This is a genomic window from Pseudoalteromonas sp. FUC4, assembly GCF_008370255.1.
GTDB lineage: Bacteria > Pseudomonadota > Gammaproteobacteria > Enterobacterales > Alteromonadaceae > Pseudoalteromonas.
In genome coordinates this window covers 461371-519041 of the sequence record NZ_SEUI01000003.1, presented here as the reverse complement: position 1 = coordinate 519041, position 57671 = coordinate 461371, and the positions used below count along the sequence as shown (strand labels likewise).

47 protein-coding genes, 1 tRNA gene, 1 pseudogene and 1 riboswitch (2 of these 50 only partly in view) are annotated in these 57671 nt (G+C 39.0%); of the genes and pseudogenes, 14 read left to right on the top strand and 35 right to left on the bottom strand.

Translation table 11 applies throughout. The annotated features are described in order from the left end of the window. Positions 1–188, bottom strand: the 5' portion of a protein-coding gene (locus EU510_RS11885; RefSeq protein ID WP_024596882.1) for a winged helix-turn-helix transcriptional regulator. Its footprint begins 295 nt before the window's first position; 188 of the gene's 483 nt are visible here — the first part of the coding sequence; the start codon lies at positions 186–188; the stop codon falls past the left edge of the window. Positions 189–356: 168 nt separating this feature from the next. Here EU510_RS11885 and putA point away from each other — a divergent pair, with 168 nt between their 5' ends. Then, on the top strand, positions 357–4160 hold the full coding sequence (gene putA, locus EU510_RS11880) for a bifunctional proline dehydrogenase/L-glutamate gamma-semialdehyde dehydrogenase PutA (protein WP_149593673.1): 3804 nt from the start codon (positions 357–359) through the stop codon (positions 4158–4160). Positions 4161–4278: 118 nt separating this feature from the next. Then, positions 4279–5472 carry an HD-GYP domain-containing protein gene (locus EU510_RS11875; RefSeq protein WP_149593672.1) on the top strand — a complete coding sequence of 398 codons (1194 nt, stop codon included), beginning with the start codon at positions 4279–4281 and terminating at the stop codon, positions 5470–5472. 53 nt (positions 5473–5525) lie between these two features. Here EU510_RS11875 and EU510_RS11870 read toward each other — a convergent pair whose 3' ends face one another. The 6 genes from EU510_RS11870 to EU510_RS11845 form a co-directional block, all read right to left on the bottom strand. After that, on the bottom strand, positions 5526–6563 hold the full coding sequence (locus tag EU510_RS11870) for a general secretion pathway protein GspB (protein ID WP_149593671.1): 1038 nt from the start codon (positions 6561–6563) through the stop codon (positions 5526–5528). Between the two features lie 11 nt (positions 6564–6574). Then, a complete protein-coding gene (locus EU510_RS11865) occupies positions 6575–7492 on the bottom strand; it encodes an ExeA family protein (protein ID WP_149593670.1) in 918 nt (305 codons plus the stop codon). A 165-nt stretch (positions 7493–7657) separates the two neighbouring features. Next, complete coding sequence (locus tag EU510_RS11860) at positions 7658–8176, bottom strand: DUF1566 domain-containing protein (protein ID WP_149593669.1); 519 nt, start codon at positions 8174–8176, stop codon at positions 7658–7660. A 9-nt stretch (positions 8177–8185) separates the two neighbouring features. Continuing rightward, positions 8186–9841, bottom strand: a complete 1656-nt coding sequence (locus EU510_RS11855; protein WP_149593668.1) for a DUF1566 domain-containing protein — start codon at positions 9839–9841, stop codon at positions 8186–8188. Between the two features lie 70 nt (positions 9842–9911). Then, positions 9912–10244 (bottom strand): hypothetical protein, encoded by a 333-nt coding sequence (locus tag EU510_RS11850; RefSeq protein WP_149593667.1) that lies wholly within the window; start codon positions 10242–10244, stop codon positions 9912–9914. A gap of 22 nt (positions 10245–10266) precedes the next feature. Continuing rightward, entirely contained in the window at positions 10267–10971 is a 705-nt protein-coding gene (locus EU510_RS11845; protein WP_149593666.1) for a DUF2982 domain-containing protein, read from the bottom strand. 246 nt (positions 10972–11217) lie between these two features. On the opposite strand from EU510_RS11845, the gene EU510_RS11840 reads away from it, so the two are divergent. From EU510_RS11840 to msrA, 3 genes are all read left to right on the top strand, one after another. Further along, the gene (locus EU510_RS11840) at positions 11218–12270 is read left to right on the top strand and encodes an efflux RND transporter periplasmic adaptor subunit (RefSeq protein WP_149593665.1); all 1053 of its coding nucleotides are present in this window, start codon (positions 11218–11220) and stop codon (positions 12268–12270) included. Between the two features lie 3 nt (positions 12271–12273). Further along, positions 12274–15372, top strand: coding sequence for an efflux RND transporter permease subunit (locus EU510_RS11835; protein ID WP_149593664.1), 3099 nt, complete (start codon positions 12274–12276; stop codon positions 15370–15372). Positions 15373–15457: 85 nt separating this feature from the next. Next, entirely contained in the window at positions 15458–15994 is a 537-nt protein-coding gene (gene msrA / locus EU510_RS11830) for a peptide-methionine (S)-S-oxide reductase MsrA (protein WP_149593663.1), read from the top strand. 112 nt (positions 15995–16106) lie between these two features. Here the strand turns inward: msrA and EU510_RS11825 are convergent, their stop codons facing one another. From EU510_RS11825 to EU510_RS11815, 3 genes are all read right to left on the bottom strand, one after another. After that, positions 16107–17936 carry a TonB-dependent receptor domain-containing protein gene (locus EU510_RS11825; RefSeq protein WP_149593662.1) on the bottom strand — a complete coding sequence of 610 codons (1830 nt, stop codon included), beginning with the start codon at positions 17934–17936 and terminating at the stop codon, positions 16107–16109. A gap of 40 nt (positions 17937–17976) precedes the next feature. Continuing rightward, a riboswitch (cobalamin riboswitch) is annotated at positions 17977–18144 on the bottom strand. A gap of 86 nt (positions 18145–18230) precedes the next feature. Beyond that, entirely contained in the window at positions 18231–19022 is a 792-nt protein-coding gene (locus EU510_RS11820; protein ID WP_149593661.1) for an ABC transporter substrate-binding protein, read from the bottom strand. 174 nt (positions 19023–19196) lie between these two features. Further along, positions 19197–19679, bottom strand: coding sequence for a YajQ family cyclic di-GMP-binding protein (locus EU510_RS11815; protein WP_058548654.1), 483 nt, complete (start codon positions 19677–19679; stop codon positions 19197–19199). Between the two features lie 151 nt (positions 19680–19830). Here EU510_RS11815 and EU510_RS11810 point away from each other — a divergent pair, with 151 nt between their 5' ends. Beyond that, a complete protein-coding gene (locus tag EU510_RS11810) occupies positions 19831–20184 on the top strand; it encodes a VanZ family protein (protein WP_149593660.1) in 354 nt (117 codons plus the stop codon). Continuing rightward, complete coding sequence (locus EU510_RS11805; RefSeq protein ID WP_149593659.1) at positions 20177–21079, top strand: ketopantoate reductase family protein; 903 nt, start codon at positions 20177–20179, stop codon at positions 21077–21079. The genes EU510_RS11810 and EU510_RS11805 overlap by 8 nt, the downstream gene beginning before the upstream one ends. Before the next feature lie 39 nt (positions 21080–21118). Here the strand turns inward: EU510_RS11805 and thiI are convergent, their stop codons facing one another. Both thiI and EU510_RS11795 read right to left on the bottom strand, forming a co-directional pair. After that, on the bottom strand, positions 21119–22576 hold the full coding sequence (thiI, locus tag EU510_RS11800; protein WP_149593658.1) for a tRNA uracil 4-sulfurtransferase ThiI: 1458 nt from the start codon (positions 22574–22576) through the stop codon (positions 21119–21121). A gap of 97 nt (positions 22577–22673) precedes the next feature. Beyond that, positions 22674–23327, bottom strand: a complete 654-nt coding sequence (locus EU510_RS11795; RefSeq protein ID WP_149593657.1) for a TetR/AcrR family transcriptional regulator — start codon at positions 23325–23327, stop codon at positions 22674–22676. A 197-nt stretch (positions 23328–23524) separates the two neighbouring features. Between EU510_RS11795 and coaD the strand changes: the two genes are divergently transcribed. Then, entirely contained in the window at positions 23525–24016 is a 492-nt protein-coding gene (gene coaD, locus EU510_RS11790) for a pantetheine-phosphate adenylyltransferase (protein ID WP_149593656.1), read from the top strand. A 45-nt stretch (positions 24017–24061) separates the two neighbouring features. Here coaD and EU510_RS20075 read toward each other — a convergent pair. From EU510_RS20075 to argC, 9 genes and pseudogenes are all read right to left on the bottom strand, one after another. Further along, positions 24062–24562: pseudogene (locus tag EU510_RS20075) on the bottom strand (hypothetical protein). Between the two features lie 12 nt (positions 24563–24574). After that, positions 24575–25093, bottom strand: a complete 519-nt coding sequence (locus EU510_RS11780) for a hypothetical protein (protein WP_149593655.1) — start codon at positions 25091–25093, stop codon at positions 24575–24577. A 504-nt stretch (positions 25094–25597) separates the two neighbouring features. Beyond that, a complete protein-coding gene (locus EU510_RS19915) occupies positions 25598–26131 on the bottom strand; it encodes a hypothetical protein (RefSeq protein ID WP_188085420.1) in 534 nt (177 codons plus the stop codon). Between the two features lie 15 nt (positions 26132–26146). Further along, complete coding sequence (locus EU510_RS11760; protein WP_149593653.1) at positions 26147–26341, bottom strand: hypothetical protein; 195 nt, start codon at positions 26339–26341, stop codon at positions 26147–26149. Positions 26342–26598: 257 nt separating this feature from the next. After that, positions 26599–28464 (bottom strand): argininosuccinate lyase, encoded by a 1866-nt coding sequence (argH, locus tag EU510_RS11755; protein ID WP_149593652.1) that lies wholly within the window; start codon positions 28462–28464, stop codon positions 26599–26601. 51 nt (positions 28465–28515) lie between these two features. Then, positions 28516–29718 (bottom strand): argininosuccinate synthase, encoded by a 1203-nt coding sequence (locus EU510_RS11750; RefSeq protein ID WP_007377844.1) that lies wholly within the window; start codon positions 29716–29718, stop codon positions 28516–28518. After that, positions 29715–30647, bottom strand: a complete 933-nt coding sequence (locus EU510_RS11745) for an ornithine carbamoyltransferase (RefSeq protein ID WP_149593651.1) — start codon at positions 30645–30647, stop codon at positions 29715–29717. The genes EU510_RS11750 and EU510_RS11745 overlap by 4 nt, the downstream gene beginning before the upstream one ends. 7 nt (positions 30648–30654) lie before the next feature. Beyond that, the gene (argB, locus tag EU510_RS11740; protein ID WP_149593650.1) at positions 30655–31422 is read right to left on the bottom strand and encodes an acetylglutamate kinase; all 768 of its coding nucleotides are present in this window, start codon (positions 31420–31422) and stop codon (positions 30655–30657) included. Beyond that, positions 31423–32433: an N-acetyl-gamma-glutamyl-phosphate reductase gene (gene argC, locus EU510_RS11735; RefSeq protein ID WP_149593649.1), complete on the bottom strand. Its 1011-nt coding sequence runs from the start codon at positions 32431–32433 to the stop codon at positions 31423–31425. 225 nt (positions 32434–32658) lie between these two features. Between argC and argE the strand changes: the two genes are divergently transcribed. Further along, a complete protein-coding gene (gene argE, locus EU510_RS11730) occupies positions 32659–33807 on the top strand; it encodes an acetylornithine deacetylase (RefSeq protein ID WP_149593648.1) in 1149 nt (382 codons plus the stop codon). 53 nt (positions 33808–33860) lie between these two features. Here argE and EU510_RS11725 read toward each other — a convergent pair whose 3' ends face one another. Both EU510_RS11725 and radA read right to left on the bottom strand, forming a co-directional pair. Next, the gene (locus EU510_RS11725; RefSeq protein ID WP_149593647.1) at positions 33861–34793 is read right to left on the bottom strand and encodes a hypothetical protein; all 933 of its coding nucleotides are present in this window, start codon (positions 34791–34793) and stop codon (positions 33861–33863) included. A 75-nt stretch (positions 34794–34868) separates the two neighbouring features. After that, a complete protein-coding gene (gene radA, locus EU510_RS11720) occupies positions 34869–36254 on the bottom strand; it encodes a DNA repair protein RadA (RefSeq protein ID WP_149593646.1) in 1386 nt (461 codons plus the stop codon). Positions 36255–36618: 364 nt separating this feature from the next. Here radA and EU510_RS11715 point away from each other — a divergent pair, with 364 nt between their 5' ends. Beyond that, positions 36619–39096, top strand: coding sequence for a PilZ domain-containing protein (locus EU510_RS11715; RefSeq protein ID WP_149593645.1), 2478 nt, complete (start codon positions 36619–36621; stop codon positions 39094–39096). A 20-nt stretch (positions 39097–39116) separates the two neighbouring features. Here EU510_RS11715 and serB read toward each other — a convergent pair whose 3' ends face one another. Beyond that, positions 39117–40145 carry a phosphoserine phosphatase SerB gene (gene serB / locus EU510_RS11710; RefSeq protein WP_149593644.1) on the bottom strand — a complete coding sequence of 343 codons (1029 nt, stop codon included), beginning with the start codon at positions 40143–40145 and terminating at the stop codon, positions 39117–39119. Positions 40146–40297: 152 nt separating this feature from the next. Between serB and EU510_RS11705 the strand changes: the two genes are divergently transcribed. Next, on the top strand, positions 40298–40918 hold the full coding sequence (locus tag EU510_RS11705; RefSeq protein ID WP_002958772.1) for an AhpA/YtjB family protein: 621 nt from the start codon (positions 40298–40300) through the stop codon (positions 40916–40918). Here EU510_RS11705 and EU510_RS11700 read toward each other — a convergent pair. The 5 genes from EU510_RS11700 to EU510_RS11680 all read right to left on the bottom strand — a co-directional run bounded on the left by EU510_RS11700 (position 40885) and on the right by EU510_RS11680 (position 46628). After that, positions 40885–41652 carry a TatD family hydrolase gene (locus tag EU510_RS11700; RefSeq protein ID WP_149593643.1) on the bottom strand — a complete coding sequence of 256 codons (768 nt, stop codon included), beginning with the start codon at positions 41650–41652 and terminating at the stop codon, positions 40885–40887. The genes EU510_RS11705 and EU510_RS11700 overlap by 34 nt on opposite strands. Before the next feature lie 21 nt (positions 41653–41673). After that, positions 41674–42312, bottom strand: coding sequence for a pyridoxamine 5'-phosphate oxidase (gene pdxH, locus EU510_RS11695; protein ID WP_149593642.1), 639 nt, complete (start codon positions 42310–42312; stop codon positions 41674–41676). 429 nt (positions 42313–42741) lie between these two features. Next, entirely contained in the window at positions 42742–44484 is a 1743-nt protein-coding gene (gene argS, locus EU510_RS11690) for an arginine--tRNA ligase (protein ID WP_149593641.1), read from the bottom strand. 60 nt (positions 44485–44544) lie between these two features. Further along, positions 44545–46134: a peptide chain release factor 3 gene (gene prfC / locus EU510_RS11685; protein ID WP_149593640.1), complete on the bottom strand. Its 1590-nt coding sequence runs from the start codon at positions 46132–46134 to the stop codon at positions 44545–44547. 290 nt (positions 46135–46424) lie between these two features. Further along, on the bottom strand, positions 46425–46628 hold the full coding sequence (locus EU510_RS11680) for a multidrug transporter (protein WP_262501222.1): 204 nt from the start codon (positions 46626–46628) through the stop codon (positions 46425–46427). Between the two features lie 244 nt (positions 46629–46872). On the opposite strand from EU510_RS11680, the gene EU510_RS11675 reads away from it, so the two are divergent. Next, on the top strand, positions 46873–49539 hold the full coding sequence (locus tag EU510_RS11675) for an ATP-binding protein (RefSeq protein ID WP_149593638.1): 2667 nt from the start codon (positions 46873–46875) through the stop codon (positions 49537–49539). A 72-nt stretch (positions 49540–49611) separates the two neighbouring features. Here EU510_RS11675 and rimI read toward each other — a convergent pair whose 3' ends face one another. From rimI to EU510_RS11660, 3 genes are all read right to left on the bottom strand, one after another. Next, on the bottom strand, positions 49612–50079 hold the full coding sequence (gene rimI / locus EU510_RS11670; protein WP_149593730.1) for a ribosomal protein S18-alanine N-acetyltransferase: 468 nt from the start codon (positions 50077–50079) through the stop codon (positions 49612–49614). After that, the gene (locus EU510_RS11665; RefSeq protein WP_149593637.1) at positions 50066–50365 is read right to left on the bottom strand and encodes a hypothetical protein; all 300 of its coding nucleotides are present in this window, start codon (positions 50363–50365) and stop codon (positions 50066–50068) included. The genes rimI and EU510_RS11665 overlap by 14 nt, the downstream gene beginning before the upstream one ends. Positions 50366–50429: 64 nt before the next feature. After that, positions 50430–50506 (bottom strand) — tRNA-Trp (locus EU510_RS11660). Positions 50507–50931: 425 nt separating this feature from the next. Between EU510_RS11660 and EU510_RS11655 the strand changes: the two genes are divergently transcribed. Beyond that, complete coding sequence (locus tag EU510_RS11655) at positions 50932–52521, top strand: BCCT family transporter (RefSeq protein WP_149593636.1); 1590 nt, start codon at positions 50932–50934, stop codon at positions 52519–52521. 87 nt (positions 52522–52608) lie between these two features. Here EU510_RS11655 and guaA read toward each other — a convergent pair whose 3' ends face one another. Further along, entirely contained in the window at positions 52609–54186 is a 1578-nt protein-coding gene (guaA, locus tag EU510_RS11650) for a glutamine-hydrolyzing GMP synthase (protein WP_149593635.1), read from the bottom strand. A gap of 98 nt (positions 54187–54284) precedes the next feature. Then, positions 54285–55754, bottom strand: a complete 1470-nt coding sequence (guaB, locus tag EU510_RS11645; RefSeq protein ID WP_058547183.1) for an IMP dehydrogenase — start codon at positions 55752–55754, stop codon at positions 54285–54287. 135 nt (positions 55755–55889) lie between these two features. Between guaB and xseA the strand changes: the two genes are divergently transcribed. Further along, on the top strand, positions 55890–57230 hold the full coding sequence (gene xseA / locus EU510_RS11640; RefSeq protein ID WP_149593634.1) for an exodeoxyribonuclease VII large subunit: 1341 nt from the start codon (positions 55890–55892) through the stop codon (positions 57228–57230). 12 nt (positions 57231–57242) lie between these two features. Here xseA and EU510_RS11635 read toward each other — a convergent pair whose 3' ends face one another. After that, positions 57243–57671, bottom strand: the 3' portion of a protein-coding gene (locus EU510_RS11635; RefSeq protein ID WP_149593633.1) for a hypothetical protein. Its footprint extends 258 nt past the window's final position; only the last 429 of its 687 coding nucleotides appear in the window; its start codon lies beyond the right edge, outside the window — the gene reads right to left on this strand; the stop codon is at positions 57243–57245.

Sequence of the window (57671 nt, the reverse complement as noted above, 5' to 3'; positions counted from 1 at the left end):
AGCTTGGCATAATAGCCTTCAATATACCCTTCTTGCTCTAATCGTTTAACCCGATCTAGGCATGGGCTGGCACTCAAATTAACCTGTTTTGCGAGGTTAACATTAGAAATTCTGCCGTTCTTTTGAAGAACGTCTAGTATGGCTAAATCAATACGATCTAGCATGCGTAATCTATTTGGAATTGTCATAACAGAATTTTATGCGGATAAGTTAAATTTATACCCTGTAAATTATCGTAAATCGCGAAATTTAACCAGCATATTCTGCTGAATTTTAATTAGAATGCACTCACAATATCACTGGTAATTTATTGGTAATTAATTTTACTTTAATTCTTAACATCCTGAGGGTTGCTTATGTTATTCAACGGCGATTTAACTACTACTTGTCCTATCAGACAAAGAATCCGTGACTTCTACCGCATAGATGAAAATGCAGTTATTGATCATATTTTACCGCTTGCAGAAGTAGGCGTAAAAGCACGAAGTCGTGCCTGGGAAAGAGCCCGCCAGATTGTTTTGAACATTCGTAAAGAGCAAGATGGACAAGGCGGTGTTGATGCGCTTTTAAATGAATTTTCACTCTCTAGTGAAGAAGGCGTTGTATTAATGTGTTTGGCCGAAGCACTGCTTCGCGTACCAGATAAAGCAACTCAAGATGTACTTATTCGTGACAAGTTAGCCAAAGGTGATTGGAGCTCTCATTTAGGAAGCAGCGATTCTTTATTTGTAAACGCATCTTCTTGGGGATTGTTAGTTACCGGTAAAATGGTTAACTACACAGATAAAACGAAAGAACAACAGTTCGGCATGCTTAAAAAGACCATTGGTCGTTTAGGTGAGCCTGTTATTCGTAAGTCTGTAAACTTTGCTATGAAAATTATGGGCAAGCAATTCGTAATGGGCCGTACCATTGACGAAGCTATTGAACGTGCTGCCGAAACAGAGCAAAAAGGTTATGTGTATTCTTACGATATGCTAGGCGAAGGCGCACGCACAATGAAAGATGCGAAGCGCTACTTTGACAGCTACATGAATGCTATACGCTCAATTGGTAAAGCTGCTAATGGTCGTGGTCCAATTAAGAGCCCTGGCATTTCAGTTAAGCTTTCTGCTATTCATCCACGCTATGAGTTCACTCATAAAGACCGTGTGATGGAAGAAATCGTCCCTAAGTTAAAAGAACTTGCTCTTGCCGCTAAAAAATACGATATAGGCTTTACCGTTGATGCCGAAGAAGCAGACCGTTTAGATATTTCATTAGATGTAATTGAAGCAGTATTTAGTGATGAAGATCTTGGTGATTGGCAAGGATTTGGCTTAGCGGTTCAAGCGTATCAAAAACGCGCTATTTTTGTAATTGAATGGGTAACTGATCTTGCAACCCGCGTTGGTCGCAAGATGATGGTACGTCTAGTTAAAGGCGCATACTGGGATACTGAAATCAAAACCACTCAACAAGATGGTTTAGAGCACTTCCCAGTGTTTACACGTAAAGCTACTACCGATGTTTCTTACAAAGCATGTGCAATTAAAATGCTTGAAGCACGTGATGTGCTTTATCCGCAGTTCGCAACGCACAACGCTTACACCGCCGCGACTATTTTAGAAGTAGCGAAAGGTGACAACACCGGTTTTGAATTCCAACGTTTGCACGGTATGGGTGAATCATTATTTGACCAAATCGTTAACGAAGAAAAAATTCAGTGCCGAGTATATGCCCCTGTTGGTCAACACGAAGACCTACTTGCGTACCTTGTTCGTCGTTTATTAGAAAATGGCGCTAACTCATCGTTCGTAAACGCAATTGTTGATGTATCAAAACCTGTTGAATCATTGCTACCAGATCCTGTAGAAACACTGCAAGGCCTGCGTAACAAGTACAATACGCAAATTAAAATGCCAATTGATTTATACGGTGAAGAACGTGCTAACTCTAAAGGCATGGATTTAACCGATATTAACGTTATTACCCCTTTCAAAGAGAATCTTGAAACATGGTTTAGCGAGCACTTAATTGAGCAAAACCAAGTACCTGAAGGCTCATTGGCTGTTAAAAACCCAGCGAATCATAAAGAAATCATCGGTCACGTTAAATTGCAAACTGGCGAAGAAATGAAAGTATTACTGGCTAATGCTGAAGCTGCACTTGAACCATGGTCACAAACACCAGTAAAAGACCGTGCTAATTTACTGCGCCGCGTTGCGGATATTTTAGAGCGTCATCACGATGAGCTCGTTGCTATCTGTATTAAAGAAGCAGGTAAAGTAGCGCAAGACGGTATTGATGAAGTACGTGAAGCAGTTGATTTTTGTCGCTACTACGCGGCGCGCGCTGAAGAGCTATCACAAGATGAGCGTTTTGAAGCCCGTGGTGTTATTTTATGTATTAGCCCGTGGAACTTCCCACTTGCAATATTCTTAGGCCAAGTGGCAGCTGCGATTGTTACAGGTAACACTGTTATTGCTAAGCCTGCTGAGCAAACAAGCTTAATCGCAATTCGTGCTATTGAACTAATGCTCTCTGTTGGTTTACCTGAGCATGTTGTTCAGCCTGTTATTGCTCGTGGTTCTGAAGTAGGCAAAACAATTGTTCCAGATGAACGCATTCAAGCGGTTATGTTTACAGGCTCTACTGAAACAGGCACATTAATTTCTCAAACACTTGCTGCACGTAACGATATTCAAGTACCGTTAATTGCAGAAACAGGTGGCCAAAACTGTATGATTGTTGACTCAACGGCACTTCCTGAGCAAGTAGTTGACGATGTGATCAGTTCTGGTTTTCAAAGTGCAGGGCAACGTTGTTCTGCTCTTCGTGTGTTATTCATTCAAGATGACGTAGCAGATGGCATTATCGAAATGCTTAAAGGTGCGCTAGCTGAGTTACACATAGGCGACCCATCATTACTATCAACTGATGTTGGTCCGGTAATTGATGAAAAAGCACTTAAAAACTTAAACGAGCACGTTGAGTACTTAAAAGGTAATTCTATACTTCATTACGAGTGTAAAATCCCGGATAACACTCAAAATGGCGCATACTTTTTTGCACCTCGTTTATACGAAATCAAAGATTTATCAGTACTTAAGCGTGAAGTATTTGGCCCATGTGTTCATATTGTTCGCTTTAAATCGAGCGAACTTGATGATGTGATGGATCAAATTAACAACACAGGTTATGGCTTAACAATGGGTGTACATTCACGTATTGAAGAGCGCTGTGAGTACCTTGCTAAAATGTCACGTGCGGGTAATGTTTACATTAACCGTAACATGATTGGTGCTATTGTTGGTGTGCAACCATTTGGCGGCCGTGGTTTATCAGGTACCGGCCCTAAAGCCGGTGGCCCTAACTACCTTCAACGTTTAGTAAAAGAAAAGGCTTCACCAGATAACGTGCAAATGACAAACCTGACGCCAGATGAGCTTGATTTACACCACTACAGCGGTGCAAATGAGCAAGTTAAAAAGCTAATGGCTAACTCAATGCGCGATGAAAAAATCTGGCGTGCAACACCACTAAACGACCGTGTTTCGGCTGTACGTCAGTTGCTTGCTAAAATTGCAACGGTAGAAATTATCGACGATTTAGCAGACGATTTAGCATTAACATTATCAGAAGCTCGTGCACAGCTTAACCGCCTTGAAAAGCACATGCGTAAATTTACTACCCTGCCAGGGCCTACGGGTGAGTCTAATACACTTCATCTAGAAGCACGTGGTTGTGTAGTATGTTATGCAGATAAGAGCACATCATTTAACTTCTGGGCATTGTCTATCATTACCGCTATTGCCGCAGGTAATACGGTAATTACTGTAGCGTCTGAGCTATTTTATGATGAAGCTGTTGCCTTTAAAGATAAATTTATCTCTACAGGTGTTGCTGAAGGTGTTTTCCAAGTAGCTAAACCTAATCAGCTACAAGCTATCTTGGCTCACCCTCACTTAGCAGGTGCGGTAGTTGCTGCTCGCTCGTCTCGTTTAGGCTACTTCAGCCAACAACTTGCACAGCGTAAAGGGGCTATTTTACCGGTAATTAGCTCTGAGTATTACGATACATTAATCAAACGTCTTATTACTGAAAAAACAATCAGTATTGATACAACAGCATCAGGCGGTAACACCTCGCTAATGACGCTTGTTGAAGATGATGAATAATTAAGCTAATGCTTTTTCACTAAAGAATAAAAAAAGGCACTGTAAAGTGCCTTTTTTATTTGGTCGTTACGTATAATTTTGTTAGTTTAAAAGTAGATTAACAACTGAAGCCGTGAAATTGAAAACCATTCCTATTACTAAGTTAGTCCCTGGCATGTTTGTGCAAAGCGTTACCAAGCAAACTGGCAGCATTAAAATTAAAAACCAAGGCTGGGTTAAAACTCAAGCTGGTATTAATAACCTGATAAAAGCAGGTATTTTAGAAGTAGAAATCGACCCTGATAAAACCCTCATTGATTCAGTCCCTGAAAAAGATCCTATCGCTACACCTACAACAAAAATAAAGCGTGATCCTTGGCAAAAAATAAACAGCGCTGAGCAAGAAATGGGAAAAGCAAAAAAGCTTTACGACGAAGCAAAAACACTACAAATAAAAGCATTTAAAGATATAAAAGCTGGCCGTGACATAGATATAGCACCGTTTAGAGAACTGGCAACTGGCTTTATGGATTCTGTTTTTAGAAATCAAGATGCCCTAGCCTGCCTTACCCAAATGCGCCAAAAAGATGCCTACCTACTTGAGCACTCAATTAATGTATCAATATTAATGGGTATTTTTGCAAAACACTTGAATATAGAAAAAGATACTATTGTTGAGCTGACTACCGGCGCGCTATTACACGACATTGGTAAAATAAAAATCCCTGATGAAGTGCTAAATAAACCTGGCCGTTTTACAGACGACGAATTTAAAATAATGAAAATGCATTCGCTTTTCAGTAAAGAAATATTAGAAGACTCTGGGTTAACAGGCATCGCGGTAGATATTGCAGGTATGCACCACGAAAGACTCGATGGTAAAGGCTACCCGTTTGGTAAAAAAGGTGACGAGATAAGTCAGTACGTGCGTATGGCATCAATTGTAGATGTGTATGATGCACTTACCGCAGAACGTGTTTATAAAGCGGGCATGGAACCAATAAAGGCGTTTAAAATATTAAAAGACGGGTGCCCAGATAGCTTTGATCCTGTGCTGCTTAATAAATTTATTCAATGTATTGGCATCCATCCGGTAGGAACGCTTGTAAGGTTATCGAGTCAAAGAGTAGGTTTGGTCACCGAGAGTAATCCGGGGGCACCACTAAAACCTGTCGTTAAAACATTTTACAGCGCTAAGCATAGCCGCTATACCGAAGTAAAAGATATTGATTTATCTAATAAAAAAACTGAAGACACTCTTGAGTCAGCGGTTAAACCTAAGGAATATAATATTGATTTAGAACGCTTTTATAAAAATTCAATATTATCCTAAGCACTGTTGAGAGCTCAATATTCTACCGAGCTCTCAACATGATAACTAAGCGCTTACTGCGGCCAGTCTTGCAAAGCTTTTAAGCTAAACTCATAACCATCAAAATCTAGCACACTTTGCTCAGGTGTAATTTCTGTGACTGTTAGAGCACCTATGCTTTCTCCTTCGTGTAATTCTCGGCCATTTAGCTTGATCCAACGTTTATCAGCACTCGATGAATATATATGCGCTTGATATTTAATATTAGGTAACATTGATTGCAAACCATCAGGTAGTAACTCTACAGGCTCAACACGTGATGATGTTTTTGACGCTTGAGTAACTTCATAATCTTGGTTTTTTTCGACATCTTGTATAGCTTGCGCAAATGCATTTTTAAGCGTTGTAGGCACTCCATCAAGCTCAGGGTCATCCGTCTGCTGAGATTGGGTGCTGCCATTAATTGGCTTACCCAATACTTTATATTTACTCATATCAAGTTGAGCCGATGCGGTATTTTTATTTTGCCCAAATACCGCAGTGTTTTGTGCATTATTTGGATTGTAATTACTTTGTGGGTTAAACGCCGGCTGATTGTAATTTTGAACAGGCATTACTTGTTGCATACTTTGCTGATTATAACCTGCTGCGCTCGCCACCGGGCTCGACGGCATAGGAATATACTGACCATTTGGGGTTAATAACATTTGCTGTACACCATTGGGTGTTTGCACATGCACAAGTTGCCCTTCAATCGTTGCAGTATTTGTTGGAGCTACTTTAGCAGGCTCTAGCTTAGCTACTTGTTGTTTTTCAGCTTCAACATCTTCCTCTTTAACGTCTTTGTTAGGCGATGATTTTTCGCTTTCCACCACCTTAATTACAGCGGGTTCCGCTGCGTTTAATAAAGTCGTACTCTGAAACCACTTTCCGGCGGTAAAGCCACCAGCTACCGCAATAAAAGCAGCTAAGCTTGTACCAAATACTAATGCTAATCGTCTATAACGCTTAAGTGCTTGCTGTTGCTTTAACTGCTCAGATTGTAAGTCGTACTGTTCAGCACTCATATCTGATTGCTGCGACTGCTTTAGCGCATCTAATAAATAAGACATAACTTACCTAACTATAAAATAAATGAAAGCCCAATGCCTACGGCAAATAAAGCAGCGAATGCAAGGCTATAGGGTACAAATGACGTTGCTTTGTTAGCTTGGTTAACCGGTGCTACAAAATCCATGGGTAAAGACTCATGGGCTGATTTTTTTATTATATCGCTATCAACTATCAACTGCTGCTTTGCAAAAGTCCCAACTAAAGCACGCTCACAGACCAAGTTCATTAATCGTGGCACACCGCCAGTTAATTGATGAACAGCTTGCATGGCATCCATCGAAAAGATTCCTTTATCACACCCAGCAATATGTAACCGATGCTTTATGTAAGCGACAGTTTGGCCTTGCGTAAGTGGTAATAAATGGTAACGAGCCGTTATCCTCTGGGCAAGTTGCCTTAATTCGTTGCGCTTCAAAAGGTCTTGCAGCTCAGGTTGACCAACCAATACTATTTGTAATAATTTTTTATGATCGGTTTCTATATTTGTCAGCAAACGTAATTGCTCAAGCACGTTAGGGGCAAGTAATTGTGCTTCGTCGATAATAAGTATAGTGTGCCCGCCTGATTTATTATTAGTCTCCAAATGCTTTTTTATAATATCGGTAAGGCTCTTAAGCGTCGCATTATTAGTATCGTAACTAATGTTGAGCTCATCACAAATACTGGCTAATAACTCCAGCTCTGAAAGCGCTGGATTATGTATCATCGCTACTTGAGTATTTTCAGGCAATTGTTCTAACATGCTGCGGGTAATTGTAGTTTTACCTGTGCCTACTTCACCTGTTAATAATACAAAACCACCGTCTTCACCTAATCCGTAGGTAAGGTGTGCTAAGGCTTCTTTATGTCGTTCACTTAAAAATAAGTAATGAGGGTTGGGCGAAATCGAAAAAGGTTTTTCGTTCAGGCCAAAATAGCTTAAATACACCGTGATGTTCCTTCGTAATTAAATCACGGCCTATAATGGCAAAAAAACGCGCTAAGTGACAACGTTGTAAGCGCTTTATTATTGAAATAACGTAAATTGATGTAAAACAAAAAAGTGCAGCTGTTTTAAAGCTGCACTTTTGTATATCAAATTTTTTGATGTACTTTATTTTTCGTAGCGTACTAACCGTAAATACACATTACTGGTTTTGGCATGCAAGCTATTCAGCCCACTATCAAATTGATAAACCCACGCCGAGCTCATCGTGCTTACACCCGATGTATTTGACCAATAGTTTTGAAGCTTAGTACCAAAAAACACCTCTTCATTAATGCTCGGCTCGGTGCAACTGTGCTCTAGAATACTCGCTAATTCTTTAATGTTAGGCATTTGCCAATCATCGTAATCTGCGGTTGTATCATTTTTAGCACCGCGAAGCGCTTCTTGCCAAGTAAGAGAAGGTGTAGAACCTTCACAAAGCTGGGTCTCTGTATTATAGGTTTGCCCATAACTACAGCGTTGCCACATTAGGCCAGTTTCGCTATCAGAAACAGTGCCATCTGTATTTATGGTAAATCTATCTGTCGGTGTTGTGGTATCTGCACCGACGTAGCAAGTTTGCGCCGCTGCAATATTAAAGCTCAAGCTTATAGTTGCTAGTACATAGAGTAATTTTAATTTCATTATTTTCTCCTAACGGCTTCTAACTAAACGTACATAAGCGAGCTTTTCTTTTGGATAAGCAAGGTCGTTACCATTACTCATATCTATAATATACGCTTGCGATAAACTTGTACCATCAGCTGCAGTTTGCGAGGTCCAGTACGGTAAATCCACATTTTCTATATCACCTGATTGAGGAATATAAGGAAATAACGATTCGTCTATTAGCACTCTTTGCCCTTGTTTCCCGTAATCAATTAAACCTAAAAGCTCATTATAAGTTGGTAAGCGCCAGTTTGTACCACCACAGAAATCTAAGCTATTCACTTCGTTTATATAGCTTTGCACGCCGCAACTGGTATCATTTGGGCATGTGCTATTTGCAGTACTTGTATCTGTAAAAGTAGTTTCTCCTATATCCCAAAAGTAATGATTTTGCCCCTCACGCAAACTTGTATCTGGTAATACTCCTGAGGATTCAGTTTTTACTTCCCATACAAGCCCAGTAACATTATCGCGTATACAGGTAAAGTCACGACTATCATCACCAACTTCATCAGCAAACTGATTAAGTTTAGTATAATCAAACGCTAAATTACCTTTGCCAATCTTATTTAAGCGGTTTGCATAGCTATCACGCCCAAGCTCTGCATCTTGCGCTGGAAAATCATCACTCTCACAATTAATACGTTGAGTATTGTTATAACACTCACCAACACCACTATCGTTTATAAGTCCGAGAGCTTTGGGTGATACATCAACAAATAAAGAATCAGTATCGGTGCGCCCCTTTGAGTCGGTTACCGTTACTTCAAAGCTCAATGTAGACTCAGTATCTACATCTGAGGCAAAAAATGTCGTTGTACATTGATTGATATTACTTAGCGTTTCGGTATTACCGGTAAGTTGTTGCCACTTACACTGATAGGTATCGGTGACAGTTTCGCTATTTGTAGCATCAAGCGTTACCTGTTCAAACTCTTCAACATTTTGATCTGCGCCTGCATTTGCATCCACTAGTTCATTTGTTTTATTAAGCGTCATTGAATATTGAGTACTCGCCTCACCACCTTCATCATCGATAACGGTTAACTGCCAAGACAAATTCACGTTACTTTCTAGTAAAGGATGAGAAAAGCTAAGCGTTGACTCATTAAAGCTCTCAATATCTAAATCAGGGCCAGATAGCAATTGCCACAAGTAACTATCAATTTGACCATTATCATCAGGATCGCTCGACTCTAGGGCGCTCAACGTCACTGTATCTTTGTATACAGATGGAAGTGTTTCAGGAGATGTTTGGGTAACGACAGCAAGCGGTAGTTGATTATTAGAGCTCACTGAAATAGAGATATCGTCACTAACAGCGCTACTACCTGTACTTTGATAGCTCACTCTTAGTATTATTTCACTATCAGTTTTTACGTCAGGTGCAGTAAGTGTTTGCTCAGCGCCATCAAGCGGAAAACCTTCTAAGCTTGGACCGCTAACTTGTTGCCATGAAAACGTACCATCAGCGGGAGAACCTTGTGCTGTGATGGTAAATTCAGTTTTTTCGATAATTTGTAAATCGATTCCAGCATTAACAGAGGTTTCTACAACTGTATTATCACTATCTCCACCACCGCCTCCACACGCACTTAACAAAGCACAAGAAATGAGAGGGATTAAAGCAAACGCTTTCATACGTAGCACCTTTTTTATGTCAAATAATTACTATAGTGTAATCACAAGCAATAAAGATGCCATTAAAGCACTACAGATAAGTATCTTGGTGAATACGTACAAATAGCTTTGTACCTATTTTACTGTAATCAATTTTATACTCTCGACCATCTAACGCTTGAATAAACAATAACTGTTTTTCTTCGCCAAATATATCAGCGCTACTTACATAAATCATCTCTAAATATCGCTCTTTTGCGTCGCGACGGTTTTTGGGTAACTCTTCTTTAAATGGTTCTAGGCCATGTTGCGTTACTTTAATTTTGGGATGAATTTCAGAGTTTACAATCACTAAATCAAGTTTTTTATCTTTATGTATTATGGTATTTCGACCACTTTTTAAAAAAGCTCTGTCTTGGCTCATTTTTCTTTCCTACAGTCGCAGCTTAATTGTTAATTTGCGACGCTATAAACTGACGGGGCTCGCGCTTCCACTTATTTAAGTTAGCACTAAATGCCCAAATATCTCTATCTAATACACTGGCAGGTAATAATAAATCGTAACCTGTTAGCAGTTGAAGGTGCTTAGTTCTATTAGCAAACATGGCTATAAGACCAGTATAGTTTACCCCTTTATGGGATGTGTATTGTGTATCTTCTATTAACCATTCTGATGGGCAATTGCCATTTTTGCAATGTTTTTGAACAACTTGCATAAATAAATTACGCTGCTCAATTAATAGTTTCCCTGCAATTCTTGGTGCAAAATTTGTTAAAAACTCATCTATGTCATTTACTTTAACACCCACCGCATTGAGCTCTAAGTAATCAAGACCATCTTCTACTTTTGGTATACCACTGTGATGGAAGTTACTACGAGACATGCTCCAAGCGCCATACTTATGGCAATAAACAAGCTCCGACTCACTTATTAACAGGCTATAATACGGTTCTTGGGTTTTTAAAAACCCAATAAAAATAGCAGCAATACACAAACTCACTAAAAATATTTCAAGTATGCTTATTTCGCCCGGCCTCAGTAAATTAAATAACATAATAAAAACTAGACCGATTGCGCCAACTGCAAGTACCTCTATCCCGTTTCGTGCACCCTGTGCTCGGTACCGAACCTCATTATTGTATTTATCCATATTGGTAAAACACCATATAAAAAACAAACATAATAACTGCCCAAATTATAATCTTTCTTGTTGTTATACATAAGTTACAGTTAGTTTTAAATGTCATACATTACCGCTTTTCACTTAATAAAATAGGAACAATGAATAAACCTTATTTACTTTTACGCCTAACGCACAAATTTATGAGATACATAACCGCCTTTTCTCGGTCTTATTTCGTACAATACATATAATTAATTTTCAGGTATGAAAACGATGTACTCAAGACAATCAGGTAAAGCTTTTTTTCCATTTATTATTACGTTACTTCTAATATTTAGCGTTTATTTATATTTACCCGCTAGCCACGGCGAACAAGCCGATTCATCACAAATGTCTACCCAAGTTATGGCTCATACTGTTACCTCTCAGGAAAACGCAGTGATGATAGAAGCCATTGGTAGCGCGCGTGCAAACCAAGCTATTTATATAAAAAGTGCACAAAATGATTATGTCACCGATATATATTTTAAAGATGGCGACCTAGTCAGTAAAGGACAAAAACTAGTACAGCTACAAAGCCAACAAGAACAGCTTGCAGTTAAAGAACTTGGTATTAATTTACGTGAAGAACAACGTCAGTTAGACCGCTTAACCGAACTTTCACGTTCTCAATCAACAGCAAAGTCGTTACTTGAAGAGCAGCTATCTCGTGTTGATGCAACTGAGGCTCAACTAGAAAGCGCTAAAACTAAATTAAACGAAATGACTATTAGTGCACCATTTTCAGGCCTTTTAGGTAAGCGTGAAATATCAATAGGTGCCTACGTAAGTAATACAACAATAATCACTACACTTGATGATATTAGTATTATTAAAGTTGACTTTAAAGTTCCTGAAAAATATTTAGCACAATTGGATATGGGTATGAAGGTGCTTACACAAAATGATGCCTACCCAGATCAAACATTTACTGGCAAAGTCACGCATATTAGCTCGCGTATCGATTCAGTAACACGCAGTGTTGAAGTAACTGCAAGTTTTGCCAATAAATCAGGATTACTTCGCCCTGGAATGTTGCTTAATACAGCGCTTGAGCTTAGTAGCAACCAAGCTTTAATGGTACCAGAAAAAGCTGTTATCCCTTTACAAGACAAACACTTTGTTTTTCAAATTCAAGACGGAATAGCTAATAGAATAGAAGTACATGTTGCTGGCAGAAATAATGGCTGGGTTGCTATCGACGAAGGCTTAACTGATGGTGAGCAAATTGTTACTGAAGGGCTAATTAAAATTCGCTCTGGTAGCAAAGTAAGCATAAAGGGGTAATACGTGAAAATTACTGATACTAGCGTTAAACGCCCTGTTTTTGCCATTGTAATTAATTTACTACTGCTTACTTTTGGTTTGGTTGCTTTTACTATGCTACCACTTCGAGAATACCCTGATATTGAAACGCCTATTGTAAATATAAGTACTGAGTACACTGGCGCGTCTGCTGAGATTATAGAAACCAAAATAACGCAAATAATAGAAAACCGTATATCGGGTATTGAAGGTATTAAAAGTATTAACTCATCAAGTCGTAATGGGCGTTCAAACATTACCATTGAGTTTGACATTAACCGCGATATAGATGCTGCATCTAACGATGTACGTGAGCGCGTGGCTCGTGCATTAGACAGCTTGCCAGACCAAGTACGCCCACCAGAAGTATCTAAATCAAATAGTGATGAAAGCCCTATCGTATGGTTTGTATTAAACAGCGAAACAATGGACTCCTTACAGCTCTCTGATTACGCGCAGCGCTTTATTGTTGACCGCTTAGCCGTGGTAGATGGCGTATCGAATGTGCGTATTGGTGGTGAGCGTCAATACGCGATGAAAATTTGGCTAAACCGTCAAGCAATGGCTGCACGCGGCATTACCTCAAGCGACATTGAAAATACACTTCGTACAGAAAACGTTGAGCTACCTGCCGGTGAAATAGAATCAATAGACCGTGACTTTACAGTACGTACCGCACGCAGCTATAAAGATCAGCGCGATTTTAAAAACCTAGTAATTAAACGTGGTGAAGAAGGTTACTTAGTTCGTTTAGGTGAAGTTGCCGACGTACAATTAGAAGCTGCCGATGACGAAAGCTTATTTCGTGGTAACGGGCGTAATATGATTGGCTTAGGAATTGTCAAACAAGCCAAAGCAAACACACTTACCGTAGTAGATAATGCCCGCAGTGAACTTGAAAAAATCAAACGCAATTTACCTGAAGGCACCACAATTCAAGATAGCTACGATTCGTCTGTATTCATTAAAGAGTCAATTAATGAGGTTTACAGCACACTTGCCATCTCTATGGGTTTAGTCGTACTCGTTATATTTTTGTTTTTGGGCAGCATAAGAGCAACGCTTATTCCGGCAGTAACAGTACCGGTCGCACTGGTTGGTAGCTTTATGTTTTTATTAGCAATGGGCTACTCAATCAACTTACTAACGTTACTTGCATTAGTTCTTGCCATTGGTTTAGTAGTAGATGATGCCATTGTAATGCTTGAAAACATTCACCGTCGTATTGAACTGGGCGAGCCACCGTTACTAGCTGCATTTAGGGGCGCGCGTGAAGTTGGTTTTGCCATAATAGCAACTACTCTTGTGCTTATATCTGTATTTGTACCACTGGTATTTATGGATGGTCGTATAGGCGCATTATTTACTGAATTTGCTATGGCGGTAAGTGCTGCTGTATTTTTCTCAAGTGTTACCGCACTTACACTAGCACCAGCACTGTGCTCTAAAGTACTTAAAGTATCAGACAAACCAAATAAGTTTAGCCAATGGATGGATCGTCAATTTACTAAAATTGAAGTAAGTTACCGTAACTCACTCTCAACTAACATAACTCGTAAATGGGGTTTAATGGTTAGCTTATTATTAGCTGGTTTTGTTAGTTACTCGCTGTTTTTACAAGTTCCTTCTGAGCTAACACCAAAAGAAGACCGTGGTACGTTTTTTATCATGATGAGCGGCCCTGAAGGCGCAAGTTATGAAAATAACGCTGCTAATATGGCTAAAATTGAAGAGCGTTTAATGCCCTATTCTGAAGCAGGTGAGCTAAGTCGTGTACTTGTTCGAGTTCCTGGTTGGGGCGGTAGTGGCGGCGTTGCAATTGTAGGTATGGCAGATTGGGATAAGCGCAAGCGCTCAACATGGGAGGTAATGGACGAAATAAGCGGTAAAATGCAAGAAGTTACCGATGTTCGTGCATTTGCCATTATGCGCCGTGGTATTGGCGGTGGTGGCTCGTCTCGCCCTATTGAGTTTGTATTACAAGGTAACGATTACGCACAGCTAGCTAATTGGCGCGACCGCATAATAAAACGTGCCGAACAAAACCCTGGCCTTGTCAGAATCGACCACGATTATAAAGAAACCTTCCCACAGTTTTTAGTGAGCATAGATAAAAACAAAGCCGCTGATTTAGGTGTATCGGTGTCTGATGTAGGCACAACCCTTGAAACAATGTTGGGCCAGCGCCGTGTTACGACCTTTATTGACCGCGGTGAAGAATACGATGTGATTTTAAAAGGGACTAAAGAAGACTTTGCTAATCCTACTGACATTTCAAATATATACCTTAAATCACGCAGTGGTGAACTAGTCCCACTTGATAGCCTTATCAGCTTAAAAGAGGAAGCAACCGCATCGCGCTTAAACCGATATAACCGTATGCGCGCAATTACATTAAGCGCCAACTTAGCTGACGGTTACACACTTGAGCAAGCGCTTAACTTTTTAAACGAAGTAGCCGCGCAGGAAAACGATATAGATGGCGCAGTAGATTACAAAGGTGAATCGCAGCTTTATTACGAAGGCGCATCAGCGATGACCTACGTATTTATACTTGCACTAACCGTTACTTTCTTGGTGCTTGCTGCACAGTTTGAAAGCTTTATGCACCCGTTTGTAATTATGCTTACTGTACCACTTGGCTTAATGGGCGCTATGTTTGGTTTATGGTCTACAGGCCTCACGCTCAATATTTACAGCCAAATAGGTATTGTTATGCTCATAGGTTTAAGTGCTAAAAATGGTATTTTAATTGTAGAGTTTACTAACCAATTACGTGATAAAGGCGTAGAGTTTAGTGAAGCAATATTACAAGCTGCTACCCAGCGCCTTCGCCCAATAATAATGACCTCGCTAACAACAGTTATGAGTTCAGTACCTTTGGTATTTGCCTCAGGTCCAGGTGCTGAAAGCCGAATGGTAATTGGTGTAGTTGTATTTACAGGCGTTATAGTCTCTACCTTGCTGACTCTTTTTGTTGTACCTGCGGCGTATTATGCTCTATCGCGAAATACACAGTCACCTGAGTTTTTACAACAAAAGCTTAATAAACAAGCACAAGATAAACCTTTAGAAGAGATCTAACCGCTTAATTGCGCCGTAACCTTGTTGTTACGGTGCATTCATTTTATGCTCGCCTTTAAACTCCATACACATTTAGGAATAATTTATGAGCTCAGCAAAGCAAGTAGCAACATTTGGTGGCGGCTGTTTTTGGTGTATAGATGCTGCATTTAGACGTGTAAATGGCGTATTAAACGTAAGCTCTGGTTACACTGGCGGCGAAACAAACACGCCGACCTACCAATCAGTTTGTACAGGCACTACCGGGCATGCAGAAGTTGTTAAGATTGAATTTGACAGCGCTATAGTGAGCTTTGAAATACTTTTAGCAATGTTTTTTACTTTGCATGATGCAACGCAATTAAATCGCCAAGGTAACGATATAGGCTCGCAATACAGAAGCGTTATTTATTACCATGATGACGCGCAATTAAAGCAAACAAATGAAATGATAGCCCAATTACAAAACCACGTTAGCGAGCCAATAGTGACAGAGGTTAGCCCAGCTACAACGTATTACCCAGCAGAGCATTATCATCAAGATTACTACAACGAAAACCCACAACAAGGTTACTGTAGTATTTTAATAGCACCTAAATTACACAAGTTTGAAACCGTATTTAAAGAGTTTTTAACTGAGTAGCTAATTTAAGTAGTTAAATTTAGCTACACATTAAAAAGCCCGATTTAAATCGGGCTTTTGGATTTTCAGCTCAACTTAAAAAACCTTTAACTACAAAGGTTATTAAAGACAACTAAAACTGGTAGCTTGCGCCTGCAAAAAAGCGACGCTCTGGTGTGTTGTAGTAATACACTTCACCCGTTGTAAAATCAGCATTTGAATCAACCGCGTTGTATTCTTTATCAAATAAATTTTCTACACGAAGTGATACTTCAATGTGCTCATTTACTTGGTAATTACCCGCTAAGTTCCAAAGTGTGTAAGAACCTAAACGTGTCACAGCACCTTGGCGGTCACTACGGTATTGCATGTCTAAGCTTGCATCAAAAGCACCAAACTGTTTTGCAAGTTCCCAGTTAAAAGTACGTTTAGCAACATTACGCAACTCTGCTCCCGTTTCTTCGTCTTCAGCGCTTAAGTAAGCAAAGTTGAGGTTGCTATCAAAACCAAAAAACTGCTGAGAAAGGCTAAACTCAACCCCTTCATAGCGCGCTTCGTTTAAGTTAATAGGAAAGAAATTAGTGTCTAAAGAAATTTTATCCTCAATATCATTTCTAAAAATAGCAACGTCAACACTTGCTACATCAAAATCTACATTTAATCCAATCTCTCGATTTAATGATTTTTCAGGCTCTAAATCAGGGTTAGATGAAGGTGGAAAACCTGGAAAGGCTGGAAAATATAAATCGTTAAAGGTAGGCGCTTTAAAACCAGTACTTTGACTTACTCTAAAGGTTGCATCTTCAGATAAGTGATAGCCGGCTGCCGCAGTGTAAGTCGTTTCGTCACCAAATTGCTCATCATCATCTTGGCGTATAGTTAAATTAGCTAACACTTTCTCAGCGTTGTAATATGCACCAATAAATACAGCTAACACATCACGCTCTTGTACATCATATTGTGTTGAGCTGTGGCTTACATCATCATTGTACCAGTTAACACCGCCACTAATATTAAGTACTTCTGATAAATTATACTGACCGTTATAATCCAATTGCACACGTTTAGTTATAAAATCATTTTCGCCAAATGCTGAAGTATCGTGTGAATCATCTGTTGAAATAGCAATATCAATACTGTGTGATTGACTAATGTAGTTTTTATTCCAACCAGCAGAAAGCTGATAATTTTTAAAATCACTAGTTTCCACAGTGCTTGTGGCTGGGCTAAAGCGACTATCGTAATCTACGTAACCTTCGCTGTATTGACCTAGTAACTTAAAGTCGCCGTAATGTGCGTCGGAGTAATTTACTTTAAAACCAAGGTTTTTATTTTCATAGCCATCTTCATCGGGTGCCGCACCTTGCAATGCGTCAAAGCCATCTGTTTTTTCATAACCCGCATTAAAAGCGGTGGTTACCTCAGCCGATTTAACAGAGCCCGCAACTTGATAGTTTTGGTATGCGTCTGAGCCAAAAGTAGCATCTAAAGATAAATTATCAGCTTCACGCGTAATAATATTAATAACACCCGCAAGAGCATCTGAGCCATAAACAGCAGCACGTGAGCCTTTAATAATTTCGATACGCTCAATACTATTTAAAGGAACATTACTTAGCGCTTTTTGACCAAGCGTTGCCGAACCCGTCCGTACGCCATCGATTAAAATTAACGTATCGCCAGAACCCGTACCACGTAAAGATACGCCAGAATTTTGGCCAAAGCCGCCGTTAGGATTAATTTGAAAGCCAACTTGTTTGCTTAATAGCGCTGGTAAGTCACGCACGTTGCTTGCATCTATTTCGCTGCGGTCAATAACATTTACGCTTGCTAAAACATCATTAATTGATTGCTCAAATTTATTAGCAGTAACAGTTATTTTTTCGATTGAATTATCTGCAGCAGACACAGAAAATGAAAGCGCAGCAGTAATTGCAACGCCTAGTGTTGTTTTATTTAACATGATGGTCCCTATCTTTGCCCACCGCAAAGATTTAAGTAAGTAAGTAAGATTACTTTAAGGCCGGTCTCCGGACTCAGCAAACACCTTTAAAACAGTGCTAATACTTTACCGTTGCGGGGGCAGTGTTGGGATTGCTTTTGTCATAAATACGCACCAACTTCCCGATTATCTTGCCGTTAGTTTCAATACCTTAAAACCAATGCATGAGCACTAAGCAAGCACCTTAAAAATATGCGGCTATTGTGAGTACTTTGTTTACAAATGTCAACGGACGTCTATACAGCTAAAATCTAATTACTCTGATGTATTTTCAAAGCTATATGGTGCTGAGTATTTATTTAGTAACTTTATAATATGGGGCTTTGTAGCTGCTGAGTTAAGAATTGAATCTATTTTAGGTGCAGATATTTTGCTTTGCTTAGGGCTTACTAAAAAGTGAGTGTCGAACACGGCGTCTGGTTTTTCGCTTTTATATAGCAAGCTCATATCGAATATTTTTTTATTTTTAAAATATTGATAAGCAATATTATTTAAAACACCGACATCTGAGCGCTGCAATAACAGCATTTTTACTACATTGAACTCATCAACTGTGAGGCTAACATTATGCTCTTCGCTTAAGTAATACGCGTCGGTATTAAACCCTGCAAAGTGATAAGAGTAACCAAGTACACCGGCTTTAGTTAACGATTGTAAGTCATCAAAGTAGGTTTGATCTTTGGCGTTTTCTTTAAGTGCATATAATTCATTTTTAGTAATAACATAAAATTTGCTTTGGGTAATATTTTCTCGCGCTGATAGAGGGATCCATTGCTGCGCCATTAAAAATAAAACATCAAATCTGTTTTGCTCTACTGATTTGGTCAACCTTTTTACAGGTAATGAATTGAGTATAAAGTTATATTCATTTTGGGTATTGTTTAATACTTTAATAAACTCAGGGGCTAAACCCTGCTGTTTTTGGGCATTAATGACTATAGGAAAATAACCATCTTCTACTAATACATTTATATCTATTGCTTTACTTGTGCTTGAGCTACTAAAAAATACAAAAGTAATAAAAACTAAAAGTTGGTAGCGATTCATTAATACACCTAAAACAAAAATATTCAATAAGAGCATAAGTATAGTAGGTTAATTATTAAACATAGCTTGATTTATTAAGGGTGCTAACAGCGCTTAAAAATAACTCAACCTGGGCTTAAATTATTAAGCGCAGGTTGAAGATGTATCATTTATAACTAGCCGTACTATAAATAATTAATCGCGGAAGTTTTTAAACTGAAAAGGCTGGCCTAAATCAGCGCTGCGCACTACCTGCATAGCTTCTTGTAGGTCGTCACGCTTTTTACCTGTAACACGTACTTCTTCACCTTGAATAGCGGCTTGTACTTTTACTTTAGAATCTTTAATGGCTTTAACTACTTTTTTAGCCATGTCTTTTTCAATACCTTGTTTAAGGCCAACGTTACGAAAAACATTTTTGCCTGCACGCGTAATATCTTGCAGCTCTAAACTCGCTACATCCATACCGCGCTTAGATATTTTACTGGCTAAAATATCAAACAATTGCATAACTTGTGAATCAGCTTCTGCTTTTAGTTTAATTGTTTTGTCGTTTAATTCGATTGAAGCGTCTACGCCTCTAAAGTCAAAGCGCGTTTCTAACTCGCGATTTGCGTTATCAACCGCGTTTTTAGCTTCGTTCATTTCTACTTCAGATACAATATCAAATGAAGGCATTGGTTTCTCCTAACTATTTAATCTTAATTTTATGCGGCAATTATAACGCTAAAATTATAAATCTTTACACTTTTCTGCATGCTGTTCAGGTGCGATACTAATTTAGTTTGATATACTTGCGACTCTTTTTTAAGCGATTTTAGGATTTATCGTGACAAGGCGTGTTTATCAAGCAATTTTTTTAATCAGCATAGTGGCTTTTACCCTTTTATTTGCCAAGGAAATAAAAGGCGGAGTTGTTAATTTATTCCCCCATGTTGATAAAGTCGCCCATTTCGGGATTTTTTTCGTACTAGCTATCATAATGGATAAAGCGTTTAAACTGCCTTTGTATGCACAAATAATGCTATTGGCTGGATACGGTGCATCTATAGAAATAATGCAAGACGCCCTTCCATATAGGCAAGCATCACTAGGTGATTTTTTTGCTGACTTTGCTGGTGCTGCTAGCTACTTTTTAATTAGAGTTATTTTTACTCCTCGAAAAAAGAACCCATATGGCTAATATTTTAATTGTTGGTGATGGCGCTATAGGCTTATTACTGAGCCACTTTTTAAGCGCATCAAATCATGTAACGGTATTAACTCGTAAAGCCTCTACGAACACACGTTTTTATAGCCGTGGTAATAATGCGTCTAAAAAAATTAACGCACAGTTTATTTCTTTAAATCAGCTAAATAAAAACAACGAATTTGACCTTGTATTATTTACGGTTAAAGCCTTTCAGGTACCCGATGCCTTTGCTCAAGTAAAAACTTTTTTACCTAAAGGTTGCTCTGTCGTTCTTTCGCATAATGGGATGGGTAATGTTGACGAGATAAATGATCAGCTTAATAGCACCCAAGCACTCTACTTTCTAACCACTAGCATGGCAGGGTATAAATCTAACCAGTATATTGTGCAACATACAGGCGAAGGACAAAGTGTGGTTGGCGGTTGTAATAGCCTCACACTTCAAAATAACGAAGTTATCGCAGAGGCTTTAAAAGCAGTACCTAACATTAAATGGACTGATAACATTCATCAGCTTCGCTTTGAGAAGCTGCTTGTAAACATTGCTATTAACCCTCTTAGTGCCTTAAACAATGTTAAAAATGGTGAGCTACGCTCACCTAAATATAACGCAATAATTTTTAGCGCACTGAATGAGGCATGTAATATAGCAAAAGCTCAAGGGCTTGATATCCCATTAATTAAAGCATTAAACACCGCTTATAAAATAATGGAGCTAACCTGCGATAATTACTCATCTATGCAGCAAGATGTTGTTCATAACAGAACGACCGAAATTGCAGCTATTTGTGGGTATATTCGTCAGCAAGGCAAACTTTATAATATTAAAACACCTTATAATAATGAGCTACTTGCTAAAATTGAGGCAAAAAAAAGCGTGGTTTAAACCACGCTTATATAAATACTTAACCTAAATTTTGGTTACTTACGGGCGATAAACTTTAACTGTATCAAAGCCTTGCTCATGTAAAATAAGGGCTTGTAACTGGCTCATCACACCTCTTTCGCAATATAAGTAATAATCTTTATTTTTTGGTAAATCACCAAACTTAGTCGCTAAGCGGAAAAATGGTAAATGCACCACTTCAATGCCATCAACCTCTAGTGGTGCTGCATCTTCTTCTTCAGGTGAGCGAATATCAACAACCACTGCGCCAGCTGGTAAATCAGCAACCGACTCAGCCTCTTTCAGCTCTTGCTTAGCTTCTACGTCAATGTCGCGTACATCCATAATGCGGGCATTTTCAACTACGGTATTTAGTACATCAAAGTCGAACTTTTCTTCTTCGCCTTTAATAACATCAATTTTAGCTTTAACCGTTGGCTTTTTAGAAATTACGCCACAGTACTCTGGCATCGTTTCGGCCATTTCCGCGGTACCAATTTGGCGGGCAATATTAATAATTTCTTGCTTATCGTGCTGAATAAGCGGGCGTAAAATAAGCGTTTCGGTTACGCGGTCAATCACGCTTAAATTAGCCAGTGTTTGGCTTGAAACCTGACCAATACTTTCACCGGTTACAAGTGCTTGAATGTTTAGCTTTTCAGCAACTTGACTACCTGCACGCATCATCATGCGTTTTAGTACAACACCCATTTGGCTGTTTTCAACGTTTTCTAAAATTTCTGCGACTACGGGTTCAAAATCAACAGTTACAAACTTAACTTTATGGGTAGAGCTGTATTTTTTCCATAAATAGTAACTTGCTTGTTTAACGCCAATTTCGTGCGCTGCGCCACCTAGATTAAAGAATAAAAAGTGCGTACGTGCACCTTTACGGATCATTTGGTAACTTGCTACGCCGGAGTCAAAACCACCCGACATAAGCGAAAGCACATCTTCTTGGGTTGGTAGCGGAAAGCCAGCCATACCAAAATGTGTTTGCGAAACAATGTAAGCTTTATCGTCTTTGACTTCTAAGCGTATTGTTACTTCTGGGCGGCTAAGTTTAACGCTTGCGCCTTCAATATGTTGGTTCAACCCACCACCAACATAACGCTCTAAATCAGTTGAAGTAAAGTCGTGTTGCCCTATACGCTTTGCACGAACACAAAATGTTTTACCTACAATTGTATGCCCAACTAACGCTATTGTTTTTTGGTAAATATCATCAAGAGTTTCGAATTGTGTTTCGGTTACTTCAATAAATTGAACGATGCCAGGTATGCGTTTAAGGCTATCGATAAAATCTAAACGAACTTGCGCACCTTCAAGCTTTGTAACAACTGAAATGTTATCCCAGTTGTTTCTTACTTGTACTTTTTCGTCAACACGACGCAATACAATTTTAATGTTATTTTCTAACACTTTAGTAAAGCGTTTACGTACCGAACGGCTTTTAATGGCAATTTCAGGATGTAGTTTGACGATAAATTTAAGCATAGTTCACTCTTAGACTGCGGGAATTCGCGCTCCCAGGCATTTGGCGCGCGATTATAGCAAAAAATTCAGCGTCTAGGAAACAGCCAAAGAACAACGGCTAGACGACAGTTGGAGCGTGTTGCGCTAATTCAGTATATTTTTCACGTAGCAGGTTCATTTTATCAATACTTTTATCGGTACTGTACGCTCTAAATAATGTGAGCACTTTTAAAATACCATGATAGATATCTTGCTCAGCAAGCGTACCGCTTGGTCTACGGGCTTTAATATAAGGTGTCCAAAAACTAACAGTTAGCTTAAGTGTATGTGCTAAATCAATGACATCTTGCTCATCAATAGCAATCATTTCACTATCGCGAAGCCCTAAAATAATTTTACGAACTTGCTCTAATAACTCCAGTTGAAAATCAATATAAGCTTGTTTTAGATCGGTATCTCTAGAGAGAATATCGCCTAAGTTGTCGTAAAAAAAATGATAACGCCACATAAGCTCAAATAACGAATCTAGGTAAGCGGTTAAATGACTAAAGGCATCATCTTCTTTATTAATAGGTTTAAAGTGAGTATTTAAATGATCGCGATACAGCGCAAAAATATGACGGATAATGTCTTCTTTATTTTTAAAGTGATAATAAAGGTTACCCGGGCTCATCCCTAAGTTTGATGCAATATGGTTTGTTGATATTGCACGCTCACCATTTTCGTTAAACAACAAAATACTGGTGTGTATTATTTTATCCTTGGTATTCATATGCTAATACTCAATTATCTATAGGCTACATTACACTCAAAAGGGATTTAGGAGTATAAACAAATATGAGTAATTAAAACACTCCCACCATGGACTGACCTGTTTAAATAAAACAAACATTTGCATACTTTTTAGCTAGGCTGCTTTGTATCACAAACACTGTTAAACTAACGCTAAAATAATAAATAGTGAACATTATGAAAGTTATTGCAATTTACCCAGGCACCTTCGATCCATTAACGAATGGGCATACAGATCTTATTCAACGTGCGGCTAAAATGTTTGATACCGTATTAGTTGCAGTTGCTAATAACCCAAGTAAAAAACCCTGTTTTAGCCTTGAAGAACGTGTTGAACTTGCCAACAGTATTTTAAGTCACTTAGATAATGTTAAAGTTATCGGTTTTTCAGGTTTGCTAGCTGATTTAGCAAAAGAGCGTAGTGCTAATGTTTTAATTCGCGGAATTAGAGCCGTATCTGATTTTGATTACGAATTTCAATTAGCAAATATGAACCGCCGCCTAAATCCAGACTTAGAAAGTGTATTTTTAACACCAGCAGAGCGAAATTCATTTATTTCATCCACTCTCGTTAAAGAAGTAGCCCGCCATAATGGTGACGTAAGCGAGTTTGTAGATCCTGTAATAGTTAAAGCTCTAAAAACTAAATTAGGCTGTGACGGCCAGTAGCTATTTATTTCATTAGCGCATAACTCGTATGCGCTAATTTAGCAATTATATAGGAGATGGTTTTAACCTTTTAATCAACCAAACTAGTTTCAGGAAGTCTTTATTGATAATTAATATGAGTGCCATCGTAATATCAATAATAGGCATAAGAAAACCATACAGCATCCACAGCCACCAAAAGTCCCAATTATCATAAAGGGTATTATCAATATACATACCCATAAACAGTGAGGCATTATTACCAAGACCTACTATAAGGTAATAAAAGCAGTACATTACGTCCTAAAAAAATACGCCACATAAAAATAACTACAATTGTTAGTACATCAAATATAAACAACTTAGATGCGGGGCCGCAGTAGTTATGTCCACAAATAAACTAAATGTATACGAAGCCATCATAATAAAAGAAAGGTGAACTCGGCTTTTATCTTGCTTATTAATAGCAGCTGATAAAGTGAACAAAAAAGCAAAAACAAAAAGCCATGTAATAAATATTCCAAAATATTCGTTTACTGAATTTAATTGCCAAAATAGCTCTTCCATTTTACTAAGACTTCATTGTTGCATGTGCTTTTTAAGACGACTCAAGTAATGTTTTAACCTAATTAAACCCAATAGATCCTTATTAGTAGCAAGAACCAAAACCATTATTAAATCAGAAGTAATTTGTCCAATAACGTATAATGCCCAGAACCACCAATAGTCTAAATTACCTAAAATAATGCTATCGTAATGCATGCCATAGAAAACGAATGCATTAAAACTTAACCCTGTAATGAGGTAATAAAACGCAATAGGTATAGTTTTACTAAAAAAAATTCGCCACAAAATCAAAAATACAATGGTCACTACATCAAATAAAAAAAGAGTTAGATGAGGTGTTTCACTCTGTGGGTCCATAAAAATACTTGATGTATAAGATATCATCATAATGAAAGCTAATTGAGCACAGCCTTTATCGTGTTTGTTAATACTTGCGGATAAGTTATATAAGAAAGTGAGCACAAAAAACCATGTAGTAAAAATAGTTATATAGTCATATAAACCAGCAAGCACCCTAAGAAAGTCAAGCACTGGGTGGCCTTGTAGATCTTATAATTATAAGAGGACTAAATTTTATTAAACTTAAAAAATTTTTATTAAGTATCAGCGAGAGGATCATAAGAATATCTATAGCATTGACCCCTATTGAATAAACACTCCAATACCACCAGGGCTCATAGTTATATAAAACATATAGGTCATAGTGCAGTATCAAGGTAAGTACTGCATTTATTGTTAACGAAATTATGATGAAGTGAAAAGCTAAAGAGCGCTGGAGCACTTTAAAGTACTGTAAAATAAACAAAGCTAAAATTGTAATAAAATCGTAGAGCGCCCAGCTTAAATATAAATTTTCTAATAAGTTTATGTAACCACTGGAAATATATGAGCAGAGCATAAGTGCAGATAAATAAACAGGAGACTTATTTTCTTTATTTATACTGGAAGCTAAACAGTATAAGAAGGCCATTAAAAAGCCCCATTGAGAGAAAGCTTCTACATAATCCATCAGGGCTTCAGTAACGTACACTTGAGTTAGGTTACTTTGTGGATATCGTTTGACTTGAAGTAGCTGAGGGTTTTGTTCTTTAACTTATGAAGACCTAGAAAGTCTCTATCAACGATAAGAGCTACAACCATTAGTAAGTCATTTGCTGTTACAGAAAATGTATATATATCCCAAAAAAACCAAGGTTTTTGGTTATTATATATAAATACATCTAAATACATAAATGCAGCTAAAATCATATTCATCGATAAGCCAAAAATTAAATACAAAAAAGAAGCTGTTGTTTTACTAAATATCTTTAAAGCAAATATAAGAGATAAAATAGTAATAAAATCATGTAATGCCCAATCAAGATATGTCGTATTATAGTAAGATATCCAAGTAAAAAAATAATCGGTGGCAGTATATGAAGCCATCATTATAAATGAGCTAAATAATAAAGTAGTTTCTCTTTTAACTCCCAAGCTATAAACAAATAAATTGAAGAAAAAAGCCATCAAAAAAGCCCACGTAACGAGAGCTGATAGAGAGAAGTAACCAAAAAATTCAGCTAAAAACATTTATTACCTTAATAATCATTTAGGGCGAGGTTTCAAAATTGTATTGCCACGCTCTAACTCAGCACCACTAACGGCTCTTGCTTCTTGAGAGATACTCACTGTATCAGATTGCAGGGTTTTAGGGCTAGCAGTTTGTTCCATTGCAGGCTTTAATTGTTGTGTTTTGTTGTATGCTTGCATTTGTAATTGGCTATTAGCTGAAACTTGCATGTGATTGATCCTTGTAAATTTTTAATTATATTTGGTGCAACTTTTAACCACATTATTATGTAGATAAATGCATTACCTGTTTTAAGCAGTGATAGCTATTTTGCTACCTATCTTATACTCTGCAAACAATGCGCCAACTTTTTTTGACGCATTAAAATTCACTTAAAAATATAATCAAACTAAACAACTCCGACCAGTTTACTGCAAATATAAAAAAACGCACAGGGATAACCGTACGTTTTTTGTATCCAGGGAGTTTAAGCTACGTATTTACACGGGATCTCCGCACGTGTACTTAGCTTCAAAATATATTCCATTGCTACTTCGTCACAATTTTCTTTACGAAGGCAAAGTTCACAATCTTTCATTACTTTTTCAGGCAAAGAGTCTTTGCTACAAAAAGTAAAACGTTGTTGCTCAAAAAAATCGGGAACACGTGTTAATACAATAACTCGGTTAAGTGCCAATTTTTTGGCTTTAGCAAGTAGGTGCTCTACAAGCTGTCTACCTTGCCCCGTCACTTTACTTTTTGGGTCTATACCCAATGAGCGTATTTCAGCAAGGCCGGTATCGTAAATGTATAACGAAGCACAGCCCGACACTTTTCCATTTATTTCAGTGACTGCAAACTCGTTAATAGAGTGCACCATATCGCTTTTTGCACGAGGCAGGTTTTCGCCTACCGTTGCCCAGTGCTGTATAAGTGTGGCAATTGCCTCTACATCATCTAAATTTGCATCACGTACCGTTATTTGCTGTTTTTTTTTGGCTTCTTTAACAGCGTTAGTTACTTGCTCAATAGACGTCCCGCCAAGCGCTTGACGCGCTTTTATACAAGCATCAATTTCAAGTACTGGGTAAACATCGTCTTCAAATACAGTGTTTACTGATTTGTACTGTTCAAGTGATAGCTCCTCAAGCGTTTTACCTTCGCTAATCGCAAGCTGTACAAGTACACCCACAATGTGATGACCTTCTCTAAATGGCACACCTTTAGCAACTAAGTAATCAGCAAGCTCGGTGGCATTAGCATGGCCGCCTTTTGCCGCTGCTAACGTTTTATCGCCATTTACTTTTACGCCTTTAATACATGCTTGCGCCATATGAATACATGCAAGCCATGTTGGCATAGCGTCGAACAGGCCTTCTTTGTCTTCTTGCATATCTTTATTGTATGCAAGTGGCAACGCTTTTAACGTCATCATCATAGCGCTAAATGCACCAAATACACGTCCGGTTTTACCGCGAATAAGCTCGAGTGCATCAGGATTTTTTTTCTGAGGCATGAGCGATGAGCCTGAAGTTACGTTATCAGCAAGCTCTATAAATCCGGCTTCACCCGAATTATAAAAAATCAGATCCTCTGACATACGAGATAAGTGAATCATCGAAATAGACGCACAACTTAAAAGATCTAACACGAAGTCACGATCAGATACGCCATCAAGGCTATTTTTTGTAGCCGCTGTAAAACCTAATCCGTGTGCTAATGCTTGGCGATCAATCGGATAAGCAGTACCTGCTAATGCACCACTGCCTAATGGACAAAAATTCATGCGCGCTTTAGCGTCTTGAAGGCGGCTTTCATCGCGCTCTAGCATTTCTACATACGCCATACACCAGTGGCTAAACAATACTGGTTGTGCGCGCTGTAAATGCGTGTAACCTGGTAATATTGTGCCAAGCTCTCGCTCTGCAAGCGCTACAAACTCGCCTTTAAGTTGTGCAATGGCACCTAGTAAATGATCGGCTGTATCACGGCACCATAGTCTAAAATCGGTGGCAACTTGGTCATTACGGCTTCGGCCTGTATGTAATTTTTTAGCTAAATCACCTACTTTTTCAATTAGAGCAGCTTCAACATGTGAATGAATGTCCTCGGCACCTGAAGTAGCAACTGATTGTGGGTCAGCTTTAACTTCTTCAAGTAGCTCATTTAATGCAGCAACTAATTTTGTATGCTCATCACTTGAAAGTACATTTACCTGTTCAAGTGCACCAGCCCATGCCACAGAGCCAATAATATCTTGCTCTGCTAACTGGTAGTCAAAGGGAAGAGAGTCGTTAAATTGCTTAAACGCCTCATCTGGACCCGTAGAAAAACGTCCGCCCCATAATGCCATGAAATCTCTCCAAACCCTGTAATGCCCCTTTTATAAGGGGCTATAAATAATTTACTTTTTAGCCAATGCTGAAATTCTGCTTGAAAGCGAGAATAAACGAATAAAGCCTTCAGCGTGTGACTGGTCATACACATCATCTTCACCAAATGTAGCAAATGCTTCGCTGTATAAGCTATTTGGTGATTGCTTTTGAACCGCAGTTACTTGGCCTTTGTAAAGCTTAAGTACCACTTCACCTGTTGCCACTTTAGAAAGTGCTTCTGCACCGGCTAAAATAGAATCTTTAAGAGGTGTAAACCAACGTCCGTCATATACTAAATGTGAAAATTCACCACCTAGTACTTCTTTCCATTTACGGCTTGCTTTATCAAGCACTAGCTCGTCAATGGCTTGAAGAGCAGCCATAATGACTGTGCCACCTGGTGTTTCATAACAACCGCGTGACTTCATACCTACTAAACGGTTTTCTACAATATCAACACGTCCAACGCCATGAGGTGATGCAATATCGTTTAATTTAACTAAACAGTCATATGGTTTAAGTTCTTCGCCATTTACAGCAACCACTTCGCCTTCAACAACTTTTAAAGTTACTAGTTCTGATTTATCTGGCGCTTGCTCTGGAGAGTTAGTCCAAGTCCATACTTGCTCAGTTGGTTGACACCATGGATCTTCAAGCTCACCACCTTCGTGCGAAATATGCCAAGCGTTAGCATCACGGCTATAAATTTTTGTAGCAGATGCTGAACACGGAATGTCACGCTCAGCTAAGTAATCAAGTAATGATTCACGACTCGATAAGTCCCACTCACGCCATGGCGCAATTACTTTTAAATCTGGAGCAAGGGCTGCAAAACATGATTCAAAACGAACTTGGTCATTACCTTTACCAGTACAACCATGAGAAAGTGCATCAGCACCTACTTTACGTGCAATCTCAACTTGTGCTTTAGCAATAATAGGACGCGCCATAGACGTACCTAGTAAATAAGTACCTTCGTAAATCGAGCCGGTTTTAAGTGTTGGATAAATGTAATCACTTACCATTTCATCCTTTAAATCAACTACGTAACATTCTGAAGCACCTGAAGCGATTGCTTTAGCTTCTACGCCTTCAAGTTCTTCTGCGCCTTGACCTACATCCGCTACAAACGCAACAACTTCACAACCGTAGTTTTCTTTTAACCATGGCACGATAGCCGATGTATCAAGACCACCTGAATAGGCTAAAACGACTTTTTTAATTGAACTCATAGGTGTTCCTTAACAAAATTTGGATTTAGTAATGTAACTAGCAAAGCATTTTGCGCGTGCATGCGATTCTCTGCTTGTTGAATAATTTTCGATGCTGGACCATCCATTACCTCAGAGGTAATTTCAAATTCACGGTGTGCCGGTTGGCAATGTAATACCGTAGTTGCACCTGTTTGATCTAGCAATGCCTGATTTAATTGATAAGGCATATATTTTTCTTTAACTTGCTCAAGCGGTGTTGTATCACCCATTGATACCCATGTATCTGCATATACAACGTTAGCACCCACAGCCGCTTCAACACGGTCACTTACCATCACTGATGCGCCATTCATTGCTGCTATTTGCTCAGCCTTTTTAAGAATTTGCGAATCAGGTGAGCTGCCCTTTGGCGTTACAGCAACAAAATCAGTGCCAAGCGTTGCAGCAAGTAACATCAATGAATGAGTTACGTTATTGCCCTCACCTAAGTAAGCTACTTTAAGCTCGCTCACATCGCCGTGAACTTCTTGAAGCGTTAAAAAATCTGCAAGAGCTTGGCATGGGTGGTATAAATCACACAAACTATTTACTACCGGTACTGATGCGTATTCACCTAATGTAGTTAATGTGCTGTGCTGATTTACGCGTGCAACAATACCATCAGCCCAAGTAGAAATATTAAGTGCGAAATCTTTAATTGATTCACGTGCACCCATAGCGCCATTTTGCTGATCTAAATAAACTGCATGGCCCCCAAGGCGATTAATACCTATATCAAACGATAAGCGAGTACGTAAACTTTGTTTTTCAAACAATGTTACGATTGATTTACCCGATAATACTTGGCTGTATTTTTCTGGCTTTGCTTTTATATCTTGCGCTAACTTTAATAAGTTAAGTGCGCCTTCTTGGTCTAATTCTAAACCCGTTAAAAAATTCTCAAACATAATAAACCTATGGTGTAATCTTTGTTCCGACATGCTCGCCTTGCAGCAGAGCAGTTAAATTTTCTGGCTTTTGCCAGCTGGAAATATACACACCGCGTCGTAAATGTTGGGCAGCGTGAAGGCTGGTCTTAACTTTGACCTCCATCCCGCCCACAATTACTCCATCTGTAATTAAAGTATCAATGTGTTTTGTGTCAAGTTGATGTAACGGTTGTTTATTTTCGTCAAGCACTGCTTCTACATCCGTCATAAAAATAAGCTCTGCATTTAAATTACTGGCAATAGCCGCTGCAGCTTCATCTGCATTTACGTTGTACCACAAGCCTTGTTCATCAAAGCCGATAGAGCTAACAATCGGTAGGCGACCGATTTTAAGTAAATCATTAACAATAGAATCATCGTTGCTTTTACATTTACCTACTAAGCAAAGCGCTTTTAATTTTTGGGTTGCAGTCACACCCGCCTCAAAAAGACTTAAGCCAACAGGCTTATGCCCTGCGCTTATAGCTTGAGTCATTAATTGTTTATTAGCGCAACCTGCGAGTGCTCCGACTATATAAGGCATTTGCTCTGCTGGGCTAATACGTAATCCTTGGTGTTTAGCACTGGCAAAACCCGATTGTTTTAACCATGTATCAACTAAAGCGCCACCGCCATGTACAATCACAAACTCATCATTTGTTTGCTCATTTAATACATCAAACAACGCTTTTGCTGCATTTTCTGTATTAAGTACTGCACCACCTAGTTTAATTACCCACGTTTTCTTACTCATTTAAAACGCTCCTTTTAAACCAGTGGTATGATCTAAATTCATAGAAATATTAATACACTGCAAAGCTTGTCCAGCAGCGCCTTTTAATAAGTTATCAATAGCAGACATCACAATTAACTGCGTTCCTTGTTGCTGCCAGCCAATATCAACAAATGGCTGCTTAGCTACACCTTTAATTGACGGTATTTTATCGCCTAATAAACGAATTAATGGCTCGCTCGCAAGTACTTGATAAGCCGATGCAACGTTTTCCTTGGTAACGCCTGGCTTAAGCTGTACATAAATAGTTTCTAAAATACCGCGCGGAAAATTACCTAAGTGCGGTGTAAATAACACTTTGTGGCCAAGATGTTGTTCAATTTCAGGGCCGTGGCGATGGTTAAACAAACCATAAGGTACAAGCGACACTTCACAAAAATGCGTTCCTACACTGGCTTTACGCCCTGCGCCTGTAACGCCCGAAACCGCATTAATAATAATACTTTCGCTGCTCAATAAGCCTGCTTGCTTAAGTGGTTTTAGCGCATTAAGCGCTGCCGTTGGGTAACAGCCTGCAACAGCAATTAGCTTTGCATTAGCGATAGCATCGTGGTTCCACTCAGCTAGACCGTAAGCCGCTTTATTTAAAAGCTCTGGATGTTGATGCTCAAAACCATAGTAAGTAACGTAATCGTCATTGCTTGCTAAACGATAGCCACCAGATAAATCAAATACCTTTTTACCCATAGCTAAAAATTGCGGCGCTAAATCAACACTTACTTTGTGATCGGTACATAAGCATACGTAATCAGCATCACTTTGAATGTCATCAAAAGCTGATTCGCTAAGAGGGAGTAAAGGGCAGTCTAGTAAGCCAAGGTGCTCTGGATATAAATCACTTAGCAATTTATTTTTATCTAAGCTACCCTCAGATACATAACAGCCTGTTAAAGTTAAGTTTGGATGCTTAACAACTAAACTTGCTAACTCTGCGCCGCTGTATCCGCTTGCGCCAATAATCACTACATTCATTTTTTACTCGTTATCTTAAAATTAATTACTACTTATCTATAATGTTCGCTTAAACTAGCTTAGACGCTAATTAAGTCTTTTTTATTAATGAATTTTGATTATCGTCGCATTATTTTCATGGCGTTACTTTTAATATATTTATGCTTAAAAAGTGAATTGATATTCATCATAAATACTTTTATATTGTTATGCAATTAAATTGAATAATAATTTTGGATTTTTTTTATGCCTTTGCCTTCGTTTATTTCCATGTACCAACAATTGATTGCAGCCCCTTCTATTAGTGCTATTGAAGACAACCTGTGTATGAGCAATAAAAACGTAATTGAACTCCTAGCCAGTTGGTGCGAAACAATCGGTTTTACGTGTGAAATTATAGAATTAGAAGGAGGTAAAGGGCGCTATAATTTATTAGCAAAACGCGGAGAAGGTGATGGCGGATTAATGCTAGCTGGTCATACCGACACAGTGCCTTTTGATGACAGTCGTTGGAACCATAATCCATTTAAACTTACCGAACTCGATAACAAATTGTATGGGCTAGGAAGTATTGATATGAAAGGCTTTTTTGCTTTTGTATTACAAGCGATTAGTGAACTTGATGAAAAGCAGCAAACTCAGCCTATTTTAATTCTTGCTACCGCCGACGAAGAAACAACGATGGCTGGTGCACAACAAATATGTAAGCACCAAAATTTAAAACCTGCGCGTTGTATAATAGGCGAACCTACTGATATGACTCCAGTATTTATGCATAAAGGCCATATGAGTACAGCAATAAGAGTGGTTGGTCGCTCTGGGCATAGCTCCGATCCCGAACGTGGTCTTAACGCCATTGAAGTAATGCATAAAGTGATTACAAAATTGATGATCTTAAAAGAACAATTAAAGCATAAGTATTCAATAAACCACTTCGAAATCCCTTACCCTACATTAAACTTAGGTAATATTCATGGTGGCGATAACGCGAATAGAATTTGTGGTTGCTGTGAAATGCATATAGATATGCGCCCATTACCAGGTTTAAGTGTACAAGAACTACAAGCATTAGTACTCGATGCAACGAAAGAGATAAATCAGCAATACCCAAATGCGGTGAGCGTTATTGATTTACATGAACCAATACCGGCATTTAGTGGTAGCACCGACAGTGCTTTAGTAAAAATGGCTGAAAAAATAGCGGGGCAAAAAGCGGTCGCGGTAAATTACTGCACTGAAGCGCCGTTTATCCAGCAACTCGGTTGTGAAACGATTGTAATGGGCCCAGGCTCAATTAACCAAGCACACCAGCCTGATGAATTTTTAGCGATGGAAAAAATAAAACCATCACAACAAATAATCACTGATCTTATAAAAGCAAATTGCTTTAGCTAATAAAATTACAACAAAGGCGCCAATTGGCGCCTTTATTAATACAGAACTAAGGCCTAATTACCTTTAACTTCTAAGTTAATAAACTTAACAAGTTCTTCAGGTTGCCCTACTAGCATCATAACTTGTTGGTTAATTTCCATCATAGTTTTACCTTCAGGTAGCTTTGCAGACACACTGAATGAATTTAAACCTTTCGCAAAGCTGGTTAAAGCTTCAGCTATGTCTTCAGTAACAGGCGCTTGTTGCAACTGTTGCTCTAGCGTCATTTCCATCTGCTCAAGCGTCATACCTTGCTTTTCAAGCTCGCTTGATAGTAAATCTTTTAATTTACCCTGGTTATTTAAGGCAAAGCTAACATTACGCGGCTCTAATTTACTCATTGCTTGCATAACAAGTGTTTGCTGCTGTAATTCTTCCTCATACGTCAGCGGTTGATCACCCGCTTCTTGCTGCGCCTTGCTAATAGCTAATGAAGCATCCATTAACGCTTTTGAATTAGCTAAACCCATATCCATATTAAAACTAACAATGTCTTTTGCATCAAGCTTAACTACTACATCACTATTGCCAGACTCTTCATCGTAATCAAGTGATGAATGTAAGTCGTAACTTGCCGACGCTAACATTTCGTTTGTATCAGCTGGTAATTTTGATACGAAGCTTTTATCAAACTGAAAGCTTTTTAAATCAAATGATGTATGTGGTGATATTTTATCCGGCTCGTAGCCAGTTATTTCAATTCTTTGAATATTAGCAACATTGTCACCTTCAGGGCTTATTACTTCCATGTTTGTTATTTCTACACTCTTTGAAATAACACTTGCCGATAAACCAGCGTATTTAAATGTAGCGCCAGTTTGGTCGCTTACTAATGCAAGTTGCTTATCTACTTCTGCACGCACTTCTTGAGTTGCTACGTAGTTTGCGTAACTAACACCACCAACGCCTGCGGCCACAATAGCTGCAACTATAACTAATTTTTTCATGTCATTTCCTTATTTAATTCTTTCTATAAAGTGTCTCAACTTAAGAGTAACACTGAAGAACATCACCGATAAGTGTTAATTAATCAAACTAAGTAACTCATGTACGGTTTTTACAGGGGTAATTTTAGCGCCTAGCCCTTCCATCGATTTATGGTAATTGCGAAATGGAATATATATTTCTGTAAATCCATGTTGTGCAGCCTCTTTAACACGTGGTACACCACTGTCTATTGGGCGTACATCGCCGTTTAAGCTAAGTTCTCCCATAATACACGTGGTACGAGGTACAACAAATTCGTTTAAACTGCTAAGTAACGCGGTTACTAATGCTAAATCGATACAGGTTTCTGTTTCATCTATTCTTAGGCCACCCACAATATTAAAAAACGTATCGTGAAATATTTTGGTTTTAGTGTGTTTTCGTAATATACCGGTCAGCATTTTTATACGGTTCATATTTAAACCAACACAAACACGCTGCGGAAATTCAGCTTCTGTTTCGGTAGTTAAACATTGAATCTCAAGTAATAAATTACGATTTCCTTTACGAATACAGGTAATAGTAGAGCCAGGTGAGTCAGTGGTTGAACCCGATAAAAATATTTCACTTGGATTATCAACGCTCAACATCCCACGTTCACACATTTTAAAAATGCCAACAGTATCAATATCACCAAAGCGGTTTTTATTTGCCCTAAGGGTTCGTATTTGACCATCGTTTGTGTCTATGTGTAAAAGCGCATCAACAATATGTACAAGTGTTTGAGGGCCTGCTATTTCGTTATTCTTATTTACGTGAGCAATAATGAACATGGTTACATCATTTTGCTTACAGTACTGAGTTAATGCTTGGGCGGCGCTTTTTACTTGCGAAGGCGAACCAGGGCTACCATTTGCCGTATCGGTTACAACTGCTTGAATAGAGTCAATAACAGCAAACTTAATTTTATTTTTCTCGAGCTCTTCAATAATGGTTTCAACGCTCGTCTCTGAAAGTAAATAAAGCTCGTCTGGGTTATAGTTTAACTTTAAACGATTTACCCTGTTTTTAAACTGAGATAAAGATTCTTCTGCCGTACAGTAAAGTGACGGCATACGTTGTGACATTCTCGCCACTAGGTCAGATAGCAAAGTTGTCTTACCCGCACCTGGATCACCCGAAATTATATTAACAGAACCGGTAGTTACACCACCGCTTAGCACGCGATCGAGCTCGCCTATTTCAGTTAACTGTTTTTCGGCCTCTGATGTAGCAATATCATTGATTTTTTTAGAGCCACCACCAACACCACCAGCATAACCACCAACGTTTGTTCGTATTGATGCTTTTTTACTGTGCCCTGCTGAAGGTTTAAACTCTGCTAATGTGTTCCACGCACCGCAGCGACATTGACCCTGCCAACGTTGATAGTTCATGCCACATTCGGTACAAACAAATTCTACTTTTGCCGCTTTAGCCATTGATAACTTTACCTACTATTCTTTAAATTAAAAAAATTCTTACTATTAAGCGCTTATTTTGCCATTTCAGGCATTTACTTAGCAACAAACTCTTGCCTGCTTAAAAATCTAGCGTCACAATCAATAAATACACATGGTGTTTCTTTTTAGCTATAATTTAGGGCATACTTTTTGCTTTGTAATAGTTTAAAGTAACTTGGCAATAAAATGGCAAATAACACATATATAACAAGAGCTAAATAGTAGTAACTTAAATAATTGTACCTATATTAATAACATAGCGCGATTTAACGTTTATTGAATTTTTAATAAATGGACTTAACAGTATACCTACTTTTTCAATTAGACGGTGATGGTTTTATAAATGGCTGATGACATAATGCTCAAACACGAAGACCTCGTGAATGAGTTAAAAACATATTTAGGCAACGCTAAATTTGATCTAATTTTCAAATCAAAAACCGCAGGGTTAACTAAACCTGAGCAATTTTTGATGAAAATGGAAATGTCGCGCTTATCTCAGCCTGTGGCACGCTTTGTTGATCTTCGCGGATTAGTAACAGGCCAAGTAAAACCATATGAACACAACGGTAAACAACACTTTATGGATGACACAGCTATTGAAGTGTTTGAAAAAGCGCTAAATCAGCATGGCGAATACACCCTAGCCGTTTACGAAGCCGTAATGAATACAGAAAATAACCACCGCGTATTACAAAAACAAGCCGCCGAAAAATCAGAATTACAAGAATTAGAAAGTAACTTAAGCACTGAAGTCATTAAGTTTGCCTCTTACGAGAGTCGCCGTGAAGAGCGAATGAATTACTCTATAAAAGTAACTATTGATTACAAAGATAAAAAGAACATTGCAGCGAGTACTTCAGATATATCTTTAAGCGGTTGTAAGGTTAAGCTAGCAACCCGTTACTCTATAAAAAAAGGCGAGCTAATTGCAATGCGCCTAGTGGGTCTTGAACAAGATTTTGAGTTGGGTTTAAAAAATGGCATTCAGTACGAAGTTGTTGCCGTAGAAAACATTTCTCGCGAATTTAACCACATCCGCTTAAAACGCACTTATATAGAAAATAACGATCCCTTTAATGACTTTTTAGAAAGCTTTATTCATGGTAATAAACGTCGTTATAAAGTAAATTTAGATAATACGCTAGATGCTGTAGTATCAAAGGGGTATGAGCAGTACTACATCCCTCGTGTAACTTCTTTGTATGTGTTTTTAAGCAAAAAAGATGAGCAATTTTACCCAAGCCTTAGCCTTACTACTGAAAATAATATTTTTATTCAGCGCTACTTTACCGACGAAAGAAAAGTACCTTGTTTATACAATATACTTAACCACCAGCGTATTACACAATTATTAACTCAAATAACCGCGGTTAAAGAAGATTACCTCTATACATTTACTCATGTATCATCAGGTAAAATTTATTACTACTCAGCAACGCGTACAGAACTAAGTAACAACTCTAATTTACGCGATCTATTTTTAGGTTTTGGTAGTCAAAAAGAGAGTTGGCAGTGCTTTAAAATACAAATAATGCCAAGTCATCCAGATGATTCTTTTATACCGCTTTCACTACCCAATAGTGCCGGTGAAAATATAGAAAAATTAAATAAGCCGCCTTCACCTCGTGTAAAAGGCCTTATAAAAGATGTTAAGTATATTGTTGTACTTACAAGTATTGGTAATAAAGCAGAGCAAGCAGATTATAAACAGCTTACTTTTGATAAAGCATTAGTAAATCAGCTTAAGCACTTTGGCCACGCAAAACACAAAACACCACCCTACTTAGATATTGTGCCACTTGAATACGTAAATTTACGCTCGCATAAGCGCTATCTTTATAAAACACCAGTTAGTGTCACTATTAATGATGAGGTATTTAACGGCTATACACGTGACTTTTCGGTAATGGGTTTGCAGTTAGAGTGCGAACAACCTGCCACATTTAAAAAAGGCGATATAGTACTTTTAGCATTCCCTGAACTTCAAAAAATAACTAAAAAGCATAAGCTTAGTGAACTAAAGTACGAAGTAGTGGCCATCAGTAAGTCATTTACTACTATTAACCTAAAAGCAAATCGTATTGCTGATTTACCCCATGCTGGCGTGACCTTTTTCACTCAGCTAATAGAAGGTAATAAAGACAAACTTAAAGTATCCGAAGAAGCACCTAAAGTAGAAGGCTTATCTACCGCACTTAGAAATATGGTTACAAAAAGCGTTTGCCAATTTCCGCTATATTTACACAAAGAAGCTGCACACTTTAAAACGGGTGCAATTGGATATGGGTTATACGCCAGCCCTATTCACGTGATTTTGCAAAACTTTGGTTTATTAAGTAACAAAACTGACTTTTCGAGCATTCTGACCGAAGAGCAAATTATTAATGTAATAACACCAAATATCAAAGATCGCAGCCGCCAAGATGCACCGCTTGCTTTTACACTTGCTATTAACTTCGATCCTCGAAAAGGCAGTATTGAAGAGGCTATTGTTAGCCAATGCGCTTTAGGTGAAGACTACTCAAGCTTTTATAAACAAATTAGTAAAGGCATTACATCGCAACTTATATTCGTAATGCGTTTGTATATATCGCGCACAGGTCGCCCCGATACTGATTATCTTTCTAATGAGCTAAAATACGTAAGTCAGTACGCAATGCACAAAGCTAAAGATTTAGAAGAAGCCTTATGGGCCGTAGCTGGTGTGGGTGATGTAGTAGATATAACTGAAGAGGCGCTAAGCCATTTAGAACTTAAAAAAGAGCAAGTTGCACAAATGAGCCGCCGTAAGCTAATTTGGTTAAACCGCTTACGTTAAGCGGCTTAACTTAATTTATTTTAAAGTGTTGGTTGTTTTTCTAACGGAATAGCCAACATATACAACAATTGCAATAATGACCCCTCACAAATAGCCGCTTGTGCTTGCTCAACCACTTTAGGCTTACCATGTACGGCCACACCTAGGCCCGCTTTTGCCATCATGACTAAATCATTTGCGCCATCCCCAATAGCTACAGTTTGTGCTTTTTTTAGCCCTAGCTTTTGCTGAAGCACCTCTAAAACGACCGCTTTTTGCTGCGCATCGACAATCGTACCCAGTACTTTACCTGTTAGCTTGTCGTCTTTAAATTCGAGCATATTAGCGTGCACTTCATCTAAATTAATTAGCTCTTGTACGCGCTCTGCAAAAGGCACAAAACCACCTGAGGCAATCGCCAAATACCAGTTATGTTGCTTTAAAATTTGGCACAGTGTTTTAATACCAGGCATCAATGGTAATGTACTTTTCAGCTCTTCAATTAAACTTTTTTCAATACCTTCAAGCTTAGCTACACGCTGATATAAACTCTCACWAAAATCAAKTTTACCCGCCATTGCAAGTGCAGTTACAGAGGCTACTTCTTCGTATACGTTCGCAAGGCGTGCTATTTCGTCTATGCACTCAATAGTTATTGCAGTTGAATCCATATCCATAACCAATAAACCAGGCTCATATAAATTAGGCGGCGTAGCAACTTGCACTAATTGACAATCAAGCGTGTTTGAAAATTCTTGTAGTACTAACGGGTTTATAGTTTTATCTGCATTTTGCGCGTAAAAACACAGTGCAGGTGCAAGCCCTAAATCAGGTTGGTATCGGCATATAGCGGTAATGATTTGGTTATGTGTCGCTAAAAAGTCAACAATATTGGCAATATGTTTTTCTTCAAAATCACCTGCAAATGCGATGCTAAATAACCCTAATGCTTTGTTTGGGATATAATCGAGAGGTGTAGATACACCACCACTATAGCTAAACCATTTATTTAGAGTTAAGTGTTGTAATGGTTGCTCAGCAGCTTGCTGTGCCATGTTGATATGCGACATGGGATCTCCGTGTTTATTTTTATTTTCCTGATAGTTGGCATCTCAAAACTGGTATTCTCAACACTAAATTCGCCATCAGGTGGGGTTTAAGGTTATAGTTAGTGTAGTTGTAACATCAAATCAAAATGCTGTCAGTAGCATAAACGGTGACTATGAAAAATAACCATATTAAAAACCCTATAAGCGCATCCCAAAGAAAGCGACTCGTTCGCTTAATTCTTGCGGCTGGCTGTTTTGTATTACTAAGCTGGGTGGGTGTTAATAGTAGTTTTCAGAGTCACCAGTTACTTTACGATAGCGCCGACAGCACCGCCAAAAGCCTCACTCAGTTTATGGCTTTAAATGTTAAAACACCTTTAATCGAAAAAAACAAACCCCAGCTCAATGCAATTTGTAACGATATAAGTAAAGATGAGTTTGTGCTTTCGGCCACTATTTATGATCAACAAGGTATTTTATTAGCCAGTAGCGACAATTGGCAGTCGCACCATGTTTATGGTCAACTTTCTGATTCTACCCCTGGAATAAGTAAGTTAAAAACACCTTTTATGGAACCTGTTATAAGCGATGATGACCGCCCTATAGGTTTTGTATCTATTACTTATTTAACTCGCGCTGCAATATCCGACAGCCATAATCATTTTCATGACTTAGGCAGGCAGGTTTTATTAATGTTAGTGATTGCTTGTATTTTTACGTGGCAGTTAGGCCGTGGATTAAAACGTTGGCAGGTAAATCGTTATATGCAAAAAACATCTGAGCAAGAATCATAAAGCTGCTTTGCAAGCGTCTCTTTTTCGCTGTGTGGCTTTAAATCACATAGTGCGTCAAATACATCAGGTATATGCAATGGCGTGTTAACCTCACCTTGGTAGCCACTTAACGGCATTGAAGGTGAATCCGTTTCAAGCACTAAGTGCTCGGGCTCAATAGCGGCAATAACAGCACGGGTTTTAGCTGCACGTTCATAGGTGATAACACCGCCTACGCCAAGCTTAAAGCCCTGTTTGATATAATACTTCGCTTGTTGGATTGAACCTGAAAATGCATGAATTACTCCCCCATTTTTTGGCTTACAACGTTTAAACGATTGCGCAATTAAATCATGGCTTTGCCTGTGATGTACAATGAGCGGTAAGTTTAGCTCATTAGAAAGCTTTATTTGCTGTTCAAATAAATAAGTTTGTTTAGAGAGGCTTTCAATGCTTCTATCAAGCCCACACTCACCAATAGCCACAAGCTGATGCTTATTTGCGGTCGCGAACTCAAAAAGCGCTTCTATGTGCGATTCTTGATGTTTATCTAAAAAATAAGGATGTAGCCCTGCGGCTATTTTTATACTTGGGTAGGTTGCTTTGAGCTCTATGAGGGTATGCGATTGAGCAAGCGTAATACCCGGTACAACAAACTGATTAACCCCCTTTGCTACGCACTCTCTTATGAGCGATTCACGACTTGAATCAAACTCACTAAAATCGAGGTGGCAATGAGAGTCAATAAATTGCACGGTTACTTACTCATCTATTTATTAAGGGTTTAAGCGTGTAATTTGCCAGCTGTTATCTGCTTGGCGCTGATACATAAAACGGTCATGCAAACGATGCGCCCCACCTTGCCAAAACTCAATTTTAGTGGGTACTACACAATACCCGCCCCAAAAATCAGGTAATGGAATTTCACCTTTAGCAAACTTGTTTTTCATGTTAGCGAAGGTTTCCATTAGTACTTTACGTGATGACACCGGACGACTTTGCGCTGATGCCCATGCTGCTAATTGGCTCTCTTTAGGACGAGATAAAAAGTACTTTGCCACAGCAGAAGTTGGTAATGGTTTAGCCTCACCATAAACAATAACTTGGCGTTCCATGTGATGCCACGGAAAGTGCAAGGAAATTTTGTTATTGCCTTTAAGCTCCTGCGCTTTACGCGAACCTGTATTGGTAAAAAACACAAAGCCGTTATCATCCAAATGCTTTAAAAGCACTATACGCTGTGAAGGCTGACCTATTTCATCAACAGTTGCTACAACCATCGCTGTTGGATCAGGTAATTGGCTTGCTACAGCATGCTCAAGCCATGTTTCAAACTGCTTAAACGGATCATCTTGCAAGTTATCTTCGCTTAACGCGTCTTGCAGGTATTCACGGCGGATATCTTCGAGTTTCATAACAAGTCCTTTAAATAAAGCCATAGAAAAGAGCTTAGAGTAGCGAGCTTAAAACAATAGATGTTGAGTAGTAACAAATATTAAGATTCAGGTATATCAATAGCAATAAGTATAGAGTCTCAGATGTATCGTTGGGTTTCGTTTCTCTCAACCCAACCTACAATGTAAAACATTACATCTGCAAGTGTAGAAGTGCTAGCAAGGCGGTAAAACTATTTATGCCAAGGAGCATACGGTTTGTATGTGACTTAGGCTAAATAGTTTTACCAACGCAGCTAAAGCGAACTACACAATTCAGATATCTGCAAGTGTAGAAGTGCTGATAAGACGGAGTGCTTTTTTATGCCAAGGAGCATACATTTAGTATGTGACTTAGGCTAAAAAAGCACGACAACGCAGTCAAAGCGAACTACACGCAGCAGAAGGTGATTACATTTGCTCCATGACTTCGATGCCTAGCAAATCTAATCCCGTTTCTAAAGTTCTTGAAACCAAATTACACAGCACTAAACGGCTATCGCGCACGCTTGGCTCTACGCCCTCTTTAAGTACTGGACAGGCTTCGTAAAATGTCATGTATAAGCTCGCAAGCTCATATAAGTAACCACATAGTACGTGCGGTGTTGCTTCGCTGATCATTAAATCAAGTACTTCTTCAAGCTGTAGTAGCTTAAGTGCAAGTACTTTTTCTTGAGGCTCAACAATTGCAACGTCTGAATTTAATAAAGCAGCATCAACGCCTGATTTGCGGAAAATACTGCGTACACGTGTATAAGCATATTGTAAGTAAGGAGCGGTTGCGCCTTCAAAACTTAGCATGCTGTCCCAGTTGAATATGTAATCGCTGGTACGGTGCTTAGAAAGGTCAGCGTATTTAACTGCGCCAATACCTACTTTACGTGCAATTTCGCTGCGATCGCTATCACTTAAATCAGACTCACGTTCAGCTAATTTTGCTGCTGCGCGGTTAATTGACTCTTCTAATAAATCAGCAAGTTTTACTGTGCCGCCAGTACGTGTTTTAAATGGTTTATTATCGGCGCCCATCATGGTGCCAAACGGGCAAAACTCGTAGCTTGTTTCGTCTCTTAATAAACCCGCTTTACGCGCTGTTAGCTCTACTTGGTTAAAGTGTAGATTTTGACGTGCATCTACAAAAATTAAGATGCGATCAGCACCTAATTTGTTTGAGCGATAGTCACATGCAGCTAAATCTGTTGTTGCATATAAAAAACCACCGCCAGATTTTTGTACGATAAACGCTGATGGCTCGCCATCTTTATTAGCTAGCTCATCTAAAAAAACCACTTGTGCGCCTTGCGACTCTACCGCAATATTTTTATCTTTTAGTAGGCTAATAATGTCGTTAAGTTCTGCGTTGTATGCGCTTTCAGCCATAATATCGGCTTGCGTAAGCGTTACATTTAAACGCTTGTATACTTCTTCAGAGTGCTTAACTGAGGTGGCTATAAATAGTTTCCAAAGTTTTTCACAGTGCGCATCGCCGCCTTGTAATTTAACAACGTAGTCACGTGCTTTATCTGCAAAACCTTCTTCGTCGTCAAAGCGTTTTTTAGCATCGCGGTAAAAGGTTTCTAAATCAGCAAGCGCAACAGTATCTAAATCTACACCTTGGCTAATTTGATCTTCTAAATGCGCGATTAACATACCAAATTGCGTACCCCAATCACCCATGTGATTTTGACGCACAACCGTATCACCTCTAAATTCAAGCGCACGTACAATTGAGTCACCAATTATAGTTGAACGTAAATGGCCTACGTGCATTTCTTTAGCAAGGTTTGGTGATGAATAATCAACTACCACTTTTTGTGGGTTTGCGTGCTCGTTTACAGCAAGCTTTGCATCACTGTTAGCGGCTTGTACGCTTTGCGCTAAAAACTCAGGCTTCAAATGGATATTAATAAAACCAGGACCCGCAATTTCAGTCTTTTGTGCAATATCGCTTACATCAAGGTTATCAATAATTTTTTGTGCAAGCTCACGCGGGTTGCTTTTCATTTTTTTAGCTGCGCCCATGGCTGCATTAATTTGGTAATCACCAAATTGTGGACGCGTGCTTTGCGTTACTGCCGGGTTTGTGTCTTCAGGTAAGCCTGCACCGACCATAGCTGCAATGGCTTTTTCAATTAAAATAGTACGAATATTCATATTTTTTTACCTTTATAAACCCGCCAAAGCAGGTTTTCTTTTAATTCTTGTAAATGAGCTCTAGTTTTCGCGTGTATGGCTAAACGTTACTTCTGGGTAACGCTCTACCGATAAGTTAAGGTTTACACGGCTCGGCGCAATGTAAGTTAAGTTATCACCGCCATCGAGTGCTAAATTGCTTTCGCACTTACGCTTAAAGTCTTCAAACTTTTTAACGTCATCACTGCTTACCCAACGCGCTGTATTTACGTTTACACCTTCATAAATAGCATCAACGTTATATTCTGCTTTTAAACGTGCTACAACTACATCAAACTGAAGTACACCTACCGCACCCACAATTAAATCGTTGTTTATAAGCGGTCTAAATACTTGCACAGCACCTTCTTCAGAAAGCTGTACTAAGCCTTTTAATAATTGCTTTTGCTTAAGCGGATCGCGAAGACGAATACGGCGGAATAATTCAGGCGCGAAGTTAGGAATACCACTAAATTTAAGTTTCTCGCCTTGCGTGAACGTATCACCAATTTGAATTGTACCGTGGTTATGCAAGCCAATAATATCACCAGCGAAAGCATCTGCGGCACGTTCACGATCGCCCGCCATAAAGGTTACCGCATCAGAAATGCTCACTTGCTTACCAATACGCACATGGTTCATTTTCATGCCTTGGCTGTACTTACCCGATACAATACGCATAAATGCAATACGGTCACGGTGTTTAGGGTCCATATTGGCCTGAATTTTAAATACAAACCCGGTAAAGTTTTCTTCAGTTGCAACAATTAGTCTGTCTTCGGTTTCACGTGGTAATGGCGTTGGCGCCCACTTAGTTAAACCATCTAACACGTGATCAACACCAAAGTTACCAAGTGCGGTACCGTAATAAACTGGCGAAAGTTCACCGGCTAAAAACAGATCTAAATCAAATTCGTTTGACGCACCAATAACAAGCTCAAGCTCATCACGTAACTGCGCAGCTAAGTCTTCGCCAATCGCAATATCTAGCTCTGGGTTATCAAGCCCTTTAATAGTGCGAACTTCTTGAATTTTATGACCTTGACCTGTTTTATATAAAATAGCTTCGCCATTATGAATGTGATAAACACCTTTAAACTCTTTACCACAGCCAATTGGCCAAGTAATAGGCGCACAGGCAATATTTAGCTCTGTTTCAACTTCGTCCAGCACTTCCATTGGGTCGCGAATATCGCGGTCACATTTGTTCATAAACGTAACAATAGGCGTTGTACGCAGGCGTGTAACTTCCATAAGCTTACGGGTACGATCCTCTACACCTTTTGCCGCATCAATAACCATTAAACATGAATCTACTGCCGTCAATGTACGGTAAGTATCTTCCGAAAAGTCTTCATGTCCTGGCGTATCGAGTAAATTAACAAGTGCGTCGTTATATGGAAATTGCATTACAGAGGTAGTAACCGATATACCACGCTCTTTCTCCATTTCCATCCAGTCAGATTTAGCATGCTGATTAGAGCCGCGACCTTTTACAGTACCAGCTCTTTGAATAGCTTGTCCGAACAACAATACTTTTTCGGTAATCGTTGTTTTACCAGCATCCGGGTGAGAGATGATAGCAAAGGTCCTTCGCTTGCTGATTTCATTGATAATAGTTTGGTCTGCCATTAATAAATTCTTTTAGTTTGATGCGGGGTTGAATGCATTTAAATAAGCGCTTGCGAGTAAACCCGTAATGTTGATCGTAATTAGCTGCTATTTACGCTGATTTTAACGTTATAAACAGCTGATAATAAAACGCCAATAGCTAATTTTTTAATAATGGCAATTGTAACAGGAGTCGGTATAAAAGTGTGCTATCTACTTAAAAATATCTTAGCTTTAAATGAATGTGTACAGCGAGCGATATTTAAACGACCTACAATTTAGTCGTAGATCGTTTAAATAAAAATTAGTAGTTACTTAATAACATCAATAGTAGGTACAACCGACATTCCAACACGTAGTTGACTAAGTAGAGGCTGCTTAGCATCTAAACTAATCTTTACCGGTAGGCGCTGCGCTATTTTAGTAAAGTTGCCTGTTGCATTATGCGCACCAATAGTGGAGTAGCTTACACCACTTGCTGGACTTAGACTGTCAACGTGCCCTCTTAATGTCACGCCTGGCAGTGCATCAACTTTAATTAGTGACTTAAAAAGATGTAAAACTATGTAAATCTTTTGAACACTGAATTAATATTATTCAGTGTAACTTGTTAAATTTAAATAACTTTAACATAAATAAAAGAGCTAAAGATCATGCAACTAATGATTGTAATTTAGACACCAAGACCGCTACAAGCTTGTGTAATCAGGCCGTAACGCATATTATTGATAGATTGCATGGAGGATAAGTAGTTTGGTCATGAAAACCAGTAAGTTAAGTATTAGATTATTATGGTATATAACACCTCTTGTTATTCTACCGTTGCTATTTTTAGGTGGCTTTACGCTCACCAATGTAACTAATTCAACTCAAAAACAAGCTGATTTAATAATGAGCCGTTTTGTTGAGCAGCAACAACAAAAAATATTTAACTACATCGACTCTTTTCACTCTACTGCAAAACTGCTTTCAACTTCGCCTGTACTTAGCGACTTTTTAACAAACGATATTCGCACTAATGGTAATTACACCCGAAAACTTGGCGCGCTTATGGATGTATTTGCTAGTTACAGTGAGGCTTATCCCGATATAATTAGTATTAATTTAGTCTCTGCCAGCGGTAAAAGTGATGCCTACTACTCTAACAATTTAACTACAGCACCTAAAGGCTACCCATTTTTTAATCAAATATTGCAAAGTAATTTAAGTAAACAGCAGTTTATGATTCAAAAAGATGATGGCACTACGAGTTTATATTTTATTCAACGAATTTATAGCGTTGATTACTACTTAAAGCGCCCACAACAGCTTGGGTTTATTGTAATGCATGTAGAGCCTTCAATACTTAACTCCAGTATTTTAGAAGCGCCATATAACAACACACTTAATTTAATGCTGACCAAAGACGGTAAGATTTTATTTAGCTCTGACTACAATATGCGCGGCCAATATATAAGCGAATACGAACTCAACCAAATCCACGACTTAGCTGATATTGGCATGCTTTCGACCATTGAGCTCTCAAGCATAGATAAAATTGAGAGAATGATTTTTGCAGTACAAATGCCTGGAGGGTATTATTACGTATCGACCATTCCAAAAGGGGTACTTTATCAATCAGGTAAAGCCATAAGTTTAATAACAGGCTTAATTGTTATCATTTCGGTGATCACTTTGCCTATATTAATTTTTGTAGTGGTGCGTAATTTATTACTTAATCCAATTGAGTTACTAGGTGCAGCGAGTCACCGTGTGGGTGATGGTGATTTGTCGGTGCTCTTACCTGCCCACACTAATGATGAAGTGGGTGTTTTATTTAACGACTTTAACCACATGGTTAATCAGATAAGACACTACCAGCAGCAGCTTGAAGAATATAAGCACCATCTTGAAGATAAAGTAGAAAGCCGTACCCAAGCTCTCGAAGCTATGAACAGCCAACTTGAGTTAGCTATTGGCCAAGCTGAGCAAGCCAATCAACTTAAGAGCCGCTTTTTAGCTAATATGAGCCACGAAATACGCACGCCACTTACGGCTATTATGGGATTTACAGAGCAGTTATTACATAACGATAAAGTAGCAAACGATAAGCAACACCTAAGTACTATTTTACGTAATTCAAAACACTTACTAGAGCTAATAAATAACATACTCGATTTATCTAAAATTGAAGCCGAAAAGCTAGCTGTCGATTTATCTGCGTTAAACGTAGTGCAGATTGTGCATGATATTGAATCAATTATTCAACCACTGGCACAAGAAAAACAATTAACCCTTAATATTGATTACCAACTGCCGCTACCTCGCACCATTTATAGTGATGTGACCCGCTTAAAACAAATACTTATAAATATTGCAAACAACGCTGTTAAATTTACCGAAAATGGCAGTGTTTCTATTTGCGTACATTATTTACAAGCAAGTCAAAAGCTAGAATTTGTAATTAAAGATACCGGCATTGGTATGTCTGAGCATCAAATAGAACGTGTATTTAAACCGTTTGAACAAGCAGATGCTACAACCACACGTCGTTTTGGTGGTACAGGCCTTGGGCTGTGTATTTCTAAAAATTTAGCTCTGTTACTTGGTGGCGATGTAACGCTTGAAAGTGAAGTTGGCGTTGGTAGCCGCTTTACAATTAGGGTGTCGTGTCAGTTATCCGATGATCAACCAATGCTTGAGTTTTTAACGCAAGAAAGCCAGTTGATACCAGAGAAAGACCCTCTCTTATCGTTTGCGACCAATAATTTTGAGGCCAATATTTTAGTCGCTGAGGATAACCCTGATAACCAACTATTAATTAAATTACTACTGCAAACCTGGGGCCTTGAGCCCGATATTGCTAACAATGGCGCGCAAGCCGTAGAAATGGCTCTCGTAAATGACTACCAGCTTATTATTATGGATATGCAAATGCCTGTAATGGGCGGGTTAGAAGCGACTAAAATGCTACGCCACGCAGCATATGATGGCCCTATTATTGCCCTTACTGCCAATGTAATGAACCATGACATTGGCACCTACTTAGAAGCGGGTTGTGATAAAGCTCTTGCTAAACCAATAGACAAAGATGCTCTGGAAAACGTACTCGTAAGCTATCTGCATCTTGAAAAAGACAATCAAAATAAATGGGATAGTTTATTAAAGAGTGAAAAATTTCAGCAAATAGCTGATAACTATTTAGCGAACTTACCTACATATTTAGAAGAAGTTAAGGCTCTACAACACTCTGATGACTGGGAAGCATTAAGAAGTATAACGCACAGTATTAAAGGAAGTTCTGGATGCTTTAACTTTGATGAAATTTACCATAGCGCAGCAGCACTTGAAGAAAATTTAAAAAGTAACAATAAAGTGCCAAGAGATGAGTTAGTAACTGATTTGATAGTAGCCATTGAGCAAGCAATTAGTGGCAAAGTAACCTAAAAGAAAACTTACAAAATAGTACAAGTTCGGTGCGTTAGTGCTTTATGCTAAAACGCTAATCACCGACTTTAATTATGAAAAGTTTAAACCTAATGCCATGCCCATTAAAATAGCGTCTTCAAAGCCATTTTTGGCCGGATTATCACTTGGGTAGTAGTTTTTACGCACTGACATCTCTGTAAAGCCAGCGTTCTCGTATAGCGCAATAGCCCGTGTATTAGATTCACGTACTTCTAAAAAGAGGTTTTCAGCATTTTGTTGTTCACCATATTCAATAAACTGGGCTAACAACTGCCTTGCAATACCCTTACCCTGGTGGCTTGGTGTTACACAAATATCCATAAGCGTAAAGTCAGGCCCTGCTTTTTCACCAATATAAAAACCCACTAATGTGTTTTTATCAAACGCCGCCAAGTTAAAGTAGCGCCCCCCCATACATGAACTCATTGTTTTAAGCGTCCAAGGGTGGCTATGGCAAGCAGTTTCAATTGCCATTAATTGTTCAATAGCGCTTTCATCTACGGCGTTAAAGTTTATCAAGGTGTTCACTCATTAAAGCCCATAAAGCGCGTTTATCATTAGCACTGAGCTGTTGGGTTGGCAATATAAGCTTATCATCGGTTAACTGCATTTCACTGCCTTTAAGCACACTATTAATAACCATAGGTTGAGCACTTAGCTTTATATCAGTAAATAACTGCTTATTAAGCGTTAAAGGCTCAGTACTTTGTATAAGCCCTGAAGCGGAATTAGTATTGTTTGGACAATAATGTTGATTTAGTTCGAGGTTTTCTATACCCAAAATAGCTGCGTAACGTTGATGCATAACAACTCAGTAAATTAAACACTTGAACAATATATGAAGTAATAAAAACGATGTAAAGAAGAAATGGCAGGGGCGGAGAGATTCGAACTCCCAACCGTCGGTTTTGGAGACCGCTGTTCTACCAATTGGAACTACGCCCCTGCAATGTCGACGAATTATAGAGACCTTTGAGAAAAGGTAAAGCAATAAATCACTTTTTTAGTTTAACTGCTTTTAAAATAGGCAAAACGATGAATTAGCACACAAATACAGTGTATTTAACTTTGTTTCATAAATTAAATTCTTTAAAGCACAGCTGATTTTAGTTGAAGTATATGGACAATTTTTTAAATATGCATAACTAATAGTCGCCATAGCTCAAAAATAATTTGTAAATTTATTAAACCAAAGAGCATAAACAATTCAATAACATTATTAGCATTTGTGGTACGATTTTAATCCTAGGGGATCCGCGCCTTATCACCTAATTACATATTTCATCATGTATCTTACTTTCGCGGATCATTTACACTGCAAATATGGAGGAGCTTTACTATTAGCTTAGCTAATAGTTCACGCCACGTTATATGAAGTTTAAATCAAAAAAATACAGTATCGACTCAACCGATTATCAAGTAGGTCAAGATAATGTTAGTAAATGGGGCATGGATATTCATAGTAATGTATTTTCCGTTTCTATTGGATTATCTCTACTATTTATTATTACTCTACTTGCCCTCTCACCTAGCGAAGCTAAAGACGCTATTAACACAATAAAAAATGCAGCTCTAACAAACTTTGACTACGTATTTATGTGGGGCGCAAACATACTCCTACTATTTGCAATAGGTATAGCAGCTTCACCGCTTGGTAAAATTAGATTAGGAGGCGATAAAGCAAAGACGGAATATTCTACCCTTTCTTGGATCTCTATGCTGTTTGCAGCAGGTATGGGTATTGGTCTTATTTTTTGGGGTGTGGCTGAGCCTACCGCGTTTTACACTAACTGGTTTGGTACACCGCTAAATGCTGAGCCCTTTACTGAACAAGGCCGAGAGATGGCCTTAGGGGCAACGGTATTTCACTGGGGGCTTCATGCATGGGCTATTTATGGCATGACCGCACTGTGCTTAGCGTACTTTGTTTATAACAAAGGTTTACCGCTTTCTATGCGCTCAGTGTTTTACCCGCTTTTTGGCGATAGAGTATGGGGTAAACTCGGTGATGTTATAGATGTTATGGCTGTGTTGGTTACTCTTTTTGGCCTTGCTACATCGCTAGGCCTAGGAGGATCGCAAGCGGCTAGTGGCATAAGCCATGTTTTAGGGTTCGAAAATTCATTATTATTACAACAAGGTATTATTTTACTAATAATGGGCTTAGCTATTTTATCTATTGTGCGTGGTATGGATGGCGGCGTTAAATTGCTCAGTAATATAAATATGGGCATTGCTATTGTGTTTTTAGCACTTGTTTTTGTTTTAAACTTTACTACTGTACTTGATTCAGCCTACACAGCAGTAATAGGCTACGTAAAAAATATTATTCCGCTGAGTTCTAGCACCGGTCGAGAAGATACGCAGTGGCTTCACGGTTGGACTGTGTTCTATTGGGCTTGGTGGGTGGCTTATGCACCATGTTTTGGTATGTTTGTAGCGCGCATTTCTAAAGGGCGTACCATACGCGAATTTTTAGTCTATGTACTTCTTATCCCCACTTTAGTTACCACTGCGTGGATGTCGGTGTTTGGCGGTGTGGCTATTGATCAAGTTATAAATGAAATTGGCGTACTCGGCGCCGATAAAGGGATTACCGATGTGTCACTTAGCTTATTTTATATGCTTGATGCGTACTCTTTTGGTACCGCGCTTTCACTTTTAGCTGTAGCATTAATAATTATATTCTTTGTAACCACACTTGATTCTGGCTCTATAGTAATTGACAGCCTTACATCAGGCGGGAAGCTTGAAGTACCAATAAAGCAAAAGCTAGTATGGGCTAACATTGCCGGTATTATTGCAATGCTAATGCTTTGGATTGGCGGTACTGAGTCTATTCAGGCACTTCAGTATATAACCATTATTGCTGCGCTGCCTTTTACGTTTATTTTACTACTTGGCAGCGTAAGTCTCGTAAAAGGCCTACTAACTGAGTTAGAGCCAAAAGCTAAAAGTTAAAAATTAGCGCGTAAAAAAGCCCGTTTAATAAACGGGCTTTTTAATGTGCAATAATAAGCTCAGCAAAGTAGGCTTACTTATTTAGTATTATTCCCACTCAATAGTTGCAGGTGGCTTACCTGAAATATCGTAAACAACACGAGAAATACCATCAATTTCGTTAATGATACGGTTAGAAACCACACCTAAAAACTCATAAGGTAAATGTGACCAACGCGCCGTCATAAAATCAATAGTCTCAACACAACGAAGTGACACAACCCAATCGTATTTACGTGCATCACCCATAACCCCTACCGATTTAACAGGTAAGAACACAGTAAACGCTTGACTTACTTTGTGGTAAAGATCAGCTTTGTGTAGCTCTTCAATGAAAATAGCATCAGCACGGCGAAGTAAATCACAGTACTCTTTTTTAATTTCACCAAGTACACGTACACCTAAACCAGGACCAGGGAATGGGTGGCGGTAAAGCATGTCGTACGGTAAACCTAACTCTAAACCAATTTTACGTACTTCATCTTTAAATAACTCACGAAGTGGCTCAACTAGACCCATTTTCATGTCATCTGGTAATCCGCCCACATTGTGATGAGATTTAATAACGTGCGCTTTACCTGTAGCAGATGCTGCAGACTCGATTACGTCTGGGTAAATAGTACCTTGGCCTAACCATTTAGCATTTTTAAGCTTTTTAGATTGCTCATCAAATACATTAATAAACGTGTGGCCGATAGCTTTACGTTTATCTTCTGGGTCTGATTTTCCCGCTAAGTCAGCTAAAAATTGATCTTCAGCGTCAACTTTTACAATGTTTAGCCCGAATTTATTACCAAACATGTCCATAACTTGCTGACCTTCGTTTAAACGAAGTAAGCCATTATCAACAAATACACATGTTAATCTATCGCCAATTGCGCGGTGAATAAGCATCGCCACAACCGATGAATCAACACCACCTGATAAGCCTAAAATAACTTCATCATCGCCAACAGTGTCTTTGATACGCTCAATGGCATCATCAATAATTTTTGCAGGCGTCCATAGCTTTTCACAACCACAGATATCAATAGCAAAACGTTCAAGTAAGCGTTGCCCTTGGTGAGTGTGAGTTACTTCTGGGTGAAACTGTACGCCGTAAAAACGCTTTTCTTCGTTAGACATAGCAGCATGCGGACACGTTGGTGTTTTAGCTGTTGTGCTAAAGCTTGCTGGTACTTCCATAACTTTATCGCCGTGGCTCATCCATACGTCTAAAACGCCGTTGCCACCATCGGTAATATGATCTTCAATTGCATCAAACAATGCACAATTGCCTACCTTTTCAACTTGCGCGTAACCAAACTCTTTTTTATCAGAGCTGTGAACGCTACCGCCAAGTTGAGCGGCCATTGTTTGCATGCCGTAACAAATGCCTAATACAGGAACGCCTGCATTAAACACATACTCAGGAGCGCGCGGGCTGTTTTCAAGTGTTGTTGATTCTGGGCCACCAGAAAGAATGATACCTTGTGGGTTAAACTCGCGAATTTGCTCTTCAGTCACATCCCATGCCCACAGCTCACAATAAACACCAATTTCGCGTATACGACGCGCAATTAGCTGAGTGTATTGTGAACCAAAGTCTAAAATGAGAATTCGTGAATCGTGAATATCTTTGCTCATGGAGTATCTCGTAAAGTAGATGCTAAATGCCGTTTGTTAATGTAAACGACTAAAAAGAGGGCTTGCAAAGCAAGCCCAATAAATTGTTAATTACGCGCTTAGCCTAAGCGGTAATTTGGTGCTTCTTTGGTAATTTGCACATCATGTACGTGCGACTCACCCATACCAGCAGATGTAACACGTACAAACTGAGGTTTTGTATTAAGCTCTTCAATCGTTGCACAACCGGTTAAACCCATTGCACTACGAAGACCGCCTACTTGCTGATGAATAATCGTTGCAATAGGCCCTTTGTAAGCTACGCGACCTTCAATACCTTCTGGTACTAACTTGTCAGCTTGGTTAGATTTTTGGAAGTAACGATCTGATGAACCTTCTTTTTGATCCATCGCGCCTAAGCTACCCATACCACGGTATGATTTGTAGTAACGACCTTGATATAACTCAACTTCGCCAGGCGCTTCTTCAGTACCCGCAAGCATTGATCCAACCATCACACATGATGCACCAGCAACAAGAGCTTTAACTATATCGCCAGAAAAACGAATACCACCATCAGCAATTACAGGTATGTCACGGCCTTTTAGGCCTTCAACTGCGTCAGAAATAGCAGTAATTTGTGGAACACCACAACCCGTTACAATACGTGTAGTACAAATTGAACCAGGGCCGATACCTACTTTTACTGCATCAACGCCAGCATCTGCAAGGGCAATAGCACCTTCTGCTGTCGCTACGTTACCCGCAATAATTTGTAAATCTGGGTATGCTTGACGAGTTTGCGATACACGGTCAATAACACCTTGAGAGTGACCATGAGAAGTATCGATAAGTAAAACATCAACACCCGCTTCAACTAATGCAGCAATACGCTCATCAGTGCCTGCGCCAACACCAACCGCAGCACCTACACGTAAACGACCTTGGTCATCTTTACATGCATCTGGTTTATCTTGTGCTTTTTGGTAATCTTTAACGGTGATCATGCCTTTAAGTTTAAACGCATCGTCTACCACTAAGATTTTTTCAATGCGGTGTTCATGCATTAAACCTAAAATCTCTTCGCGAGAGGCACCCTCTTTAACAGTTACAAGCTTTTCTTTTTTAGTCATAACAGTAGAAACTGGCTGCTCTAGCTTAGTTTCAAAACGCATGTCACGGCTTGTTACAATACCAACAAGTACATTGTTGCTATCGGTAACAGGAAAGCCTGAAAAACCCTTTTCCTGAGAAAGCTCAACAGCGTCTGCAATAGTTAAATCTGCAGTTACTGTTACAGGGTAAGATACAATACCCGCTTCGTAGGTTTTAACTTTACGAACATTTTTCGCTTGTTCTGCGATGGTCATGTTTTTATGGATAAAACCAAGACCGCCTTCCTGCGCAAGGGCAATAGCTAAACGTGCTTCTGTAACAGTATCCATAGATGCTGAAATAAGCGGCAAGTTAAGTTTGATACCACGCGTTAAGCGAGTTGAAATATTTGCCGTGTGCGGCAAAACAGTAGAATGACCAGGTACTAAAAGTACGTCATCAAAGGTAAGAGCTTCTTTAGCAATTCTAAGCATTTTGGCAACTTCTCACATGTGGATCTAAGATAAGGAATTGCGGCCAAATTTTAACAGCGTTCTGAGCATTCGTAAATAATATTTCGCAATTATTTATGATAAACTTGCCTCATAAATAATTTTAGGTTGTTTTTTATGTTTTCGAAGCCTTCGCAGACGGTTTACACCGTTTCACGCCTTAACAGAGAAATTCGTACAGTGCTTGAGCAAGGCTTTGCATCTTTAGTGCTCACGGGTGAAATTTCTAACTTTATTACCCCTGCGTCTGGGCATTGGTATTTTTCGTTAAAAGACGATAAAGCGCAAATAAAGGCTGCTATGTGGCGAGGGAATAATCGCAACCAAAGCTACCGCCCTGCCAATGGCGCACAAGTCACTGTTAAAGCACGCGTATCACTTTATGAACCTCGAGGCGACTACCAACTTATTGTTGAACATATAGAGCCTGCAGGAGAAGGTCAGCTTAAGCAAGAGTTTGATGCACTAAAAATGCGCTTAGCCGCCGAAGGGTTATTTAGCTCTGCCTACAAAAAACCACTACCGCAAAATATAAACCGTATTGGTGTAATAACCTCAGCCACCGGCGCTGCAATAAAAGATATTTTAACTGTACTTAAACGCCGTGCACCGCAATTAGAAGTCATAATTTATCCTGCAATGGTGCAAGGCAAAGAAGCGCATGTGCATTTAATTAATCAAATAGAGTTGGCAAATGCGCGCAATGAGGTAGACGTGCTTATTTTAGGGCGCGGCGGCGGATCACTTGAAGATTTATGGTGCTTTAATCACGAGCAACTTGCGCGCGCAATTTATCAAAGCGAGCTGCCCGTTATAAGCGCTGTAGGCCATGAAATAGACACAACCATAAGCGACTATGTAGCCGATTTACGGGCTGCTACTCCATCAGCGGCAGCTGAAGTTGTAAGCCCTAACACGCAAGAGCTACACAACAAAGTAACGCAACTTATTAACCGTTTAAACAATGCTTTTAAACACGATATTGCTGATAAGCGCGCGCTTGCTACGCAACTTCAGCACCGTCTTAACTTGTGCCATCCACGCAATCAGCTAAATCAAAAGGCACAACGATTAGATGAATTAAGTATTGCCTTGCAACAAGCTATGCGAAACCGTTTATATGAGCAAGAACGCACACTCAATAATTTAACGCCGCGCTTAATGCGTCAATCGCCCGATAAAAAGCTAACACAAGCTTCTCATCAACTGTCGCAATTACAAGCAAGGTTAAACCAAGCTATACAACAACAATTACAGCAAGCCAATAATAGCCTAGCATTACAAGCAAGTAAGCTGGACTCGGTAAGCCCTCTTAATGTTTTAGCGCGCGGCTATAGCATCACTAAAACACAACAAGGCAAAGTGGTTAAATCGGTGGGACAAATTAAAACAGGCGATGTGATGATTACAGAGCTTGCCGATGGCTCTGTAGAATCACAGGTCATACCTATTACTTAATACTGATACAGTTTAAAGCTCTGTGCTTAGTAACAAGCTAAGCTTAGTATCGCTTGATGTAGATGTAGAACTTACAAATTGTTTCCAAAACTCTTGTTTCATCAACTTGTCGTTTAGCTCACGCCATTGAGCACTCTCAAATGCATCGTTATCAGCGGGTGCGGCAAGTTCAAATTCACATACCGTCGTTTTACATTTTGCGCTAACAACATCAGGAATAATTGCCAGATCTGCTGTTAATAAAAAATCTTGTAGTGCCATTTCCGTATTGTAGGCCCACTCTTCATCACGTGTTTGGCTCTCAAATTTATCACGTAAGACTTTCTCAAAATCTGAAGGGCCTCTCATTTGCTTCAAAACACTTTTAAGTGCTGCTTCTTGCTCGGCAAGTTGTTGCTTAAGTTGCACAACTTGCTCTTCTAAAGGTAGCTCATCAAGCTC

What these genes read in the sequence shown, in the direction of transcription:
- putA (WP_149593673.1), top strand. Translation starts at nt 357, where the DNA reads ATGTTATTCAACGGCGATTTAACTACTACTTGTCCTATCAGACAAAGA.
- EU510_RS11815 (WP_058548654.1), bottom strand. Translation starts at nt 19,679, where the DNA reads ATGCCTTCATTTGATATTGTATCTGAAGTAGAAATGAACGAAGCTAAA.
- argC (WP_149593649.1), bottom strand. Translation starts at nt 32,433, where the DNA reads ATGAATGTAGTGATTATTGGCGCAAGCGGATACAGCGGCGCAGAGTTA.
- EU510_RS11870 (WP_149593671.1), bottom strand. Translation starts at nt 6,563, where the DNA reads ATGTCTTATTTATTAGATGCGCTAAAGCAGTCGCAGCAATCAGATATG.
- radA (WP_149593646.1), bottom strand. Translation starts at nt 36,254, where the DNA reads ATGGCTAAAGCGGCAAAAGTAGAATTTGTTTGTACCGAATGTGGCATG.
- EU510_RS11825 (WP_149593662.1), bottom strand. Translation starts at nt 17,936, where the DNA reads ATGTTAAATAAAACAACACTAGGCGTTGCAATTACTGCTGCGCTTTCA.
- EU510_RS11855 (WP_149593668.1), bottom strand. Translation starts at nt 9,841, where the DNA reads ATGAAAGCGTTTGCTTTAATCCCTCTCATTTCTTGTGCTTTGTTAAGT.
- EU510_RS11820 (WP_149593661.1), bottom strand. Translation starts at nt 19,022, where the DNA reads ATGAATCGCTACCAACTTTTAGTTTTTATTACTTTTGTATTTTTTAGT.
- argH (WP_149593652.1), bottom strand. Translation starts at nt 28,464, where the DNA reads ATGGCATTATGGGGCGGACGTTTTTCTACGGGTCCAGATGAGGCGTTT.
- EU510_RS11760 (WP_149593653.1), bottom strand. Translation starts at nt 26,341, where the DNA reads ATGCAAGTTTCAGCTAATAGCCAATTACAAATGCAAGCATACAACAAA.
- EU510_RS11845 (WP_149593666.1), bottom strand. Translation starts at nt 10,971, where the DNA reads ATGGATAAATACAATAATGAGGTTCGGTACCGAGCACAGGGTGCACGA.
- EU510_RS19915 (WP_188085420.1), bottom strand. Translation starts at nt 26,131, where the DNA reads ATGTTTTTAGCTGAATTTTTTGGTTACTTCTCTCTATCAGCTCTCGTT.
- EU510_RS11705 (WP_002958772.1), top strand. Translation starts at nt 40,298, where the DNA reads ATGAAAAATAACCATATTAAAAACCCTATAAGCGCATCCCAAAGAAAG.
- msrA (WP_149593663.1), top strand. Translation starts at nt 15,458, where the DNA reads ATGAGCTCAGCAAAGCAAGTAGCAACATTTGGTGGCGGCTGTTTTTGG.
- EU510_RS11840 (WP_149593665.1), top strand. Translation starts at nt 11,218, where the DNA reads ATGTACTCAAGACAATCAGGTAAAGCTTTTTTTCCATTTATTATTACG.
- coaD (WP_149593656.1), top strand. Translation starts at nt 23,525, where the DNA reads ATGAAAGTTATTGCAATTTACCCAGGCACCTTCGATCCATTAACGAAT.
- prfC (WP_149593640.1), bottom strand. Translation starts at nt 46,134, where the DNA reads ATGGCAGACCAAACTATTATCAATGAAATCAGCAAGCGAAGGACCTTT.
- thiI (WP_149593658.1), bottom strand. Translation starts at nt 22,576, where the DNA reads ATGCTTAAATTTATCGTCAAACTACATCCTGAAATTGCCATTAAAAGC.
- argS (WP_149593641.1), bottom strand. Translation starts at nt 44,484, where the DNA reads ATGAATATTCGTACTATTTTAATTGAAAAAGCCATTGCAGCTATGGTC.
- EU510_RS11725 (WP_149593647.1), bottom strand. Translation starts at nt 34,793, where the DNA reads ATGAAAAAATTAGTTATAGTTGCAGCTATTGTGGCCGCAGGCGTTGGT.
- EU510_RS11675 (WP_149593638.1), top strand. Translation starts at nt 46,873, where the DNA reads ATGAAAACCAGTAAGTTAAGTATTAGATTATTATGGTATATAACACCT.
- guaA (WP_149593635.1), bottom strand. Translation starts at nt 54,186, where the DNA reads ATGAGCAAAGATATTCACGATTCACGAATTCTCATTTTAGACTTTGGT.
- pdxH (WP_149593642.1), bottom strand. Translation starts at nt 42,312, where the DNA reads ATGAAACTCGAAGATATCCGCCGTGAATACCTGCAAGACGCGTTAAGC.
- EU510_RS11655 (WP_149593636.1), top strand. Translation starts at nt 50,932, where the DNA reads ATGAAGTTTAAATCAAAAAAATACAGTATCGACTCAACCGATTATCAA.
- EU510_RS11715 (WP_149593645.1), top strand. Translation starts at nt 36,619, where the DNA reads ATGGCTGATGACATAATGCTCAAACACGAAGACCTCGTGAATGAGTTA.
- EU510_RS11850 (WP_149593667.1), bottom strand. Translation starts at nt 10,244, where the DNA reads ATGAGCCAAGACAGAGCTTTTTTAAAAAGTGGTCGAAATACCATAATA.
- EU510_RS11750 (WP_007377844.1), bottom strand. Translation starts at nt 29,718, where the DNA reads ATGAGTTCAATTAAAAAAGTCGTTTTAGCCTATTCAGGTGGTCTTGAT.
- EU510_RS11745 (WP_149593651.1), bottom strand. Translation starts at nt 30,647, where the DNA reads ATGTTTGAGAATTTTTTAACGGGTTTAGAATTAGACCAAGAAGGCGCA.
- xseA (WP_149593634.1), top strand. Translation starts at nt 55,890, where the DNA reads ATGTTTTCGAAGCCTTCGCAGACGGTTTACACCGTTTCACGCCTTAAC.
- guaB (WP_058547183.1), bottom strand. Translation starts at nt 55,754, where the DNA reads ATGCTTAGAATTGCTAAAGAAGCTCTTACCTTTGATGACGTACTTTTA.
- EU510_RS11665 (WP_149593637.1), bottom strand. Translation starts at nt 50,365, where the DNA reads ATGCATCAACGTTACGCAGCTATTTTGGGTATAGAAAACCTCGAACTA.
- EU510_RS11860 (WP_149593669.1), bottom strand. Translation starts at nt 8,176, where the DNA reads ATGAAATTAAAATTACTCTATGTACTAGCAACTATAAGCTTGAGCTTT.
- argE (WP_149593648.1), top strand. Translation starts at nt 32,659, where the DNA reads ATGCCTTTGCCTTCGTTTATTTCCATGTACCAACAATTGATTGCAGCC.
- EU510_RS11805 (WP_149593659.1), top strand. Translation starts at nt 20,177, where the DNA reads ATGGCTAATATTTTAATTGTTGGTGATGGCGCTATAGGCTTATTACTG.
- EU510_RS11795 (WP_149593657.1), bottom strand. Translation starts at nt 23,327, where the DNA reads ATGAATACCAAGGATAAAATAATACACACCAGTATTTTGTTGTTTAAC.
- argB (WP_149593650.1), bottom strand. Translation starts at nt 31,422, where the DNA reads ATGAGTAAGAAAACGTGGGTAATTAAACTAGGTGGTGCAGTACTTAAT.